We start from the raw sequence: 56,170 nt of genomic DNA, 5'->3' as shown, positions 1-56,170 counted from the left end.
AAGGAGCCAAGAAATGGCGACGATCAATACGAACCCCGGGGCGATGATCGCCCTGCAGAACCTGAACCAGACCAACAAGGATCTGCAACAGGTTCAACAGCGCATCAACACTGGCCTGGCGATCAGCTCGGCCAAGGACAATGGCGGCGTGTTCGCTATCGCCCAGTCGATGCGTGCCGATGTGGCGGGCTACAAGGCCGTCAATCAATCGCTGGATCTGGCCCAGTCCACCACTGATGTGGCGCTGGCGGCAGGCGAGGCGATCTCTGATCTCCTGGTGGAGATGAAAGAGAAAGCGCTGGCTTCCGCCGATACGTCCCTGGACACGGCGTCCCGCAATGCCCTGAACGAAGACTTCACGGCGCTGCGTGACCAGATCGGCACCATCGTGGCCAACGCCGAGTTCAACGGCACCAATCTCATCGAGAACGGCGCCACCGATATCTCGGCTCTGGCCAACGCTGATGGCTCCAACACCATCACCATCGGCGCGGAAGACCTCAGCTTGACGGGCACAACGATCACCCTGACGGCTGGCAGCGTCATCAATACGACGACCACCGCGAACGCTGCGGTGACGGCGATCGAGACCTCGCTGGACAATCTGAACTCCGCCCTGGCTCGCCTGGGTACGGGTTCGAAGTCTCTCGAGATCCACGGGACCTTCGTGACCAAGCTGTCTGACGCCCTGGAACGGGGCATCGGCAATCTGGTCGACGCGGATCTGGCGAAAGAATCCGCCCGTCTTCAGTCGCTGCAGGTCAAGCAGCAGCTGGGTACGCAGGCGCTCTCGATCGCGAACTCCGCACCGAGCTCGATCCTGGGTTACTTCCGGTAATCCCTAAAGTCTCGCAGGGGGCTTCATAGAAAATGGAGCCCCCTACGAAGAGTGATGCGCAAAAAGCGTGTCGAAACCGTAGAAACGGACACTTGAAGGAGCCAAGAAATGGCGACGATCAATACGAACCCGGGCGCAATGATCGCCCTGCAGAACCTGAACCAGACCAACAAAGACCTGCAACAGGTTCAACAGCGCATCAACACCGGCCTGGCGATCAGCTCGGCCAAGGACAATGGCGGCGTGTTCGCTATCGCCCAATCGATGCGTGCCGACGTGGCGGGTTACTCCGCTGTGGGCCAGTCTCTCGATCTGGCGCAATCGACCGTGGACGTGGCCCTGGCCGCGGGTGAAGCGATCTCTGATCTGCTGATCGAGATGAAGGAAAAAGCGCTGGCTGGCGCGGACACCTCGCTCGATACGGCGTCTCGTAACGCTCTGAACGAAGACTTCAAAGCGCTGCGTGACCAGATCGGCACCATCGTGGACAATGCCGAGTTCAACGGCACCAACCTGATCAACGGCACCCAGACCGGCGGCATCTCGGCTCTGGCCAATGCTGACGGCTCCAACACTCTGGATGTGGGTCAGGAAGTGATGTCGCTGGGCGGCACCAACGTGACTGTGGCGGCGACGGCGTCGTTCACCACAGCGGCTGCGGCGTCCACCCTGGTGGCCACCATCGAAACTTCGCTGGACAACCTCAACACGGCTCTGGCCAAGTTGGGCACCGGTTCGAAGTCTCTGGAAGTTCACAAAAGCTTTGTGGGCAAACTGTCTGACGCTCTTGAAAAAGGCATCGGCAATCTGGTCGACGCGGATCTGGCGAAAGAATCCGCCCGTCTCCAGTCGCTGCAGGTCAAGCAGCAGCTGGGTACGCAGGCGCTTTCGATCGCGAACTCTGCGCCGAGCTCGATCCTGGGTTACTTCCGGTAATCCATAGCGGAATTGGCCGGGGCGTTACGTGGGGTTCCTCCCCGGCCAATTTTCCCAGATGACCATGACTGACGGAGCAAGGGAGAAAGTAGGAGGCGCCGACGCCGCCAAAGCGTCGACGAAAAGGATATGAACATCGGCAACATCATACCGGTTACAAACGCCCAGGGCGTCACCCCGGAGCCAGATCAATCCGAGAAAGCCGTCGCCGGCATGGCCAAGCGTGGCCAGATCGGCGGTGAGGAAACCGATAAATCCGTCGCTGAAAAAGGCGCGGCCGTCGTGCAAAAGTCCGCTGACCTTGAGCGCATCGAGGCCATGCGTGAGCGCGTCAACGCCAGCTTGCGGACCCGGCTTCAGATTGATCGCGAAGAAGAGAGCGGTCAGTTCATCTACCGTCTGTTTGATCCGGAAACCGGTGAAGTCATGCGTCAATGGCCGCCGGAAAAATACATGGATCTGGTCGCTTTTCTGAAAGACCAGCAAGGCGGCGTCGTTGACGAGCGTGTCTGACCTCTCGGCAGATTTGACCGCTTGCAGCGGCAATAATTAACCACGTCCAGAGTCCTGCGGGGTCTGGCGAGCTTTGTCGTATTTGCACAAATATATGTTTTAAATCATTTTTCGGCGATCTGGCCTGATTGGCCCGCCGATTGCTCCTGATACTGCTGAGCGGCCGTCGAATGCGGCGCAGTTATGCAATCGGGAGAAGACCAATGGCGCTCAGCGTCCATACCAACACCTCAGCGATGATCGCGCTGCAAAACCTCAACAAGACCAATGAGGACATTCAGGGCGTCCAGAGCCGGATCAATACCGGCCTGCGTGTGACAGGGGCGAAGGATAACTCCTCCGTCTATGCGGTGGCGCAAGGCATGCGCTCCGACATTGGCGCGCTGGGCTCCGTGAAATCCTCGCTCGACCGCGCCGTCTCCATCGGCGATGTGGCGATTGCGGCCGGTGAGTCCATCTCCGACCTGCTGATCCAGATGCGCGAGAAAGCCACTGCCGCACTTGATCCTTCCATCGATACGTTCTCGCGCCAGGCCTATGACAGCGACTACAAAGAGTTGCTCGATCAAGTGAAAGTCATCCTGACCAATGCTGAATTTGACGGCGCGAATCTGCTGAACGGATCGCTGACGAACGGCATCGCGTTCCTGGCGGATGCGGACGCGACGCGCTCCGTCACCCTGGAAGGTCAGAACCTGTCGATTTCCGGCGCCATCATCACGCTGACGAACAATTCCAGCCTTGGCACCGTGACCCTGGCCGGCAACGTGGTCAGCGCCATCCAGGCCAGCCTCGACAACGTCAACCAGGCGCTGGCCAATCTGGGGTCCGACCTCAAGAAGATGGAAGCGCACCGGACATTTGTCGGCAAACTCGAGGACAGTCTGACCGAAGGCGTGGGCAATCTTGTGGACGCCGACCTGGCCAAGGAATCCGCGCGATTGCAGGCCTTGCAGGTGAAACAGCAACTCGGGGTGCAGGCGCTCTCGATCGCCAACTCCGAGCCGCAGATCATTCTGAACCTCTTTAACGGCTAACCCCGTTCCTAAATCACCACCACGGCGAACCGTCCGACTTCTCCCGATGTCGGGCGGTTTGTTGTATTCAGCGGGGCGCGGACTCAGCACACTGTCTTTAACACTCAGGGAGCGGATGCATGAGCGACGGGTTTCTGCCGTATGGCCGACAATGGATCGACGACGAGGATATCGCCGCGGTCACCGCTTGCCTGACCTCTGATTATCTGACGACAGGTCCCCGGGTCGCAGCGTTTGAAACCGCCTTCGCCCAAGCTGTCTCGGCGCCCCATGCGCTCAGTTGTCATTCCGCGACGGCGGGGCTGCATCTCGCCTATGACGCATTGGGCCTGGGGCCGGGTGATTGCGCCATCGTCCCGGCGCTGACATTCGTCGCAACCGCCAACGCCGCCCGGTATTGCGGTGCGGATGTGGTGATCGCAGACGTGGACGCTGACACGGGATTGATGACGCCGGACACTCTGGCCGAGGCGCTGGAGCGATCCCAGAGCCGGGCGAGGCTGATCGCGCCTGTCCATCTCGCGGGTGTGGCGTGCGACATGCCCGCGCTCAGCGCCCTGGCGCGTGATCATGGGCTGTCAGTGGTTGAGGACGCCTCGCATGCTGTGGGCAGTCTGGATGAGACAGGCGCGCCTGTGGGGGCGTGCCCTCATTCAGATGCGGCGGTCTTCTCGTTTCATCCGGTCAAGACGCTGGCATGCGGGGAAGGGGGCATGGTGACGACGCGTGACCCCGAGACGGCTGATCGCGTCGCCCATGCGCGCTCTCATGGCGTCGTGCGCGAGCCGGGCCGGTTTGAACGCGCCGAGGGCGCCGCCGAGCCCTGGTGGTATGAAATGCAGACGCTGGGCTGGAATTACCGCATGCCTGACATCAATGCGGCGCTGGGATTGTCCCAGCTCAACAAGCTCCCGCGCTTCGCCGAGCGACGCCGTTTGCTGGCGCAGCTCTATGATGACGCCCTGTCCGGGCTGGCGCCGCTGGTGCAGCCGCCCGCTGGGCGGGCGAGCGTCGATCCGTGCCGTCACCTGTACAATGTGCGAATTAATTTTGACGCAGCGGGTCAGAGTCGCGCGGATGTCATGGACGCCCTGCGGGCACGCGGCGTCGGCTCGCAGGTTCATTACATCCCGGTCCACCACCAGCCCTATTACAAAGCGCTGTATGGTGAGCAGAGCTTGCCGGGCGCCGAGCGCCATTATGCGCGCACATTGTCGCTTCCGCTCTATCCGGCAATGTCTGATGAAGACCCGATGCGCGTGGTTGCAGCCTTGAAAGCGGCGCTGGGGTTTTGAAGCGGGGTCCCGTTTCGCTGAAAGGCGCTAGGCGGGCCGTTTCTCCATCAACGCCCAGGTCGGGTTGTCGAGATTGCTGGTGCGTTTCCAGCTGAACCCGTCCGCCACCACTTCCAGATCCTTGAAGCGATCCAGGAAGAAGCCGGCGAAGTCACGCTTCCACAAATGATCGGTCATCCCGCGATAGACGAGTTCGACCGGGTCGGGATTGAAATATTCCGACACCAGGATGAAGCGCTTGGAGACGCGATACATCTCATCCGCCACCTGACCGAGATTGTCGGGGTGGACGTGGATCAGAACGCCATTTGTGAAGACGAGGTCCATGCTGGCGTCATCAAAGGGGAGGTCCTCGCCCCGGCCGGCGCGGATATGGGTTTGCGGCAGCACGCCGTCCTTGATCAGGGTTTCGCGCGCGCTGTCATTGGGCTCGACCGCGAACAATTCAGCATCGCTCAGGCGTTGCAGCGCGCGCTGGTTGAGGCCCAGATTGCAGCCGACTTCGCAAATGGTTTGAGGCTCGCGCGTCCCGAAAGCGTCCAGCCAGCGAGACCACAGACGGGTGCGCGCGCGGATGCGAAACTCTTCAGGGCTGCAGCGCTGGGTGTATTCGTCGCCGAATTCGCCCGACCAGGTGTTCACGGGATCATGGGTCATGGATCAGGCTTTCCGGGCGAGTTTTTCGTTGAGAATGTTCTGCAGCGTTCGGGCGTCGAGGCGCTCGGGATTGGAATCTGACTGATATTCAAATCCTTCGGGCACCGGCACGGCGCCGTCGGCGAACCATTCGGCGCGCAGGCGCTCAGAGCTGTGCGGCAGGATCACATAACGATCCTCCAGCTCCACTGTGGAGCGGGAATCGTCTTCTGGCACCATCACCTCGTGCAGCTTTTCGCCCGGACGGATGCCGACCATCTTGTGCGGCAGGTTGGGCGCGATCGAGCGCGCCAGGTCCACCGTGCTCATGGAGGGGATTTTGGGGACGAAGACTTCACCGCCCTTGGCCATTTCAAGGGCCGAGAGCACAAAGTTCACGCCCTGTTCGAGCGTGATCCAGAACCGGGTCATGCGCGGATCCGTGATGGGCAGATGGTCCGCGCCCTCTGCGACGAGTTTTTTGAAGAACGGCACGACCGAGCCGCGCGAGCCGACCACATTGCCGTAGCGCACGACCGAGAAAGTCGGCCCGTCCTCGCCGCCCATATGCTGGGCGGCGGTGAAGATCTTGTCAGACGCCAGCTTGGAGGCGCCATACAGATTGATCGGGCTGGCGGCCTTGTCCGTGGACAGGGCGCAGACATGCTGGACCCCGCGCTTGATGGCGGCGCGCACGACGTTTTCCGCGCCGAATACATTGGTGCGCATGCACTCAAACGGATTGTATTCCGCGATCGGCACATGCTTGAGCGCTGCGGCGTGGACCACCACGTCGACCCCGCGCATGGCCATGTCGAGCCGGCCCTCATCGCGCACATCGCCGATGAAATAGCGCATGAAACGGTGCTCTTCGGGATTGAAGCGCTGCGCCATCTCATACTGTTTGAGTTCGTCGCGGGAGAACACGATCAGTTTTTTGGGCTTGTATTCGTTGATCACGGTCTGGACGAAATGATGCCCGAAAGACCCCGTGCCGCCGGTGATCAGGATGGTCTTGCCGTTCAGATCAATGCGCGGGTTGCGAAAGTCACGCCCCAGAAACAGACGGTTGACGTCTTCGTCCGCGGAATTGGAGGTCTTCGGAGGCTGGCTCATTGAGATGACTTTCCATGGGTCATGGACACATTCTTGACGCCACGATCCGCGGTGTCGGTTAACGGCCCGTTAGGCGCGGTAAATCCATAGTCGGATTCGATGAGAGCAACAGCTTTCCAGTCTTGGGGGACATGATGGGCGCGACTGTGATCGTTCAGGCTGGCAGCGGACCAAGCGCCCTTGCGGATCGCGAGCTTGTCTATCTGGGCGATCGCACCGCCCTGGCGTGCGGGCTCGAGCGCGCCCGCCGCATTCCCGGCGTCGACCTGGTGGTCTGCGCCGTCCCTGATGATCGTGAGCATGACCTGATCGCCGAAGAGGCGTGCGATAGCGCCGTCATGGTGGTGCGCGGCCCCGCCGCGGATCCCTTGGGCCTTGTGGCGCAGGCGGCGCGCGAGGCTGGCGCCTCCGTTGTCGTGCGGCTTACCAGCCAGTGCCCGGTGATCGACCCTGTCATTGCGGGCGGCGTGTTGGCGCTCTTGACGGATGCGCGCGCCGATTATGCGTCCAACACCATGCCGGCGCGCTTCCCGCACGGGCTTGATTGCGAGGCTTTTTCCGCGCTGTTGCTCGACGAGGCGGATCGCAAGGCGGATACGCTGGCTGAGCGGCGCTCGGTCACAGGCTGGATGCGGCGCAATCCCGATCTGACCCGCGCCAATCTGACAGGCCCCGGCGGCGGGCTTGAGCATTTGCGCTGGATGCTGGAGACGCCAGAGGACGCCGCTTTTCTGCAAGCGATCTTTGAAGAGCTGGGCGATAAGGCGCTGACGGCGACCGCGGCCGAGATGGCGGCTTTGTGCCTGCGCCGTCCCGATCTGAGCGAGCTGAACGCGGACCGGGTGGACTATGCGCGTCTGGTGTCGCCCGAACGCGCCAGCGTAGAAACGCGGCCCATGCGGTTTCCCTTCGCCGCTTGAAGGCTTGGCGTTTCGTTCACCTTAAATCCTAACGGTTTGTTTGCAGGTCGGGCGCTAGTCTGCGATTCGATGCAAAAGGTGTGTCGAGCTTTATGGGTTCAGGCCGAAGGCCATGGTCATTTCGTCCAATCTTCTCAGCGCCTGGTATGGCGCGCAGAACGCCACGGCGCTGTCACGCACGACAGCGTTCTCGCAATCTGCGGCCAACGCCCAGAACTCTGAGCGGTCCTCCTCCAGCGATGTTTTGCCGCCCTGGGATGCGCGCGGCGAGATTGAAGCGCTCGACGTGCTCAAGCGCAGCGCGCTGGCTGACGGCGTTTTCTTTGACAAGAAGCTCGGTGATTTCGCCAGCCTGGACGTGGGCGAGGACGAGAAACAGCTCTTCGCCATGTATCAGGGCCTGCGCCGCTTGCAGGCGCTGGGCGCGGAAGCCGCAGAAAAAGGTACGGCCGACAGCCGCCGCGACTTCCTTGATCGCCGCTTTCAGGAAGGCCTGAACCAGCTCAACAGTTTCTTCGGCGACCTCTCCCTGGAAGGGGTGACGGTCCTGAAAGGCGAGGAACTCTCCAAGGCGGAAAGCAATCTTGCGATCTCGCGCGGGATTTCCGAATACGTCACGCCCATTGTTCATTCCGGCGCCTTTGACGCCGAAGTGGACGGCTTTCAGGGCGATGTCTCCTTCACCATCAGCGTGAAAAAGTCCGGCGCGACCACGCCCGTGGCCATTGATCTGGCCAATATGGGCGCGACCCCGCGCACGCTCGACAATGTCGCCGACTTCATCAACACCGAGCTTGAGAACGCCGGCATGCTCAGCCGGATCGAGCGGGTGAAGATCGGCGAGGAAGACGATAACGGGATCATTCCTGGAAATAATTTCGGCTTCAAGATCAAGGGCATTCTCACCGAGACCCTGAGTTTTGAGCCGGCAACCGGCAATCCTGCGGTCTATATGGCCGGCGTCTCTGGCGATACCGAAGGCGCGGGCGGCCAGCTGACCAAATACGTCGATATCGCCAATGGCGGCGACGCCGCGTTCATGCGCCGCATCGACGCGGACGGCAGCGTGACGACGTCTGACGTCGCCGTGCCGGGCGGTGAAGAGGGCGAAACGGAAACCCGCACCAAAACGGAATCCAATCCGCTGCGCATTCTTGATTCCGTGCAAGGCGCGGATGGCGGTCTGTATGTGGTCGGGCATGCGGCGAATGGCGTGGCCGGACAGTCGATCAAGGGCGAGCAGGATCTGATCCTGATGCGCTATGACACCACCGGAAAACAGGTCTGGGCCCGCACATTGGGGTCAGGCGGCACGGCGGAAGGCGCTTCGATCGCGCTGGACGCCAACGGCAATGTCGTAGTGGCGGGCTCTGTCGAGGGCGCTTTGGGCGACACGACCGAGCTGGGCGGCACGGATTCCCTGGTCTCCAAATTCTCCGCCGACGGCGTCGAGCAATGGACCAAGCGCTTCGGCAGCAACAAGGATGACGAAGCGACGGCAGTGAGCGTTGGCGCGGACGGCACGATCTATGTGGCGGGCCAGACCAGCGCGCCGGTCGGCGGCGTGGTCAATGCGGGCAAGACGGACGGGTATCTGCGCGCGCTCGATGAGAACGGCGCGATCCTGTACACGCGCGCGGCAGGCGCCAGCGCCGAGAATGACACCGCCAAATCCATCGCCCAGGCGTCCGATGGCGGATTGATCGTCGCCAGCGAAGTGAACGGCAGCGCCGTGCTCACCAAATACGCCGCGGGCGATGACGGAACCGGTGCGCCGGTCTGGACGCTCGATCTGGGCGATCTGGATGGTGGCCGTATCGGCGAGATCACCGTGGCTGATGACGGCGCGATCTATCTGGCAGGCGCCGCGGGCGCCGCCTTCTCGCCCAGTGCGCCGATTGAGGCGAACGCCGGCGGTCGCGACGCCGTGCTGGTCAAAATCTCTGACGGCCCGACCGCCAGCGTCGACTTCACCACCTTCCTGGGCTCTGCCGAGGATAATTCCGCGACCTCTGTGACGGTCAGCAATGGCGTGGCCTATATCGCCGGCAAGACCTCCGGTGCGCTGCCGGGGCAGACCCAGAACGGCGCCCGCAACGCCTTTGTCGCGGGTCTGGACACGACCAGCGGCGCGGTCACCTTCACCCAGCAATTGTCTGGCCGGGGCGGTCTGGCGGAAGCCAATGCGGTGGTGGTTGATCCCACGGGCGATAATGCGCTCGACCGGCTCGGCTTTCCCACCGGCGAAGTGCGCTATGCGGACAGCCGCGTGATCACCGCGCGCTCGAGCGTGCGCGAGGGCGATCATTTCTTCATCTCCGTGGATGGCGGCCGGAAAAAGAAGATCACCATTGATGATGACGAGACCATGCGGTCTCTGACCTTCAAGCTGAACGCCGTGCTGGTGCTGGACGGCAATTCCGACGTGCGCCGCTCCGCCAATGGCGACATGCTGCGCATCAAGCCCAAGGAAGGCGTGAAGATCGAACTGTTCGCCGGGGATGACGGGCGTGACGCGCTGAGCGGCCTGGGGTTGCCCGAGGGCTCGATCATCGGCAAGGGGTCGCTTCTGGACAAGGACAGCACGTCTGACGCGCCCGAGATTTTTGCGCTGGAAATGCCCACCTCCCTGTCGATCTCAGACAAGGACAGCGCCGCGAAAGCGCTGGAAGCCTTGTCTAAGGCCCAGTCCGTGATCCAGCGCGCCTATCGCGATCTGACGACGGATCCGGCGCTGAAGGCGCTTCTGGACGGCCCGCAGGCGGGCAAGCGCGGCGGTACGGTTCCGTCCTATCTGACCGCTCAGGTGTCAAACTATCAAGCGGGCCTGGATCGCCTTCTGAACGGTGGCGGCGGCAGCACTCTGGGTCTGTTCTAAGACCGTCTTCTCCGCGCATACAAAAAAACCCCGGAGCCGCGCTCCGGGGTTTTTTGTGGACCAGAACTGGATCAGACTGTCTGGTTATAGGCGAGGGCGGAGACGCCGCCTGGTTTGACGCCGGGGCCGTAGCCGACCTGGCTCTGTTGCTGGCGTGCGGCTTCATCAGCGATGGCTTTGACCAGGCCTTCAGTCAGCACTTTCAGCGCTTCAACCGCGGCGCCGTTGCGCGCCAGGGCGTCTTCGAACGCCCGAGTGGAGATCTTCAGTTTCGCCTTGAGTTCGGGATCAACGCCGGACAGGCGCGAGCGGTCCTTGCTGGCGAGTTTGGTTTCAGTGCGATAGAGCGTCGCGAGCTTGGTTTTCTCGGCCTGAAACTCCACAGCCTTATGGGGCATGTGCGCGTCAAACAGCTCGGTTTCCTGATCGAGCAATTCGGTCAGCCGACCGGTCAGCTGGATCAGCGCCTGGGCGCGTTCGGTCGGGTTTGCAGCCGCCAGTTCAGTCATCACGCACCTCCTTGTTCTTGCATGGCCAGCATTTCGCGCATCACGGAATCGGCCAGACCGATGCCGCCGGCCTTGGCCATCACCTTGGCGTATTCTTCATTGAGCATGGATTTGAACGCGTTCTCGCCCGGACCGCCGCCAAAGCTCGACTCGGTGGTCTCGCCCAGCATCTGCTCCATCATCTGGGACAGAAAGACCGCTTCGAAGTCTTCAGCCGTCTTGCGGATCTGATCGGGGGTCTGGCCCGCGGTCGACCGGGATGTGGACGCAGGGCCGCGCGCTGCGAGCAGCGCGTTCTGCATCTGGGCGTCAAGCATACCGTCCATTACAGCACCTCGATTTCAGCTTGCAGCGCGCCGGCGGCCTTGATGCTTTGCAGGATGGTGATCATGTCGCGCGGGCTGACGCCCAGCGCGTTGAGACCATCCACAAGCTCACGCAGGCTGACCGTGCCGTTCAGCACGCCCATTTCGCGCAATTCCTCATCCACAGTCACATTCGTGCGCGGCACCTCGACGGTTTCGCCGCCATCCGCGAACGGCAGGGCCTGGCTGACTTGCGGGCTTTCGGTGACGGTGATGGTCAACCCGCCCTGGGCGATGGCGACGGTGGAGACGCGCACATCTTCGCCCATCACGATGGTGCCGGTGGATTCGTCGATGACCACGCGGGCGCGCATGTCCGTCTCGACGCGCAATTGCTCGACCTCGGCGATCAGCGCGACCATGTCGCCGTCAAAATAGAGCGGGCGGGTCAGCGCGACGGTGGAGGGGTTCTGAGCGGCGGCGGCTTCAGCGCCCAGAAACGCGTTGATGGTCTGGGCCATGCGGCGCGCGGTGGTGAAATCGGGATTGCGCAGCGCCAGACGGATTTGCGCCTGACCGGCCAGGTCCCAGTCCAGTTCACGCTCGATGACGCCACCATTGGCGATCCGGCCATTGGTCGGCACGCCGCGGGTGATCGAGGCCCCGTCGCCTTCAGCGGCGAACCCGCCCACAGCCAGCGAACCTTGCGCCACGGCGTAGACATCGCCATTGGCGGCCATCAGCGGGGTGGCGATCAGCACGCCGCCCTGAAGGCTGTCTGAATCGCCCAGCGCGGACACCGTGACGTCGACGCGCGAGCCTTGCATGGAGAAGGGCGGCAGCTCGGCGGTGACGATCACCGCCGCCACATTGCCCGTGCGCAGATCGGCTTCGCGCACATTGATGTTGAAGCGTTCCAGCATGGAGTTGAGCGCCTGCCGGGTGAACACCGCATTGCGCAGGGTGTCGCCGGTGCCGTCCAGGCCCACCACCAGGCCATAGCCCACCAGCTGGTTGTCGCGAACGCCCTCCACATCCGCGATGTCCTTGATTCGCGGATTGGCCTCGGCCAGCGGCGCTGCGAGGCAGAAAAGCGTGAGGCAAGCGATTAACAGGCGGGTCATGCTGGCGGAATTCTCCGACGGGTCAGGTTTCTACACCTGTCCCATTGCGAGAACCATGCCAGTTTCAGACGCGTCAAGGCATTGAAAAATATAAGGGGTGGCTGGGAAAACCTTGCCGAGGCCGCTGTATTGCATGGAGCGAGGGCAAATCCTGCCGAGTGAGCGCTTTAAGCACTCATTAAGTTTGATTAAGCACTGTTGTCTCATGCTTTGAGAGGATTCGAAGGGCATCATGAAGGTCAATTCATCCCGGCCCGTACAGGGGGCATCCGGCGCCAAGCGTAAAGGTGAAGCTTCAAAAGCTTCGGGTTTTTCGCCTGAGGGCGCGTCGTCATCGAGTGGATCTGTCTCTGCATCTGCGCTGAGCGGCGCCTCGGCCATCGGGTCGGTTGACGCCTTGCTGGCGCTGCAGGGTGCAGGCGATGCGGTCACGGCCAAGCGCCAGGCGACCGAGCGGGCCTTCTCTCTTCTCGACATTCTCGACGATCTGAAGCTGGCGCTTCTGGACGGCGTGCTGCCGCGGGATACGCTGGTCAAGCTCATGGAGACGCTGCAATCACGCCGCGACGCCACCCATGACCCGCGTCTGGAAGCGGCGCTGGACGAAGTGGAAATTCGCGCCGCCGTTGAACTGGCCAAACTAAGCGCCTGATCGCATTGCCAGAGGGGGCGATGCGACCGTCACATCTTCATCATCGTCCTGTCGAATTTGCTCTGCAACCGTATGAGCAGATTGACTTGAACTTGACGGTCGATATTCTCCGCCGCGCTCAGGCCGGCGGGGGCTGCATACGGAGACGGTCTCATGAGTGTTATGGATTCAAGCATTGAGCTGCCGACGGGCTACCGTCCCAGCGAGTCCGAACCCTTCATGAATGAACGCCAGAAAGAATATTTCCGGCGGAAGTTGTTGGCTTGGAAGGATGAAATCCTTCGAGAGAGCCGTTCGACGCTTTCAAACCTTCAAGAAGATATCGGCGCCTTGCCCGACCTTGCGGATCGGGCGTCGACGGAAACCGATCGCGCGCTGGAGCTGCGCGCCCGGGATCGTCAACGCAAGCTGATCTCGAAGATCGAGTCGGCGCTGCGCCGGATCGAGGAAGACGAGTACGGCTATTGCGAGGAAACGGGCGAGCCGATCTCTCTGGCGCGTCTGGATGCGCGCCCGGTAGCGACGCTCAGCCTTGAAGCCCAGGAGCGCCACGAGCGGTCCGAGCGGGTCCACCGCGACAATTAGCTGGATGAACGTCAGGCCTAGGCCTGACGGCGCCAGTCCTCATTACCTTTGAGAAACTCAAGCGCTTCATCCGCGTTCGAGAACGCTTGCGCATTAATGCCGGCCTTGGTCAGCAGCTTTGAGGCCCGAGCCGTCACCACCAGTGTCTGAGCGTTAAACACATAAGCCAGCCTCACGTGCGGCGGACAATGCTGAACGATATAATTCAGCCGGTCGGTGAACTCGGCGAGGGTATAGCTCAACTGGTTGCGGCTGTAATCGAACAGGACGCCCGTCCATTGCGGTTCTTTTTTCAAGCGATCACAAAGGGCGATTTGGGCTTTGGCGGTGAGCTCGCTGGTTTCCATACCTGAGATGTTATAGCGCAGAATGCCAAGTTCCGGCATTTCCACGCGTTCGAAAGACCAGCCCGTCATTAATCCAGCGCCTATCAAAAGCTGTATGAGATCAATGACCACGTTCACACAGCTTGATTGATAATTATTTACGTTGAAGGGCTTAAGTGTGTTCGACTTCGAAGCCCGTCACTGACTGGCGTCAGGTTTCGCTCTGAGCATGGGCGAGAGCGAGCGCGTGAGTGTCAAAGGCCCGGGCCGGACGCCCGGATTTGCTTAAAAGCCGTGTGATGTAAGCGGCGTGCATCAGATTGCCGTCATCGTAGACATAGGCGATGCGGATGGCTTCAGGCAGCGCTTCATGGAGCGCCTCGGCGACCTGTGTGAACTGGCCGATCGTATGGTCAAACCGGCAGCCCTGATAATTCATGATCAAGCCCGAATAGCCGTGATCGCGCACGCGCTGACCGAGCTTTGGCGCATTGGCGAGGCTCTGCGCCACTGTGTTCACGCCCGTCATGTGAATGCTCAGGACACGGCCGTCTGCATGCTCGGTCCGCGTGATCGTCATGGACATGCGCTTGCCCTAGAAAGGCCAGAGGAGATTGTAGAGTTCCTGACCCACGGGCGGGCGCTGCATTTCAGAGATGTGCCCGCGGCCGCCATATGAGATGCGCGCTTCGGCGATCTGTTCATGGTCGATTGTGTTGTCCGCCGCGATGTCCTGAGGCCGGACGATGCCGGAAATCAGCAGCTCTCGCACTTCATTGTTGATGCGCACTTCCTGACGCCCATGGATCACCAGATTGCCGTTCCACAGCACGTCCACAACGATCGCTGCGGCGGTCATCGAAATGCTTTCGGAGCGATTGATATTGCCCGCGCCCTGGGTGGAGGAGGCCGAGCCGAAGCTCGCGAGGCTGGCGGGATCGACCGCGTCGTTGAAGAACTGGTTGAGCGCGGCTTCCCCGCCGAAGAAATTGGTCAGGTTTGAGTCTTCGGACGTGGTGCGCGAGCGCGTGGTCTGATTGGAGACTGTGGCGCTGTCGGCGATGTCGATGCTCACCGTCAGGATATCGCCCACATGCGCGGCGCGGGGATCGCCGAAAAACGTCGTGGAGTTGGTCGACCGCCACAGGGAGTTGGGGTTTGAAGACTGGGCGCGCGCTTCGGCGATGGCGCGGGCGCGGGCCAGTCGCGCCGCTTCCGCCTGGCCGGCGGTGGGACCGTTGGCGCCTGCCTGACCGGTCAGTGCTGCAGCGTTGTTGATATCATTCATGGGCGGCGTCTGCCCCACATAGGACAGGCGGTCCGTGGTCGCGCAAGCGGTCAGAGACAAGGCGCCCAGAAGAACGGCGCTGCACATCAAAAAGCGTTTGGACATCATGGCTCAGGACTCGCTTGGGCGCGCGGCGCTGCGGCCGCCAAGGACACTGGCGCGGCCGGGGGCTTCGACCCAGGCCTCAACCGTGCGGTTCGATTGCAGGTTCAGAAAACGGATGAACTGGCCTTCGCCGCCATTTTCCAGGGCGCGGGCCTGGGCGCTGAGCATCAGCGGGCCGACCTGATAGACCAGGGACACCAGCTCACCGCGCTCCACCACAATGGGCGGCTCCACGTCAAAGCTGCGCAAGGGGCGCTCCGGGCTCAGGGCGCGCTTGGCGGACATGCCGACAAGATCTGATTCAGCCAGCAGGATTTCACCGCGCACCTGGCTTTCAGGCAGGCGGACCCAGTCCACGTCAGCGGCGGTGATGGTTTCGCCGCGCGCAATGGTGCGGTTGAGCACCGGCACATTGGTCACCCGCTGCGCCCGGCCGGACACGGTGAGGGGGTCGCCGCCCGGATACGCCGCGATCTGGGCGCGGAACAGGTTCGAGCTGGCGTCATGGTCAAAGCTGATCAGCTCCGGCCCGCCCATGGCGTCAGCCGGCGCGAACAGGTCCTGGCGCATATTGGAGAGATTGACCGCATAGGCGTGGCCGGTCTCCACATAGAGCGCTTCCTGAACCAGATCGGAAATGTCTGACGCGCTGACCGTGCGCGCCTCGCGTTCGACGGTGACGCGCAGAACGCCGCCGGCGTTCGCCCAGTGGAAACCCTCGCGCGCCGCTGCGTTACGGACAAAGTCGGGGTCCAGCGAAATCGCTCGTCCCGGCGCCGGGGCGCGAGCGAGCTGGATGTCGCCGGCCTCGCCTGTGATGTCGAACAGATCGGACAGGGTGATGACGGCGTCGGCGCTGACCAGGCGCTCCTTGAGCACCACGGACGTGCTGACCTCTTGCGCCGCCGCGGCGCCCGTCGAAAGCGCCAGAACAAGGGTGAGGGTGCGAAGCATGGCTTAGCCTTTCCTCAGCGCAGATTGGAGGAGGTTGCGAGCATCTCGTCCGCGGCCGTGATGACCCGGGCGTTCATCTCATAGGCGCGCTGGGCCTGGATGAGAGATGTGATCTCGGTGACGGCGTCCACATTGGACACTTCCACAAAGCCCTGACGGATTTGCCCGAAACCGGGATCGGTGGGGGCGCCGAGATTGGGCGCGCCCGACGCGGCGCTTTCCAGCAGAAGGTTGTCGCCGATCTGCTCAAGGCCGGCTTCGTTGGGGAAGGTGGCGAGTTCGAGCTGACCGACAATCTGAGGCGCGGGCTGACCATCAAGCAGGATCTGCACCTGGCCTTGGGTGTTGATGACCACCTGGCGCGCTTCATTGGGCACCACAATGCCCGGCATGACGCTGTAGCCGTCTGCAGTGACGATCTCGCCGTTCGGGCTCAGCGAGAAATTGCCGGCGCGGGAATAGGCGTCATTGCCGTCTGGCATTTGAACGCGGAAATAGCCGGAGCCGGAGATCGCGACGTCATAGTCGTTGCCGGTTTCGCTCAAGCCGCCCTGTTCGGCGATGCGGTAGACCGAGCCGGCGTTGACGCCGAGGCCGACCTGAACGCCGGTCGGCACGATGGTGCCCGCGTCCGAGGAATTGGCGCCCGGCTGGGAGACGGTCTGGTAGAGCAGGTCTTCGAACTCGGCGCGCTGACGTTTGAACGCGATCGTGTTCATGTTGGCGAGGTTGTGAGAGATCACCTCGACGGCCAGTGACTGGGCTTCCATCCCGGTGGCGGCGGTGGACAATGCGCGCATGGCTGCGGCCTCCTTCAGAATAGAGCGTTATGGGCGACCAAGACGGTCAATGGCCTTGCGGCTGAGTTCGTCGGTGTCTTTGATCATGCGGGTGACCGACGTGTAGGCGCGGCTCACTTGCATCATGGTGGTGATTTCGAGCATGGGGCGCACATTCGAGCTTTCCAGAAAGCCCTGCTTGATCTGCGGCAGCTCCTCGATCACGCGTTCGGCGTCTTCTGGCGCGGCGTAGCGGTTGTCGCCGGTTTTGGTCAGAACGCCCTGATCGGCGAACTGGGCGACGCCCACTTGCGCGATGACCTGTCCGTTCTGCGTGATCTCGCCGGACTCGCCGATGACGATCTGACCGGCGTTGGGATTGAGCACAATCGGCGCGCCGCCGGCGTCCAGCACTTGCGCGCCGTCGCTGGCGACCAGCTCGCCCAGAGGGTTCAGGGTGAAGGCGCCGTCGCGCGTGAAGCGCTCGACCCCGTCCATCTCCACCATGAAGAAGCCGTCGCCCTGCAAGGCCAGATCCAGCGGGCGGCCCGTATTGGTGAGCGCGCCTTGAGAGAAATCCCGGCCCATCGCCCATTCGTCAACGAACTGGGCGCGGTTGGGGCCGTCTTGATGGCGGGCGCGAAAGGCGGTGTCAGGTTCGAGCATCATGCGCTCGGCCTTGAAGCCCTGGGTGTTGGCGTTGGCGATATTGTTGGCGACCACATCCATCTGCCGACGCAAGGTCAGCTGGCGGGTCAGTCCGATCAGCATGGTGTTGTCCATCGCCAGGCGTCCTTCTGAAGGCGGTTGCTGCGACTTCTGGCAGCGTCCCCAGACTCATGGCAAACACCGTGCCATGGTTAACATACTGAAAAATATACATGCGATTGAAGGGGCGGCGCTTTTGGGCGGCCAGCCTTGCCTGTCGAGCCCACACAAAGGGGAAAAATCTGCCCAGCGAAGCCGTTTCCAAACGGATCGTTAACCGCAGCACTGATTAATCGTTGGCTGTACTGGGCCAATCCGTAAGGCGAGGGAATCAGCTTCATGGCTGAAGACACCGAAGACGAAACGCGCGAAGAGGGCGCCGAAGGTGAAGAGGGCGAAGAGGAAGCCAAGAAGGGCGGCCTCAAGAAGATGATCCTTTTCATCGGCTTGCCTGTGATCCTCGTCATCCTGGCCGGGGTGGCGGGCGCCTTGTTTTTCCTGGGCGGCGGCGACGAAGAGGTTCTCGCCGAGGGCGAGCATGGCGAAGAACATGGCGAAGCCTCTGCCGATGGTCATGGGGATGGTCACGGCGCTGCAGCGACCGAAGAACATCTGGCGGAGCTGTTTCGCTTTGAAGAGCCGCTGATCGTGGACATGTCCGGCCCGGACAACCGGTCGGTGCTTTTGGAAGTGCAGATCGCGCTCGCCTATTCCGACCACGATGTGGCCGAACTTCTGGCGCGCGAAGACGTTCAGATCCTGCTGCGCGACGAATATGTGGATTTTTTCCGCGCATTGCGGGTCGAAGACATTGACGGCTCGACCGGATCACACCGCATTCGGATGGAGTTGATCCGCCGCACCAATCTGGTGCTGGCCCCCAAGACTGTGGACGGCGTTCTGCTGCCCAGTTTCGTGATGCAGCAATAGCGGAGACCTGCGTTGGACGACGATATCGATCAGGATGCAATGGCGGCTGAATGGGAGGCCGCTGCTGCGGGCGAACAGCCTGACTTTGACTCCTTGGGCGATGACGGCGACGACCTGGCGTCCGAATGGGAGGCCATGGTCGACGGGGATGGTGAAACCTTCCTGCCGGCCCAGCAGTCTTCCGGCCCCGAACGCATCCTCAATCAGGAAGAAATCGACTCCCTTCTGGGCTTCTCGGTTTCTGACGACGACGCCAATGAGCGCTCGGGCATCCGGGCGATCATCAATTCGGCGCTGGTGTCCTATGAACGCCTGCCGATGCTGGAGATCGTCTTTGACCGTCTGGTGAGGTTGATGACGACGAGCCTTCGCAATTTCACGTCCGACAACGTGGAAGTGAGTCTCGACAACATCTCGTCCATCCGCTTCGGCGATTATCTCAACTCGATCCCGCTGCCGGCGATCCTGGCGGTGTTCCGCGCCAAGCAGCTTGATAACTACGGCCTGCTGACGGTGGACTCCAACCTGATCTATTCGATCGTGGACGTTCTGCTGGGCGGACGGCGCGGCACCTCGGCCATGCGCGTGGAAGGCCGGCCCTACACCACCATCGAACGCACGCTGGTCCAGCGGATGATCGAAGTGGTGCTGGCCGATGCCCGTCAGGCGTTCGCGCCGCTGACGGAAGTGGATTTCGATCTCGACCGGGTCGAGACCAACCCGCGCTTCGCCGCCATCGCCCGGCCTGCGAACGCCGCGATCCTCGTCAAGCTGCGCATCGACATGGAAGACCGCGGCGGGCGCATCGAGCTCTTGCTGCCTTACGCCACGCTCGAACCCATCCGGAAAATGCTGCTGCAGCAGTTCATGGGTGAGAAGTTCGGCCGCGACAATATCTGGGAAAGCCACCTCGCCACTGAATTGTGGTCCACCAAGATGGAGGTGAGCGCGGTTCTGGATGAGATGCAGAAGCCTTTGGGCGAAGTGATGAATCTGAAGGTCGGCGACACCTTGATGCTGGATGCGGGCCCGGACGGGTTGATCGAGCTGCGCTGCGATGATGTTCCGCTGACGCACGGTCATATGGGCCGAATCGGGCACAACATAGGGGTTCGCCTGGATCGTCCGCTGAGTGCGATGGCGAAGAAAAGTTTGATGGGGTTCTCATGACGCTCGCTGGTTTCGCTTTCGAAGCTCTTGTCTGCATCCTTCTGGCTATGGCGGTGGTCATGTGCTGGCGTGTGGATCGCCGTTTGCGGGCCTTGCGCAATGGCCAGGACGGTCTTGTGGGGACCATTTCCGCGCTGAACGATGCGGTGGAACGCGCGCGCGCCACTTTGGGGGCGCTGGACCGTGCGAGCCGTGATGGCGGGGAAAGTCTGCGAAAAGAAACCGAACGGGCGCAGAAGCTGGCTGATGAGCTGCGCTTTTTGTCCGGAGAAGCCGATATGAGCGCCCAGCGCCTGACCCAGCGTCCGCGACGCGAGGCGCCGCGCGCTGACGATGAAGACCCTGAAACCGCACGCTCCCGTCGCCGCCTGAACGCGCTGAAGGCGCTGCGCTGATCATGACGCCCGTCCGTCCCCTCATGTTGTTGGCGGTCGTCCTGGCCGGGCTTCTGGGTTTGAAATCCCTCTCGCTGGTCGATGAAGCTGCGACGCTGATTTCCGAGCGCGCCGACGCAGCCGCGGCCCCGCCGGCGGATGACGGGCATGGCGGGTCAGGCGGGGAAGAACCGGAAGAAGTCGTGGATGAGGGACCGGCGCCGCCTGCAGCGCCGCCCCCTTCAGCCGCGCCTGCGCCGCGCGCCGCGCCGACAACAGCTCAGCTGGGGCTGGAGCGTCGCCTGGCGGAACGCCGGCGGACGCTGGACCAACGCGAAGCCGAGCTTGATACGCGTGAGCAATTATTGTCTGTGGCGGAGCTGCGCGTGGATGATCGCGTCACCGAATTGGAAGCCCTGCGCGATGAAGTGCGCGAACTGCTGGGCATGCTTGATGACCGCCGGCAAGAGCAGGTGGACGCCATCGTCGCCGTGTATTCCCAGCTCGAGCCCGACGCGGCGGCCCGCATTCTCACGTCCATGCGTGAAACCGACGAGACGACGCTGCTGCTGGTCGCTGAACAATTGCAGACCACGAACGCACGCAAGTTCGCCGCCGTCATGGCGGAGATGGATCCCGGCTTCGCCGCCGAGCTGACCTTCATGCTGCGCATGCGCGCTGAACCGCCCGAAACAACCGCGGAAGCGGAGGCCCGCCTTGAAGCGGCGGCAGGATAAGCGGCTCGCCTTGTTTGCGAGTGCGGCGCTGGGCGTCGTGCTGTCGGCGTCGGCCCTGGCCCAGTCGCCGGCGCAAATCGACGTGTCGAGGCAGGGCCAGACGACCCGCGTCCAGATCAGCCTGCCCGAAATGGATGGTGACGGTCTGAGCGCGGATGCGGAAGTCGCCGCCGGCGCCGTGCTGGTGGCCCGACTGTCCGAGCCGATCGAAGCGGACGTCTCGGAGATCACCGCCGCGGCGCCCGATTACATCGCCATGGCGCGTCTGGACCCGGATGGGCGGACCTTGCGGCTGGCGCTGAACCAGACCCTGGAAAGCCGGGTGTCTGTGTCTCACAACATTATCGCCATTGATATCGCGCCGCCCGGCGCAGCGCCGCTCGCTGATGTGGTCAGCCCTTATGAGCTGGCCCAGATTGAACGCGCCCGTCAGGCGCGCGCCCAGGCGGCCGCTGCGGCTGCAGCCGCAGCGGCGCCGCCGCCTGCGCTGCCCGTGGACATGCGCATTGGCGAAGCGGCTGAGTATTCGCGGATCGTGTTTCAATGGCCCGAGGCTGTGACTTATTCGCTGGAGCAGGCCGACGGGCGCGCCGTGCTGACCTTTTCACGGGCGGCTGAGCTGAACCTGGCGCCGCTGACCGCTGCGCCGCCGCGCTTCATTGACGCCGTGACCGAGCGACCGGCGGACAGTCTGTCGCTGTCCTTCCTTCTGGCGTCAGGGGCGGAAGCGCGGGTCTGGTCTGATGAGCCGGGGCGGGTGGTGTTTGACGTCTCCCTGGGCGCGGCTGGCGGCGCAGAAGCCGTTCTGGCGGCCCTGTCAGAGTATGCCGATCAGCTTGAAGCCCAGGCGCCGACCGCGTCTGAAAGCGTCGAGCCGGCTGGCGGCGGTGATGAAGCGCTCGATACGCCAGATTTCGAGACCCCGAACCTTGAGCGTCCTGACGTCGAAGCGCGCCCCGACCCTGTGCCTGAAGACGGGATCGTGCGGGTGGAAGCGCGGCGCAACGGCACCGATGTGGTGCTCAATATTCCCTGGGCCTCGCTGCCGGGCGCGGCCGTGTTTCGTCGCGGGCAGGCGATCTGGGTGGTGTTTGACGCCAGCGCGGAGCTGGATGTGGGTGAGATGGCGACGCTGGCCGGACGCCATATTCGCAATCATGAAGTGTTGCGTGGCGCGGATTACACAGCCATGCGGATCGAAGCGCCGAACTCCACCCAGACGGATGTGCGTCCCGTGGGAACCAGCTGGGTTCTGACTTTTAGCGAAACGGTGGACCAGCCGCCCGCGCCGATCCGCGTGACGCGCGAGACCGGCGTGAACCGCCCCGCACGCCTGCGCTTTAATTTCAATGGCGCGCGCAGCGTGCGCACCGTGACCGACCCGGTTGTGGGCGATTCCATTCTGGTGCTGACCAGTGATGGCGAGAAATACGGGGTGATTTCACCCCGCCAGTATGTGGAAGCGGTGATGCTGCCCTCCACTCAAGGCGTCGCGTTGCAGCCTCTGGCTGATGACCTCATCTTCACCGTGCGCGCGGGCGGCGCCGATCTCAGCCGTCCGGGCGGTCTGGCCCTGACACGGGCGGCCACGCCTGGTCTGTCCGGCTCGCTGGACCGTCCCGTCACGCCCGGCTTTCTGGATCTGGCGGCCTATCGGGGCGAGGGCGATTACCGCGACTCGATGGTGGTCTTGCAGCGCCGGGCCTCGGAGCTGGACCCGGCGGCGATTCTCAATCTGGCGCGCTTCAAACTGGGATGGCAGCTTGCGGCTGAAGCGCTGGGCCTGATCGAGTTGGCGGTTGAGGAAAACCCCTCGCTGGACGCCAGTCCGGAAATCGCCGCCTTGCGCGGCGTCGCCAGCTATATGATGGGGCGCTATGAAGATGCGGACCGTTATTTGTCCCATCCGGTGCTTTTGAACGATCCCGCCGCGCAATCCTGGCGCGGCGCCGTCTCCGCCCAATTGGGCGACTGGCCGCAGGCGCGTCGGCGGTTCGAGCAAGGGCGCGAAGCGATCTATTTCTTTGATCCGGTCTGGCGCGCGCGCCTGTCGGCCCTGCACGCCATGGCGGTGCTCAAGACCAATGATCTTGGGGCTGTCGAGCCCTTGCTCAATGTGGTCGAGGCGGAAGATTTCGACCTTGAAGCGCGCACGGAAGCGGCGATGGTCCAGGCCGGGCTCGCCGCGGCGTCCGGCGATGTGGATCAGGCCATTGCGCTCTATGATGCGCTGAGCCGCTCGGACTGGCGACCGGCCCGAGCCCGCGCATTGTTAGAAAAAGTCAGGCTTGAGTTCACCAATGACCGCATCCCGGCCGATGAAGCGGTCGAGGCCCTTGAGAGCCTGCGCTTTCGCTGGCGCGGCGATGATGTGGAAGTTGAAGCCTCGACCATGCTGGGCGAGGTCTATGCGGATGCTGGCCGGTTCTCTGAAGCGCTGAACACCATGTCCAGCGCGCTGTCGCGCTTTTCCAACACACCCGAGGCGCGCCGGTTGAGCGTGCGCCTGGAAACGCTGTTCCGTGACATTTTCCTCAACGGGCAGGGCGACCGCATGGACCCGATGGAGGCGCTGGCGCTCTGGTATGAGCATCAGGACCTGACGCCGCCGGGGCCGGACGGATTGCGCATGGCGCGCCGCATCGCCGCCCGTCTGGTGGAGGTGGACCTGCTGGAGCCGGCGTCAGAGCTTCTGGCGCACCAGGTGTTCGAACGGCGGGTGACTATGACCTCGCTGGCGCGCGCTCAAGTCGCCGCCGATCTGGCGCGGGTCTATCTGATTGATAATCGCGCATCCGACGCTTTGCGGGCGCTCGACAGCACCCGCATCGCCGGGCTTCCAAACGATCTGGTGGATGAACGCCGCGTGCTTCAGGCTCGCGCTCTGGCGGCGCTGGGGCGCACCGAACATGCGCTGGAACTGGTCGCTTATGATCAGGGCCCTGAAGCGGACCGCCTGCGCGCGGACATCGCCTGGGAAGGGCGCAACTGGTCTGAAGCCGGACGCCTGATGGAAGCGCTGCTGGGCGATCGCTGGCGCTCTGACCGGGCGCTCAGCTCAGCAGAAGCCCATGATGTGCTGCGCGCCCTGATCGCCTATGCGCTGGTATCGGATGAAGCCGGCATGGACCGGGTCGTCGCGCGCTATGGTCGGGCCATGGGAGAGACTGAACACGCCGCCGCTTTCAGCACCGTCGCCAACCGCTCGGTTGCGCCCGGCGACAGCCGGTTGAGCTCGCTGGTCGGCCAGATCGCGAATGTCCAGCGCACTGATGCGCTGATGGCGGGGTTCGGTCGCTATGATGAAGTCTCAGGGCCTGAAAGCTGATCAGCCGCCCGGCGGCATGCGTTCAAAGCTTTGAACCAGCGATCCGATCACCAAAGTCCAGCCATCCACCAGCACGAAGAAGATCAGCTTGAACGGCAGTGAGATGATCACGGGCGGCAGCATCATCATGCCCATGGACATCAAGATGCTGGCCACCACCAGATCGATGATCAGGAAGGGGATGAACAGCAGAAAGCCGATCTCGAAGGCGCGCCTCAATTCTGAAATCATGAACGCAGGCGCCACCACATAGACCGGTGTGGCTTCCGGGGATTCAGGCTCTTCGCCAGAAATGTTCAAAAACAGCCCCAGATCCTCTTCCCGGGTATGGGCGAGCATGAAGGCTTTCACCGGCTGTGCGGCGGCGGTGAAGGCTTCCTGATTGCTGATCTGACCATTCAGGAGCGGCTCCACGCCGTCCTGATAGGCTTGGGTGAAGACCGGCGACATGATGAAGGCGGTCAGAAACAGCGATAGCGAGATCAGCACGGCGTTCGGCGGGCTTTGCTGCAGGCCGATCGCGGTGCGCAGCAGCGACAGTACCACCACGATCCGGATAAAGCTCGTGGTCATGATCAGGATGGACGGCGCCAGGCTCAGCACCGTCAGCAGAGCGATCATCTGCAAGACGCGCTCGGTCAGGGCCGTGTCATTGCCGCCCAGCGAAATCGACAGACCCGGCCCGGCCGCGGCATGGGCGTCCGGCGCGCCGATCAGGCCCAGCCCCAGGGCGAACGTGATCAGGGCGCCGAGATGGATCCAGCGCGCGATCTTCATTGGCTCTGCCCCAACCGTGTGACGGAAGCGCCGGGGTTTTCCGCTTCAGTCTCAAGGGAGTCCGGGGCGACCGGTTCGAACACAGGCTCTTCCTTGGCGGGGGCGCGGTCGAGCACCTGCTCGCGCTCCGCGCCGAGAAGCAGCACATGTTCGGCGTCGTCCACGCGCACGATCACCACCTTGCGGCGCGGGTCGAGCATCAAGGTCTCGGTGATGGACAGGCGGCGCTTGCGCGTCGGCGCGGACCAGCGGTCCAGCATCGGCATCGGCCCCATCCAGCCCGCGCGTCTGGCGACCACCGCGAATCCGCCTAAAAGGCCCAAGACAAGGATCAGGGCGGCGAAATACCGTATGATATCAAGCTGGTCCAAAGTCGCTTCGTCCCGTTCTCATCAGCTGGAGAGGCGCAGTCGCTCATCCTTGCTAAAAGCCCTAACGGGAGTCGGCGAGGGAGTTAAGCTCTCCTTAACCGGCTCGGCTCAGGGTGATGAATGCAAAGTTAACTCTGGCGGAGGCGCCGATGCGCCCTGACGACATACCGCTCTTGTCCATGCTGCGTGACACGATGGGCTATCACGGCGCCCGTCAGCGCGTCATTGCTGAAAACGTGGCCAACGCCAACACGCCCGGATACACGCCCAGTGATGTTCCGCGCAGCGAGTTTGAGCGCGTGCTGGCCGGGCAGGCCCAGGCCGGCGGCGGGCTGCGCACCACGCACGCCATGCATTATGGCGGGGATGGCGGGGCGTCCGGTTCGCGGCAATTCCGCACCGAGACTGCGCCGGACAGTGAAACCACCTCGAACGGCAATTCGGTCGTGATCGAGGAACAGATGGTCGACGCCAACGACAACCGGATGCGGTTCGAGACGGCGTTGAGCCTGTATCAGAAGAGCCTGAACATGATCCGTATGGCGAGCCGCTCGCCGGGTCAGTGATCCTAAGCAACGCCAGAAAGGCAGACGGCTATGGTCGATCGCGTCTCTGAAACCCTGCAGATCTCCGCAGCCGGCCTGCGCGCGCAATCCTCGCGCATGCGGGTCATTGCGGAGAACGTGGCGAACGCGGATTCCACGGCGCGCACGCCGGACGAAAATCCGTATCAGCGCCAGATCCCGGTGTTCCAGTCCGAGTTTGACCGTCAGGTCGGCACCGAGCTGGTTCGCATGAATGACGTCACGCTCGATGAATCAGATTTCCGCATGGTCTATGAGCCCGGCCACCCGGCGGCTGATGGCGAGGGCTATGTGAAATATCCCAATGTGTCTTCGCTGGTCGAGCTGATGGACATGCGCGATGCGCAGCGGTCCTACGAAGCGAATCTGACCATGGTGGAAGGCACGCGCCGCATGCTTGAGCGCACGCTCGACCTGTTGCGTCGTTAAACGCTTTCCCGCCGGCTCTAGAAAGGGGCTGACTTATGGATCTCGCCGCCATCCGCGCCTATACCGCCGCCGCCCAGCAGGCCGCCGGCGTTTCGCCGTCCACGAACAACGCCGCCGAGCTCGCCAAGACCGAGGGCGGTGATTTCGGCGACATGGTGATGAACGCCGTGCAATCGGTTCAGGAGACGCTGAGCCAGTCTGAACAGCTCAGCGCCCAGGCCGCGACCGGTCAGGCCGAGCTGGTGGATGTGGTCACCGCTGTGGCCGCCGCTGAAGTCCAGCTTGAAAGCGTCGTCGCCGTGCGCGACCAGGTCATCCGCGCCTATCAGGAAATCCTGCGCATGCCGATCTAACGCCTCTCGCAGGTCTGAAACAAAGCGCCCCCGCAGCCAGGCTCGGGGGCGTTTTTGTATGCTGAGTCTGGCCTTGAGCGTGGCGGTCACGCCTTGAAAGCAGGCATGAAAAACCCCGCAAGGCTGCAGGCCTTGCGGGGTTTCTGCTGTGAAGCAGGCGGGGTGAGGGGGTTAGCCTGCTTTCACAGTATCGATCCAGGCCTCAACCCGGTCTTCCAGCATGGGCAGCGGCAGCGGGCCCGCGGTCAGGACCGCGTCATGGAACCCGCCCCAGCTGAAGTCGTCGCCCAGTTCTTCCTGGGCCTGGAACAGCAGCCCCTGGATGAACATCATGCCGGTTTTGTAGGAGACGGCCTGACCCGGCCAGACAATATAGCGCTCGACTTCCGGGGTGATGTCGCCCTCAGTCATCGGGGTCGCTTCCAGCATGTAATCAATCGCTTGCTGGCGGTCCCACTGATAGTGGTGGATGCCGGTGTCGACCACCAGGCGCGCGGCGCGGAAGACCTCATAGGACAGGCGGCCGAAGTCTGAATACGGGTCTTCGTAAAAGCCCATCTCCTTGCCCAGCCATTCGGTGTACAGCGCCCAGCCTTCGCCATAGGCGGAGTTCCACGCAAAGCGCTGGAACATCGGCACGTCCTCGAGTTCCTGGGTCAGCGCGATCTGGAAGTGGTGCCCCGGCGCGCCTTCGTGCAGCGACAGGCTTTCCAGCAGATAGGTGGGATTGTCCTGCATCTGGGACAGGTTGACGTAGTAATACCCGGGGCGAGAGCCATCGAGCGCGGGCTGGTTGTAGAAGGCGCCGGTGGCGGTGGCTTCACGCCAGGGCTCGACCGCGCGCACTTCCAGCGGCGCTTCGGGCAGGGTGTCGAAATATTGCGGCGCGACCTCCATCACGTGCTCGATCACGGCGGTGGCGCGGTCGAGATATTCCTGCCGGCCTTCGGGCGTGTTGGGCAGCTGGAACTGCTCTGCGGTGCGCATATAGGCGAAGAAGTCCTGCACGCTGCCTTCAAAGCCGACCTGGGCCATGATCTCGCGCATCTCGCCATGAATGCGTTCGACTTCGGCGAGGCCGCGTTCATGGATCTCTTCGGCGGTCATCTCCGGAATGGTGGTGAACTGCGCCAGCGAGGCGGCGTAGGCGGCTTCGCCATTGGGCAGTTTCCACACGCCGTCACGATCGTCAGACATCGCTTCCATGCGATCCAGCGCCGCCATATAGCGCTCCATCGCCGGCACATAGACGTTCAGGAGCGCGTCTTCAGCGCGCATGACCAGCTCGGCCTTGGCGTCATCGTCAATGTCGAGCGCGTCGACCTTGGCTTTGAAGTCGGCGAACAGCGCGCTGTCTTCCGCGCCTTGCTCAAACGGCGCGCCGGACAGTTGAGACTGGGCCGAGGCGGTCAGGCGTGGATAGGCGAACAAGGGCAAGGTGACGCCGTTCGCCGCGCGTTCTTCCGCGCGTTCAGTCAGCGTGTCGATGACCTCGCCGATTCCTTCCAGACGCGAGGCGTACGCCTCAGCGTGTTCCTGCGTCGCAACCCGGTGGTTGTTGATCAGGAACGTGGTCAGGTCAGAGACAGAATCGCCCATGGGCGAGAACACATAGCGGCTGTCGCGCACGGCGAACTGGCGCGCATCATTCTCGGCGATGCTGATCGCGAAATCATAAGACACCTTGCCGGCATCGGTCAGCAGGTCGCGGTCGAACTCGGCCTGCATCTCCTGAACCCGGCGCTGGCCGCGCTCGAAATCCTCGATCTGGCGCGCGTCCGAGCGGTCATCCCACCGGCCATAGGCGTCGATGTCGGAAATCATTCCCAGATAGGTCTGGACCTCCGGCGAGCGCGACACTTCCTCAAGGAAGGCTTCCTGGAAGGACGCGTACAGGCGCTCGGTTTCGGTTTGTTCAGCCTGCTGCGCGACCGTCGCGGCGCTGGCCAGGTTGGCGCTGACGTGTGCGCCGTCATGCGCCAATGCGCCGCCAGCGGTCAGAAGTGCGACAGAGGCCGCGCTGCAAAGAAGTGTCTTGATCATAAAATTGTCTCCCCGAAGGCGGATACACGTCCGCCCTATTGCGCGCCATGCTGCACCCGGACGGCGATTGCGCCAATGCACGCCAACATGACAAATCGTTAAACAAAGCGCGACGCATAAAACTTTACCTCTGGAACTTTGCGCGTCGGCATAGAATCCGTGCATGAAATCATTGCGGCGCTGTGAGCGCATCAGAAGGAAGCCATCATGACCGCGGGCGAAGTCCTCGATATTGGCGCGGAAGCGATCTGGGTGATGCTGGGCATGGCGGCGCCGGTCATGCTGATCGGGCTGGCCGTGGGCGTTCTGATCGCCCTGTTTCAGGCCCTGACCCAGGTGCAGGAAATGACATTGGTCTTCGTGCCGAAAATCATCGTGATCTTTCTGGCGCTTCTGATTTTCCTGCCGATGATGGGCGCGCTTCTGAACGGTTTCATGCAAACGATCGCCGACCGAATCATCGCAGGCTGACGGCCATGCTGGCCGGTTTCGATCTTTCCCTCACTCTTTTCGCAGCCGCGATGGTGTTTGCGCGTATGGGCGGGATATTGATGCTGATGCCCGGTATCGGCGAAACGTCGATTCCGGTGCGGTTGCGGCTCGCCTTTGCTCTGGCCTTTTCCTTTGTGGTCGGCCCGTCCATCGCGCCGATGCTGCCGGCGCCGCCAGAGACGCTTGCGGGCGTCGGCGTTCTTGTGGCGCTCGAAACCCTGATCGGGGTGATGATCGGCGCAGCGTCGCGCATTCTTCTGACCGCCGGCGCGATCGCGGGCCAGATCATCGGCTACCAGACCGGCCTCGCCATGGCGCAGTCCTTTGACCCCGCCCAGGGCCAGGCCGGCGTGCTGCCCGCCCAGTTCCTGAATCTGATCTTCATCGTCATCGTTCTGGCCACGCCGCTTCATCAGCAGATGTTGCTGGCGGCTGCGGGATCCTATGAATTGATGCCCGCCGGCGAAGCGCCGATGTGGGGAGACGCCGCGTTCTGGGCCCTGGGCCTGTTCATCGACGCTTTCGTCATCGGGGTTCAGATCGCCAGCCCGCTGATCGTGTTCGGCCTGGTCTTTTATCTGGGGCTCGGCGTGCTCTCGCGCCTGATGCCGCAGGCGCAGATCTTCTTCATCGCCATGCCGCTCAACATCCTGATCGGCTTTTCCATTCTGGCCATGTCCCTGGGCGCCATGGTGATGCTGTGGGCGGAGCGCTATGAGCGCTTCACCGCGACGCTGAACTGAGGCGGGCGTCATGGCGGAAGGCGAAGACAAGTCAGAAAAGACAGAAGAACCGACAGACCGAAAACTCCGGCAGGCGCGCGAGGAAGGCGATGTTCCCAAATCCCAGGAGGTGTCGGGCTGGTTCACCCTGACTGCGGGGCTGGCGATGCTGGCGTTTCTGGCGCCGGGCATGTCACGCAGCCTGGCGGAGATGCTGCAGGTGTTTCTCGCCCAGCCCCATGAACTGGCGGTCGACCCAACTGGCGCGGTGACCCTGGCGGCGGCGACCGCCTTGCGCCTGGTCGTGGTGACAGGCCTGGCCTTCGCCATGCTGCTGGTCGCGGCGATCTTCGGCAATCTGATACAGACCGGCGTGATGTTCACGCCCAAGAAGATCGCGCCCAAGCTCGACAAGCTTGACCCGATCAAGGGCCTGACCCGCATGTTCGGGCCTGAGGGCTGGATGAACTTCTTCAAGGGCGTCGCCAAGATGACGGTGGTCGGGCTCGCCATCGCTCTGGCGCTCTGGCCGCGGCGCAATGAGCTGGCGGTGATGCCGGGCGTAGCGCCCATCGGCATCTTGCAGGAGGTCTATACCGCCGCCATCCAGCTGATGATCGCCGCCCTGATCGCCTACACCGCCATCGCCGTGCTCGATTTCCTGTTTCAGCGCAAGCAGTACATCGACCGCAACAAGATGAGCCGCAAGGAAATCCGCGATGAGATGAAGGATACCGAAGGCGATCCCATGGTGAAGGCGAAACTGCGCCAGATCCGTCATGAGCGCGCCCAGCGGCGCATGATGGCGCGCGTGCCGGACGCCGCCGTGGTGATCACCAACCCGACCCACTACGCCGTGGCGCTGGAATATGAGCAAGGCCGTACGCCCGCGCCGATCTGTGTGGCCAAGGGCGCCGACGATGTCGCGCTGCGCATCCGCGAACTGGCCAAGGAACATAACATTCCCATCGTCGAGGACCCGCCTCTGGCGCGCGGCCTGTTCGCCAGCGTGGAGCTGGAGGAAGTGATCCCGCCCGAACATTTCACGGCGGTGGCCAAGGTGATCGGATACGTGCTGACGCTGGCGGGCAAGGCGCCGAAGTTCTGATCCGGACGCTGAAAACAGGATTTCGTACCGTCTCGCTGAAATATGGTTAACTTTAACCTGTGAGACTGCGTGTTCGAATCATGGATCCGCCATTGCGCCATTCGGCGTGCCGGCCTGCACCAACCGGAGCCTGTCATGTCAGACCTCCCGCTTTCCGCCCAACGCACCGACGCCGTGGCTGAGCCCGTCGCTGATCCGGCGTCTGCACCAGCTGCAAAGCCGGCTGCGGGCGAGGGGGCGCTGACCCGGCCCCTGACCCGGCTGATCTTCTGGGTGGCGAGCCTGGGCGCTCTGGCTGCTGCGGCTGTGGCGATTGTCGCCGGCGCGGGCGCGGGATGGAACGGCGTCATCTTGTTGTCCGGCATCGCGTCGGTCGCGCTGCTCTTGATGTATGCGCTGGCGGCGGGCGAAACCGCGGGGCGTTCCTTGCTTGAAGGCGGCGAGCGCAAGCGTGCGGGCGGGGCTGCGGCCACCGCCATGGGGCTCTGGCCCGATCCGGTTCTGATCACGGATGCGCAAGGCCGGGTGGCCTGGGCGAATCCGGCCTATGTCAAACTGGCGGACACGCTGATCGGAGCCAGGGGCGCCGGGACGCCCGCAGCCCCCGAACGCCTGTTCAGCGGCGCCGGCGCGGGGGCGGTCTATCGTCTCAACCGGGCGGCGAGCGCAGGCGAAACAGCCCGTGAAATTGTCGGCCGCATCCCTTTGGGCGGCGGTGAAAGCGTGGTTTACAGCGCCGACATCTCGGCCCTGGAAGACGGCGCGACCTTGTGGCGCTTCTCCGAGCTGCGCGATGACGGCTCGCTGGACGCAGACATGGCGCCGGACTGGACCGATCATGCGCCGGTCGGCCTGTTCTCCGCTGATGCCGAGGGCCGGGTGCTGGCCGCCAACGCCACCTTGCGCAGCTGGGTCGGGGTCGGCGAAGACGCCGCGCTGAAATTACAGGACATCACCACGGGCGACACCGCCGACGCCTTTGCGCAATCGCGCGGCGCGGACGGTGTGATCCGGCTCGACGCCCGTCTCAAGCGGGTGGACGGCGAGGAAAGCCCGGTGGTGATCTGCGTCAGCTGGAGCGATGAGCGCCCGTCCAAGGCGCGCGCCGTGGTCTATGAGCTGTCGGCCACCGGCGCGCCTCCTGCCGTGGCGGCGCCTGAGCCGCGTGAGACATCTTCGGGCGCCAGCTCGCTGGCTGGCGGCTCGTTTGATGAAATGTTCGCCACCGCCCCGTTTGGCGTGGCGCGTCTGGATGACGCTGATCCGGCGGTCGCCGTGATCGAGGACGCCAACCCGGCCCTGCTCAAGCTGTCGGGCGGCGGCGCCGTGCCGGGCGCGAAGTTTGAAGACCTGTTTGATTTCGGCGATGACGGCCGCATCGACAATGTGCTGGCGTCGGCCCTGGCCGGACGCGGCGAACCCAGCGAAGTGCGTCTGAAAGCCGGCGAAGACGGCGAGCGCGCCGTGCAGGTCTTCCTGTCGCCGTCACGCGACGGCAAGCGCGTCGCCTATGTGGTGGACGTGTCGTCGTGGAAAGCGCTGGAGCAACAGGTCGCCCAGGCTGGCAAGATGCAGGCGGTCGGCCAGCTCGCCAGCGGCGTGGCCCATGATTTCAACAATATGCTCACCGCCATCCGGTTGAATGTGGGCGAGCTGTTAAACCGGCACCCGGTGGGCGATCCCTCCTATCAGGATTTGCAGCAGATCAACTCCACCGTCACCCGTCAGGCCGGGCTGGTGCGAAAGCTGCTGGCGTTCTCGCGCAAGCAGACCTTCCGCAACACCGTTTTTGACGTCTCTGACGTCCTGTCTGATTGCTCGATCATGCTGGGCCAGATCCTGGAAGAGACCGTACGGCTGGACATCAAGCATGGCCGCGATCTGCCGCTGGTGCGCGCAGACCGCAACCAGATCGACAATATCCTCGTGAACCTCGCCACCAACGCCCGCGACGCGATGAAATCGCAGGGCGGCGGGGTTCTGACCATCGTCACCGAGGCGGTCACCGCCGAAGACGTCGCGCGCGCCGGCGCGCCCAATCCCAAGGATGGCGACTGGGCCGCGATCCATGTGTCCGACACGGGCACGGGCATGGACGAGGCGACGCTGAAGAAGATCTTCGAGCCGTTCTTCACCACCAAGGAGGCCGGGCAGGGCACCGGGCTGGGCCTGGCGACGGTTTATGGCGTGGTCAAGCAATCGGGTGGTTTCCTGTTTGTGGATTCTGAAGTGGGCAAGGGCACGACCTTCCACATCTATCTGCCCGGCCATGTGCCGAGCGCGGAAGAGGAAACCGAGCTCGCCCGCGAGGAAGCGGCCAAGACCGCCGAGCCTGAACCCTCTGACCTCGCCGGGCGCGGCCGCATCCTGTTTGTGGAGGATGAAGACGCGGTGCGCGCCATCGCCGCCAAGACGCTGGTGCGCCGCGGCTATGACGTGGTTGAAGCGTGTGACGGTGAAGAGGCGCTCGAGATTCTGGAGAATGAGCCGGAGAGCTTTGATCTTCTGATCTCGGACGTGGTGATGCCAGGACTCGACGGTCCCGGCTTGCTCAAGGAGGCGCGGCATCTTCTGGGCAGCGCGCGAATCGTCTTCATTTCCGGCTACGCCAAGGAAGAGTTCTCCGACACCCTGTCTGATGATCTCGAGATCTCTTTCCTGCCCAAACCCTTCGACATCCAGCAGCTGGCCGAACGGGTGAAGCAGGAGCTGGCGGCGCGTCAACGCGCCTAGTCTCATGCTAAGCGGCTGATTGCGCTCAGCTGTCCCGAGGACGGCGCACGCGCCAAATGTTCCGCTTGTGTTCCGTGAACAAAATAAGTACGGTCACCTTCATTGCTCGACTCGGTCGGGCGTGAAATAAGGAGGGCCGACCTGATGGCACAGTCAAATCTGCGCGTGGTGAAAGACGGCGACATGGATAAACAAAAAGCGCTTGAAGCGGCCCTGACTCAAATTGATCGCGCCTTCGGCAAAGGCTCGGTGATGAAGCTGGGCTCCAAGCCGGACCAAGACATTCAGGCGATTTCCACCGGCTCTCTGGGCCTGGATATCGCGCTGGGCGTGGGCGGCCTGCCGAAAGGCCGGATCGTCGAGATCTACGGCCCGGAAAGCTCGGGTAAAACCACGCTGGCGCTGCACACGGTCGCCGAAGCGCAGAAAAGCGGCGGCGTCGCGGCGTTCGTGGACGCCGAACACGCGCTGGATCCGGTCTATGCCCGCAAGCTGGGCGTGGATGTGGGCGAGCTTCTGGTCTCCCAGCCTGACACCGGCGAGCAGGCGCTTGAAATCGCCGATACGCTGGTGCGCTCGGGCGCTATCGACGTCCTGGTGATCGACTCCGTGGCGGCTTTGACCCCGCGGGCGGAACTGGAAGGCGATATGGGCGACTCGCTGCCCGGTCTTCAGGCCCGTTTGATGAGCCAGGCGCTGCGCAAGCTCACCGGCTCCATCTCCAAATCAAAATGCCTGGTGATCTTCATCAACCAGATCCGCATGAAGATCGGCGTGATGTTCGGCAGCCCCGAAACCACGACCGGCGGCAATGCGCTGAAATTCTACTCCACCGTGCGCCTGGATATCCGCCGCATCGGCGCGCTGAAAAACCGCGACGAAGTCATCGGCAACCAGACCCGCGTCAAAGTGGTCAAGAACAAGGTGGCGCCGCCTTTCCGCGAGGTGGAGTTCGACATCCTCTATGGCGAAGGCATTTCCAAGACCGGCGAACTGCTCGATCTGGGCGTGAAGGGCAATATCATCGAAAAGTCCGGCTCGTGGTATTCGCACGACTCCGAGCGGATCGGGCAGGGGCGCGAGAATGCGCGCCAATTCCTGCTCGACCATCCCGAGATGGCCGACAAGATCGAAGCCCAGGTGCGCAAGAACGCAGGCCTGATAGCGGACGAACTGCTGGTCGGCCCGGGCGAGGATGATGACCTGGACGACGAGGCGACGGGCTAGGCCCGGACGGGCCTGACCGCATCCTTCACCGCCAAAACGGTGATGAATCTACAACGGGCGCTTGGCTTTGCCGGGCGCCCGTTCGTATATGGGGGTGAACCGACACCCATAGGTCGCCGCTTAAGCGGGCGACCATCCTCTCAACGCCGCGCGCCAGCGCCCGGAGTGCATATATGACAGCCTTGCGCGATATTCGCCGCCAGTTTCTCGATTTCTTTGGCAATCAGGGCCATGAGATCGTTCAGTCCGCGCCGCTCGTGCCGCAGGACGACCCGACCTTGCTGTTCGTGAACGCCGGCATGGTGCCGTTCAAGAACGTCTTCACCGGCGCGGAACGCCGCGACTATTCGCGCGCTACAAGTTCGCAAAAATGCGTGCGCGCGGGCGGCAAGCACAATGACCTCGATAATGTGGGCTATACAGCGCGCCACCACACCTTCTTTGAAATGCTGGGGAATTTCTCGTTCGGCGACTATTTCAAGGAACAGGCGATCGAGTTCGCCTGGACGATGGTGACCAAGGAATTCGCCCTGCCCAAGGACGAGCTCCTGGTCACGGTCTATTCCGAGGACGAGGAAGCGGCGGCGCTCTGGCGCAAGATCGCGGGCCTTCCCGACGAGAAGATCATCCGCATCTCCACCTCGGATAATTTCTGGTCCATGGGCGACACCGGCCCGTGCGGACCGTGTTCGGAGATCTTCTTTGATCACGGCCCGGAGATATGGGGCGGTCCGCCGGGCACGCCGGAAGAGGATGGCGACCGCTTCATCGAGATCTGGAACCTGGTGTTCATGCAGTATGAACAGCAGCCGGGCGGCGAGCGTATCAACCTGCCCAAGCCCTCCATCGACACCGGCATGGGGCTTGAGCGTATCGCGGCGGTGCTGCAGGGCGTTCACAACAATTACGATGTGGACCTGTTCAAGACCCTGATCAGCGCCTCTGAAGACGCTTTGAAGGTGAAGGCCGAGGGCGACGCGCTGGCGAGCCACCGGGTCATCGCCGACCATCTGCGCTCCACCTCCTTCCTGATCGCGGATGGCGTGACGCCGTCCAATGAGGGCCGGGGCTATGTGCTGCGCCGGATCATGCGCCGCGCCATGCGCCATGCGCACCTTCTGGGCGCCAATGAGCCGGTGTTGTTCGGCCTTGCGAAAACCCTGTCCGACGAGATGGGCGAGGCCTTCCCCGAACTGCCGCGCGCCTTGCCGGCGATCGAGGAGACGCTGCGCGGCGAGGAAGAACGCTTTCAACGCACGCTGGGCCGCGGCCTGACGCTTCTGGAAGAGGCGACCGCCGACCTTAAAGAGGGCGACGCCCTGCCGGGGGAAACCGCGTTCAAGCTTTATGACACGTACGGCTTTCCGCTGGACCTGACCGAAGACGCGCTGCGCACGCGCGGGCTGAGCGTGGACCAGGCCGGGTTTGACGCCGCCATGGAGCGTCAGCGCTCTGACGCACGCGCCAGCTGGAGCGGGTCGGGCCAGGCCGCGCCGGAAGCGCTGTGGTTCGCGGTCCGTGATCGCCTGGGCGCGACGCAGTTCACCGGGTATCAAAGCCATGACGGCCAGTCCGAACTCACCGCCATCGTGGCGGACGGGGCGGAGCAGTCTGATCTGGCTGAGGGAGCCGGCGCCGAGCTGATCTTCAAATCCACACCGTTTTACGCCGAGGGCGGCGGTCAGATCGGCGATGCGGGCGTCATCACCTTCGACAATGGCGCGGTGTTCACCGTCACCGACGTGCAAAAGCGCACGGGCGAGATTTACGCTCATATCGGCGTGCTGGAGCATGGCGCGATCAAGCTCGGCGACGCCGCGGCGCTGAAGGTGGACGCTGAACGCCGCACCAAAGTCCGCGCCAATCACTCCGCCACCCACCTGTTGCACGCTGCGTTACGCGACGTGCTGGGGCCGCATGTGACCCAGAAAGGCTCTTATGTGGGGCCGGACCGGCTGCGGTTTGACTTCTCCCACGCCAAGGCGCTGAGCGAAGCGGAGACCGCTGCTGTCGAGGCGCAGGTCAACGCCGTGATCCGTCAGAACGCCGACGCGAAGATCGCGGAGATGACGCCGGACAAGGCGATCGAGGCGGGCGCGCTCGCCCTGTTTGGCGAGAAGTATGGCGACACCGTGCGCGTGCTGGCCATGGGCGATTCTCTGAAAGATGACGCCAAGGCCTATTCGGTTGAGCTGTGCGGCGGCATCCATGTGGACCGCACGGGCGACATCGCCCTGTTCAAGATCGTTGGCGAAAGCTCGGTCAGTTCAGGCGTGCGCCGTCTGGAAGCCCTGACAGGGGAAGCCGCTCGCCAATGGCTGGAGACCGAGGCGAACAAGGCCAAGACCGCGGCTTTGTCGCTGAAAGTGCCGACCCATGAGCTGGTGGACCGGGTCGCCGCCTTGCAGGCCGAACGCAAGACGCTGGAGCGTCAGCTGGCGGAAGCCAAGAAACAGCTCGCCATGGGCGGGGGCGGCGGCGCAGCAGCGCCGGCGGGCCCTGAAGAGGTGGGCGGCGTGAAACTGATCGCCCGCGTCGTCGAAGGCGTCGGCGGCAAGGATTTGCGCGGCCTTGTGGACGAAGCCCGCAAGCAGATGGGCTCTGGCGTTGCGGCGTTTGTGGGCGTCAATGAAGGCAAGGCGGCGCTCGCCGTGGGCCTGACCGATGATCTGGTGGGCGCAATGAGCGCGGTGGACCTGGTGCGCGCCGCCGTGGGCGCCGTGGGCGGCAAGGGCGGCGGTGGCCGTCCCGATTTCGCTCAGGCGGGCGGACCTGACGGCGCCAAGGCCGAGGACGCGATCGCCGCGATCCGCACGGCGCTGGCGGGCTGATGGTCAAGCGAGCCAAACCGGGCGCGGATATTCAGATGACCGGCGACAAGGCGGCGGCGAAACAGATCGCCGCCGCCCGCGCCGCGTTCAATACGGCCTTGTCTGCGCGCGATTATGACGGCATCGCGCTGGCGCTGTGCGAGGATTGCACGCTGGTGCCCGGTGATGACGCCGAGCTGATGGCGGGGCGCGAGGCTCAGCTTGCCGCCTGGCGATCCATCATCACTCAGGCGCCTGATGTGAGCTATGTGCGCACGCCCATGCGCATTGATATGGGCGAGGACGGCCTGCTGGCGGCGGAGACCGGACGCTGGAAAGGCCAGTGGTCGGCCCAGGGCTTTGAAGTGCGTTATTCAGGCCGCTACTTCGCCAAATGGCGTCTGGATGGCGATGACTGGCGCATCGCGTCAGAAGTGTTCGTGACCTTGAAGCGCGGATAAACGCAGCCAAGCCGTCACACCGTGCTGTCCTCATTCGTCAGATCTTCCAGTAAAGGGAGACTGACATGTTCGCACGTCTGACTGTATACGCTTGCGCCCTCATCCTGATCGCGACGGGGGCGGCCATGCTGATTAATGGTCCGCTCTGGTATGAGTTGACCCCCGGCGTGATGATGACCGGGCCTTATAATCCTCATTTCGTTCTGGATATTGGTTTTGCGTTTCTGGCTTCAGGCGTCGTGCTCGGCATCGGGGCCTGGATGGGATCGCGCCCTGTGATGCTGGCGGGTCTCAGCTGGCCCGCGCTTCATGCCGGGCTGCATGCGGTCTGTCTGATCATCATGGGGCCTGCCAGCGGTGCGGCGCTCTGGACAGAGCTTTTGGGCGTCATCGCTCCTGTCGTGCTGGCGGCAGGCGCACTCTTTCATGTCCCCGTGCTCAGCCCCGGAATTGGCGGGCGTACTCTGCTGCACAGGATGACAGAGCGGTTTGAGCAGCAATGGTCCTATGACGCCGGCTATCTGCATGAAATCACCGAGCTGGCGCCTGAGACGCTGGTGCGGTTTCAAAGCTTTCAGGGCCTCGCCGCCTATCAGGGCGCGGCGCCTGATATGTTGATCGCGGGGGCGACGCTTGGCGCTATGCTGGAAGAGGATTGCGGTCCCTGCGCCCAGCTAACGGTCGACATGCTGCTGGCGCGCGGCGTCAGCCCTTCTATGGTGCGCGCCCTGATCGAGGAAAATTGGGATCAGGTGGACGAGGCTGCAGCGCTCGGGTTTCGCTTCGCTCAGGCCTTGATGAGACGGGATGAGACGGTGCAAGCTTGGCGGGACATCATCAAGCGCCAGTATGGACAGGGCGCGGCGCTAGCGGTCGCCTATGCCGTCATGGTGGCGCGCAGCTATCCTCTGCTCAAGCGGGCGCTGGGACACGATCAGGCCTGTTTGCGGCTTCAGGTGGACGGACGCTCCCAGACCGTGCGGCAGTCATGAACCAGGCCTCGCTCACCACCCAGTTTGAAGCTCAACGCCCGGCTCTTCTGGCGCTGGCCTATCGCATGCTGGGCGAACGGGGGCTCGCCGAGGATGTGGTGCAGGAAACCTGGCTGCGCTGGCGGGCGGTCGAGCCGGAGACGCTCGACGCGCCCGGCGCCTGGTTGCGTACGGTGACGACACGGCTCGCCATCGACGCCTTGCGGCGGGCGCGCGCGCGGCGTGAGGCCTATATCGGTCCCTGGTTGCCTGAACCGCTGCTGGAAGACCCGGCGAGCGACTTCACCGCAAGGCTGGAGACGGTCCAGCAGGCCGAGCTCGCGCTTGTCTGGGTGATGGAGTTTCTCACGCCGGATGAACGCGCCGCTTTCATCTTGCGAGAGACGTTTGAGGAGGATTATGAGGCGATCGCGTCCGTGCTGGGCAAAAGCGAGGCGGCCTGTCGCAAGCTGGTCAGCCGGGCCAGAACCAAAACCGGGGCGGCGCCCATGCAGCTCGGCGCTTCTCGTGAGGTGGTGATGGGCTTGCTGGAGCGCTTGATGCAGGCGAGCGCTGCAGGCGATCTTCAAGCCATCCGCGATGTGCTGGCCGAGGATGTGGTGACGATCTCTGACGGCGGGGGCAAGGCGCGCGCCGCCTTGCGGCCGCTCTATGGCGCTGATGAAAGCGCGCAGGTCTTGCATGCCGTGGCCACGCGAAAACAGGGGAGCGCCGCTCCGGTTCTGGTGCGGGTGAACGGCGCGCCGGGCATCGCGATACTAGTGGGCGGCGTTTTCGATCACGTCACCACTCTGGCGCCGTCGCGCAACGATCCGTCTCGGATCGGTTGGCTTTACACCATGCGTAACCCGGACAAGCTTTGGAAGGCGGATCGGGATTAAGGCGGTTTCGCCGCACCGAATTTGTTCGCCACGTTCATAAACCGTCTGGACTTTCCCGTTTAAGGTTAACCTGATGACCAATCGGGCGAGCGGGGGTGAGTGATGGAACACGGGCATGGCTATGAAATCTGGCTGAAGGATGCGGTGGTCTTCCTGATCGCCGCCGGCGTCGTGGTGCCGCTCTTTCGCCTGTTCAAGCTCAGCTCCGTGCTCGGGTTTCTGATCGCCGGACTGGCGCTCGGCCCGTTTGCGCTCGGTGGCCTTGCGGAGCGTATTCCGGCTCTGGAATGGGTGACGATCTCAGAACCGGACGCCGCCAAGCCCTTCGCCGAGCTGGGCGTGTTGTTCCTGTTGTTTCTGCTGGGTCTGGAATTGTCCTTCCAGCGGCTCTGGCAATTGCGCCGCGCCGTGTTTGGCGCCGGCGGGCTGCAGGCGTTCGGCAGCGCGGCTGTGCTGGGCGTCGCCTGTTTCCTGATCGGCCAGACTGCGCCGACCGCCCTTGTGATCGGGCTGGCGCTGGCGCTCTCCTCCACCGCCATCGTCATGCAGATCATGGCTGAAGAGCGCCGCACCGCCGCGCCCGTGGGGCGCGCCTCGTTGTCGGTGTTGTTGATGCAGGACATCCTGGTCGCGCCGATCTTGATTCTTGTGGGCTTTCTTACTCGCGATTCCGGCGCTGATATCGGCGCCGCTCTGCTCAGCGCGCTGTTTCAGGGCGTGCTGGCGCTGGCCTGGATCTTGTTGCTGGGCCGTCTGGTGCTGCGCCCGGTCTTTCGTCTGGTGGCCAAGGCGGGCGGGCGCGATCTTCTGATGGCGCTGACGCTGGCGGTGGTGGTCGGCGCCTCCATGCTGACGGCCGGAGCGGGTTTGTCGCTGGCGCTGGGCGCGTTTCTGGCTGGATTGATGCTGGGCGAGACCGAGTTCAAGCATCAGGCCGAGATCGACCTTGAACCGTTCAAGGGCCTATTGCTGGGCGTGTTCTTCATGACGGTGGGCATGGGCCTTGATCTGGGCGCCGTGTGGGCGAATGTCGGGCTGGTGCTGGCGGGCCTCGTGGGCATGCTGATAGTCAAGGGTCTGCTGGTCTATCTGGCGTGCCGCCTGTTTGCTGGCGATCACCGCTTGTCGCTGGAGGCGGCCTTCTTGCTGGCTCCGGCGGGCGAGTTCGCTTTCGTCATTCTCGCCACCGCCAATGCGGGCGATGTCATCCCCGCTGAAACCGCGACCCTGGTCGCCGCCATCGCCGGGCTGTCCATGTTGCTCACGCCGGCCCTGGCCGCGATTGGCCGCAAGCTTGCGACCCGGAGCGATGAAGGTGCCGGGCAAGCGGAGCTTCCCTCAGATCTTGTCGAGCTGGAAGGCCATGTGATCATCGCCGGGTTCGGCCGTGTGGGGCGCACCATGGCGCGCGTGCTGGAGACTGAGAACGTGTCCATGATCGCGCTTGATATGAACGCGGAAAAAGTCGCCAAAGGCCGCGAGGAAGGCTGGCCGGTGTATTACGGCGATGCGGGTCGCGCGGAATTTCTGGAGCGGGCGGGCGCCGCACGCGCGGACATGTTCGTCGTCACCGTGGATGACGCCGGCAAGGCGTCCGACATGGTGCGGGCGGCGCGCAATCTGCGCCCTGACGCATTGATCATCGCGCGCGGGCGCGACCGCCGTCATGCGGTGGAACTGGCCGCGGCGGGCGCCAGTCACGTAACGCTGGAGACGGCGGAAGCCGCGCTGCAGCTGGCGGGCCGGGCGCTTGAGGATCTGGGGCTGTCCGCTGACATCGTCCGCGACCGTCTGGCGGCGGAACGCGAGGATGTCTACGCCTCAGACGCGGTGTGACCGCCCATATGCAGACGGATCAGTCGGGGCGGTCGTCCAGGATGTCACGCGCCGGGCGACGCCCTGCGAGATCTTCGGGCACGCCCATGGCGCGATCACGCGCATAGCGGTCCTCAAATTCCTCCCGTCGGCGCTGGGCCTCGTCGGCCTGCTCATAGCGCTCCGTCCGTGCGGCCTCCATCGCGCGTTCGATGCAGGTGTCGCGTGCGTCCTTATCGCTGACGCTCTGGCATTGGGCGTAAGCGTTGCGGCGGTCGTAATTCTCTACGGATACGCACGCCTGAAGGCTGAGCGGCGCGCACACGCAAAGAGCAGTCAGAACCCGTTTGTTCATGGGACGCTCCTGTTGATAGCGAACGCTACCATCCGGATCGTGAACCCACAATCATCAGGCCAGTTGTCGGAGGCGAAGGTCTGAGATGGCGTGTGCAGACACAAAAAAGGCCGGGCGAAACGCCCGGCCTTTGTCTTTGAAAGCGTGTCAGCGCTGAGGCTTACACCTTGTCTTTCATCACTTCGGCGAAGCGTTCGGCCACGGTGTCCAGGAAACCTTCAGTGGACAGCCAGCCCTGCTGGTCGCCGACCAGAAGCGCCAAGTCCTTGGTCATGTAGCCGGCTTCCACCGTGCCGATGATGGTCTGCTCGAGATCTTCTGCGAACTGAACCACCAGCTCATTGCCGTCCATCTTGCCGCGATATTTCAGGCCGCGGGTCCAGGCAAAGATCGAGGCGATGGAGTTCGTCGAGGTCTTCTCGCCGCGCTGATGCTGGCGATAGTGACGGGTCACGGTGCCGTGCGCCGCTTCGGCTTCGACGGTTTTCCCGTCCGGGGTCATCAGCACGGACGTCATCAGGCCCAGCGAGCCGAAGCCCTGCGCCACGGTGTCGGACTGCACGTCGCCGTCATAGTTCTTACAGGCCCACACGAAACCACCGGACCACTTCATGGCCGCAGCGACCATGTCGTCGATCAGACGGTGTTCATAGGTGATGCCCTTGGCGTCGAAATCCGCCTTGAACTCAGAATCAAAGACCGCCTGGAAGATGTCTTTGAAGCGGCCGTCATAGGCTTTCATGATGGTGTTCTTGGTGGACAGATACACCGGCCAGCCGCGATCCAGGCCATAGCGCAGCGAGGCGCGGGCGAAATCCTTGATGGATTCATCAAGGTTATACATGCCCATGGCGACGCCGGAGCTCGGGAAGTCGAACACTTCATGGGTGATCGGCTCGCCGCCGTCGGCCGGCGTATAGGTCAGGGTCAGCTTGCCCGGACCCGGCACCAGCATGTCGGTGGCCTTGTACTGGTCGCCAAAGGCGTGACGGCCGATGACGATCGGCTTGGTCCAGCCCGGAACCAGCCGCGGCACATTCTTGATCACGATCGGCTCGCGGAACACCACGCCGCCCAGAATGTTGCGGATGGTGCCGTTGGGCGAGCGCCACATTTTCTTCAGGCCGAACTCTTCCACGCGGGCTTCGTCGGGCGTGATGGTCGCGCATTTAACGCCGACGCCGTAATGCTTGATGGCTTCGGCGGATTCAACCGTGATCTGGTCATCGGTCTCGTCGCGTTTTTCGATCGAGAGATCGTAGTATTTCAGGTCGATGTCCAGATAAGGCAGGATCAGCTTTTCCTTGATCAGCGCCCAGATGATGCGGGTCATCTCGTCGCCGTCGAGTTCGACGACCGGATTGTCGACTTTGATCTTGGCCATGAAGCGTATCTTCCGTGTTCTGTGGGCATGAGGTGTCGCACAAGCAAATTGCGACATGCCGCGTCGAGGGGTGGACGAATGTGTGGCGGGTGTCTAGCACCGCACCGCTGTAAGAGAAAGAGGGCGCCCGAATGACAAAGCTCTAGCTTGACACTTCAAAGCCCCAAAGCGGCGTTCCGATCAAACCGGGATTTAAAACCGGCGCTGAGTTCCGACACCGCATACTCAGTCTCTCCACTGCGGGTTTTAATCTCCACCGTAACCCGTGTGCTGCCTTGAGGCATGAAGGCTGACGCTGTCGACTGAAAGGGGGTCGCCTCCCCCTGGCAGGGGCGTTCGGTCAGCGTGTACTCATGCAGCTGTCCGGGCGCGCGGACCGCGACGACGATTTGCAGGATTTCCTGGATTTCGCATCGCGCGGTGAATTGCACCCGGAAGCGTTCGATCGAGGTGTCTTGGTTCAAGAAATTGAACACGAGCCGCTCCGCGCCGGTGACGGACCCTGAACCGGACGCCTGGTCAAACAGCGCTTGAGAGTCTTCAGGCTGCTCAGGGGTGATCGGAAAGGCGATGAGGTTGTCCATCAGGAAGACCTGATGTCCCGGGTAATCAATGACGGTGTGGGCGTGACGATTGACCAGCTCATAGATGGACGGATTGAGCCAGCGTCTATGCCCTCGTGTTCCCAGTATGATGGCGTCTGGCGACAGCGTTTGCAGAGTCTCCAGCATTGCGTCTTCGGAGTTGGATCTGTGAATGCGCAGGCGGGCCAGATAGGTGTACCAGCCATCTTCCAGGCCGGTCGTTGAGTAAGGCCCCATCAAAGTGGATAGAAAGAGCCTGCGTTCGGTCCGGTCAGGCAGATTGTCCAACATGGCGTTTATCGCTGCCGTCGGCGCTCTGCGCCTGTAAAGGCTGTCCGCCGCTTTCGGTGAAATCGCCTGTCTCACATTGACGCCGGGAACGCCGTGACCGCCTGCGGGCATGAGGAGCAACTGGATCGCTGAAATGGAGACGATGCTGGCGATGAACAGGCGGCTCGCCCAGCCAGGGGTTTCAATCCACTGAGACAGCAGCCCTGTGGACAGCGCCATAACGGCGAGGCTGACGGGCCAAAGCAGCCTGAGATCGTTTTGCATGGCGCTCAGGCCGATAAAGAGCAAAACCAGTCCCACGCAGAGCGTCATAGCCAAACGCGCCTTCTTTACGAAAGCTGCGGTCAAGATCGCAGGGATGCTCAACAGGATTGCGAGTCCGAAACCGCCCCTGAAATCAGAGGAAGAGAAAGTGTGCGTGTCAAAGACAGCCCGGAATAACACGTCCCATCCCAGATACCCTGTGTGAGGCGTCGAATGCTGTTCCGGCGGGTAAAACGGGGATTGGAAGATTTGGTTGTAATAGGGAAAAACCGGATTGCCGCTGGTCACATAAGCAAACACCGCAATGGGGAGAACCAGAGCTGCAAAGCTTACGATTCCGGACCCCAGCAGAATGCACAGGGATCGGACGGGGCGATCATGGCGAAGCAGGATCAGCGCGGCGCAAAGCGCTCCGAACACGATCGTCAGGAGCCAGGATGTGTGCTTGGTCGCACTGGCGCCGGCCAGGCAAATGGCCAGAGCGACAAGAAAGGGAGTCGCTTGATGCGAGGATCGCGTTTTCAGCAAACACAGCATGGATAACACAGCGCCCATAACGAACGCTGCGACGGTGTTATCATAGTAAAATTCGCTTGTTAGCTCCAGAAGCAACGGGATTGTCGCGACAATGCTGAAGCAGGCGGCGGCGCCCAGGCGGGTGCGTGACACGAGCCCGGCAGTCATCGCCGCCGCCCCAAGGCTCAGCAACATCATCATTGCGTTCTGAAGCCGTGACGCGCTTTCTCCGCCAAGCAGATAGACGGACCCGGCGAGATGCAGTCCGCCGAGAGGCTGAAGCCCCCAAGCAGCCAGCGCCGGGTCATGATGCCAACGCGCATTGAACCTCATATGTTCAAAAAAGCTCTGATAGGCCGCGCGGGCGTCTGATCCGAATTCCGGCAAGGCCGTCATGAAAAGCAGCGTCAGACAGGCGACCAGACCGGGCGCGATCAGAAGGGATAGACGCAAGTCAGGTTCTGCATTGATGCTGAACCGCCTCAGTCCACCCAGCAGCCGCCAGTCCTCAACGCGGATGATCAGCAGCGCGGCGATGGACAGGCTCACGTAGAGCAGGGCGTGGACGCCGGAATAGTTGATGGGGAAATGCGACATGCCCCATAGGAGCGTGCTGAAGACGGCCAGACCTGAAAGCGTGGACAGGAGTCCCAGGGCCAAGGCGTCTGATTGTGATGCAGGGTCTGATTGCGTGGCGTTCCAGAGACGGCTGAGCAGGGCGAAGCCCACAAGAGCTGCGGCGGCGATCTGCATCAACACGCTGATTAACGCCGGCCCGCCGATAAAGATCGTGAGGCACAGCGCTATGGGAAGAACAGAAGCCCAGCTTGAGTATTTGAAGCGCAGATGATGCAGGAGCACGCTGGCCGCCACTGCGATCGCGGCGATCAGGACAAACGATCCCATGCCGTCAAAGCCGATCAACCAGTATCTGAAGCGTGAGCTGGGATCGATGATGAAAAAGCCAAGAAAACCGGCCAATGCGACGAGCGCTGTCAGCCCCGCGGCGACATAGGGCAGGGTGGGAGTTCTAGTTTTCATCATCATACTGGACCAAGGGTTTTGCATGTCGTCTGGTCAGGCGAGGCGTTATCGGCTTGTTGGGCTCGCGGCTGACGTCAAAGTTCAAGAACCCGACCAGAAAAATGGCGGACAGGATGATCTGAACTTCCAGGATGGCCAGAGCGCCGCCCGAGCGCGGTTGCCCGGTCGTCCAGCTTTCAAATGCCGCGAATATTCCGCCCAGCAGGCCTGCGGTCCCGAGAGTCACCCCGCCGAACAAGAGCAGGCTTCCAAGATTGAAGTCTCTTAAAATATATTGATAGAACAGTCGCTTGAAGTAAGTGGAAACGTTCTTTTTGAAGAAGTTGAAAAACTCTTTGGAGGCGTTGAGATGACTGGTTTCCTCGCCATAAAATGCGTCATGCGGAATTTCGACCACGACGCCGCCCAAAGTGTTGATCCGGAAAAGGAGGTCGGTTTCGAAGAAGTATCGCTTCGATAGTTTTTCAATGGGAAGGTTGTTGGCCAGCGGGCCGCTGATGGCCACATACCCGTTTGTCGGGTCTGATGTGGAGTAATACCCGGTGGAGAAGCGGCTGATGAACGTCAGTCCCAGATTTCCAATCCGGCGAGTAACTGGCATGCTCTCAGCGGCGTCGAGATAGAAAAATCTGTTTCCTTTTACATAGTCAGCTTCACCAGACAGTATCGGCTCAGCGAAGGTGTCTGCGAGGGCCGGATCCATCTGACCGTCGCCGTCAATTTTGATGATGACGTCGGACTTGAACTGCTGAGCGAGCTTGAAACCCGTGAGAACAGCGCCGCCTACGCCCTGGTTTTGTTCATGACGGAGAACCGTGACGCGAGGGTCCTGGCAATTGTCTTCGACAAAGCGCCATGATTGGTCGGGGCATGCATCATCAATCACCAGAATATGAGACACGCTGTCAGGAATGCGCTTGATCACCTCCAGAATATGCGACGTCACCCGGTAGGACGGAATGACGACGCTGATGATCGGGGGAGATTCATGCGCATCTTCATTTGAAGGTTTGGTTGGAGAAGGTTTTAGGCCGTACATGAGCGCCGTCTCTTCAGCTTGCGAGCGTGTATCTCGCTAAGAGAATTCGAGCGCGGTATACCAGCGAATGATGTCAATAAAAAGCACACAAAATCATTTGGATGGTTTCCTGAAATGGGGTCGTGGCCTGATGAGGCTGCTTTGAATACAAGGAAGAATTCGTGTGATAGGATACGTGAAGCTGCTCGCCTTTTCCGTGCTGTTGGCCAGCGGTCAGGTCGCATTCAAATATGCGGCGGTGGATGTGAAGGCTCGATATGAAACGGTCGGACTCTGGGCCGTTCTGTCATGGCCTTTGTTCGCAGCGCTTTCCATATACGCTGTCGCAACGGCTATCTGGGTTTGGATATTGATGGATACGCCACTTTCCAAAGCCTATCCCTTTGCATTGCTGGGCGCTGTTCTCGTGCCTGTAGCCTCGGTACTGCTTTTTGGCGAGAAACTCTCATTCACCTACCCGATTGGACTAATGCTGGTCTGTTTGGGCGTGTACCTTTGTGTGCGCTGAGAGAGCTGACTTGATCAGCAGGTCCATGCGCGGCAAGACCTCATGATGATCAATCAAACACCATCATCCGCCCTGAACCCCGTGTTCATCCTGGTCGAACCGCAAATGGGTGAAAATATCGGTGCGGCCTGTCGGGTGATGGGCAATTTCGCGCTGCCGGAGTTGCGAATCGTCAACCCGCGCGATGGCTGGCCCAATCCCAAGGCCGAAACCATGGCTACTGATTCCCCGGTTCTGAAACAGGCGCGCGTGTTCGCGACGCTGGAGGAAGCGACAGCCGATTGCCAGACGCTTTATGCGACCACAGCGCAGCCGCGCAGCATGGTCAAACCTGTGCACACCGCACGCGCAGCCATGTCGGAAATACGCGGACATATTCAGGCGGGGCAAAGGGTCGGCGTGTTGTTCGGGGCGGAGAAATCCGGCCTGCCCAATACGGCGATCACGATTTCGAACGCTATCATCACCTTGCCGGTCGACCGCAATTTCTCCTCTTTGAATCTGTCCATGGCGGTGGGCGTGCTGGCGCATGAATGGCGGGCGGGCGATCCCGCGCCCTCTGACTTCAAACCGCTTGAAGATCGCGCCAGCGTGCAAGAGCTGCAGGGACTTTACACGCATCTTGAGGATGAGCTGGATCGCGCCGGCTTCTTCTATCCGCCGGAAAAAACACCGCTGATGATGCAGAACCTGATCAATATTTTTGCGCGCGGAGGGTTAACGCAGCAGGAGGTCCGGACCTTCCGCGGCGTGATCAAGACGCTGGCCATCGGTCGGGGCAAGGCGAGGATCGAACGAGATTAGCCAAACAACCCATAAGGTTGTCCTTTCATCTACGCACGCCCTAAGGCGAGAACGCCTCTAGGGGGAATGCGCGCAGGTGATTTACAATCCTGAGCCGAAATGGCGCCATCCTGTGAGCCTTGTGATGTGCTTACAGGGAGAGCACCGTGCTCAATAATTTATCGCTTAGAACCCAGCTGTTTGGCGGGTTTGGTATGATGGCTTTCATCGTCATTGTCATGGTTGTGGCGGGGTTTGTCTTCGCCTCCGCCAGCGGAGCGAATTTTGCGCGTTTCCGAACCATGTCGCAGGCGTCCAACGACGTGGCGGGCATTCAGGAGGCTGTCGCCAGCTTCCGTAACGACACCTATGTATACCGGGTGACAGGCGACCCCGCCATGGCGGAACACGCCTGGAGCAAACGCGAAGAGCTCAATAACGGCATCGTGGCGGCCCAGACCCGGCTTGGAAATGACACGGTGCGTCATGATCTCGAACGGGTTGAGGAGTTCGGCGAGCAATACGCCCAAGCCTTTGAGCAGTACATCACACGCCGTCAGCTTCTGGACGGCGAAATCTCATCACTGTCGGATTTCGAGGACCAGCTGTTGGGGCAGCTGGGTGATACGCTCGCCGTCGCCGAAATGATGGGCGCCGACCAGTCCATGCTTCTGACGGCGGAAGCGATCCGTTCGCTTCTGCAGGCGCGCTATTATGGCCGCCGGGCGCTGACGGAAGGTTATGGCGCCAGCTATGACCGGGCCCAGTCCGAACTGGACGTGCTGAACACCATGCTCACCCGGGTCCTGGGCTCGGACGAAGAGGTCATGCACAGCGCCGTGCAGCCCATCTCCGATGAGGTGCAGGTCTATGCGTCGCGGTTCCAGGCTGCCGTGGATATTACGGAAGAGCTGAACGCGCTGTCGCGAAACGAGCTTGACCAGTTGGGGCCGCAAATGGCCGGCGCCGTCAATCTCGTAGTCGATGATGTGGTTGAGCTTCAGGATCAGGCGGGTCATGAGATTGAAGCCGCCTTCACCCAGCAAAAACTGGTCAGCACGTCGTTGGGCGTTTTCGGCCTGGCGCTGGCGGTGCTGGGGGCCTTCGTAGTCGTGCGCTTGATCATGTCCAATATCGGCGCGGTGGTCAGCGGCATCGCCCGCGTCCGTCGGGGCGAGCTTGAGTTCGAGGTTCAGGGCGTCGAGCGCAAGGATGAACTGGGCGATCTGTTCCGCGCCGTGGATGAATTGCGCACGGGCGAGATCAATCGCATCCGGATGGAAAGCGAAGCTATGGTCGCCACCAAAGAGCGTGAAGCGCGGTCTCAGGCGACCCATGAGGCGATCGACGTGTTCCGCGTCAAGGTTGAGAGCATTCTGAAAATTCTGGCCGAGCGCACTCATGAAATGCGTCATACGGCAGGCCGGCTGAATTCACAGGCCACCTTCGCCAATGAACAGGCGCAAACAGCGGACGGCGCAGCGACTGAAACAGCGGGCAGCGTGGAAACTGTCGCGGCGGCTGCAGAGGAGCTTTCAAGCTCGATTCAGGAAATCGCCCGCTTGACCGAAAGCGCCTCTCACAAGGTGAGCGATGCTGGTCAGCGCTCCCAGAGCTCGGTGGAGCAGATCGAGGCGCTGGCGGACCGGGTCTCGAGCATCAACGACGTGATCGACCTCATTAACGACATCGCCGAGCAAACCAACCTTCTGGCGCTCAACGCTACGATTGAAGCGGCGCGCGCCGGGGATGCGGGCAAGGGCTTCGCGGTTGTGGCCAGCGAGGTGAAAGATCTGGCCGAACAGACCAGCAAGGCCACCGACACCGTGGCGAGCCTCGTCAAGGACATTCAGAGCTCCATGTCGGGCTCGGTGGACTCCATTCGCGGCATCGCCAAGATGAGCGAAGAGATCAATGAAGCCACCGCCTCCATCGCCAGCGCCATTGAAGAGCAGGGCGCCGCGACGCGGGAGATTTCACAAAGCACCTCGCGGGCGGCGGAAAGCACGACGACCCTGGCCAAAGGGGTGCGCGATGTGGGTGAAGCCGTGGCTGAAACCGAGAGCGCAGCCGGCATGCTGGAGACCACGTCGGACGCCTTCACCAGCCAGTCTGATACGCTGCGCGAGGCCGTCGAGATGTTCTTTGAGGCCATCAAGGAAGGTCCGCTGGATCGGCGGGAAGGCGAAGATCCGAACTATCGTGGGCCTGAGCGGCGCAAGAGCCGGCAAGGTGAGGCCGAAATTCCCAACGCCGCCTGATTTTGGGGCAGGACTGACGCCAGGCCGCCTTCCCGCATCGGGAGGGCGGCCTGAGCGTTTCCGCGTTCCGCGCCGCTGCGAACGGTATCCAGACGGATTGATATCCTTTAGTGAGAAGAGGTTTGAAGGATCCGCCTGAAGATTCATGGCCCAGACTGAATTTCATCTCCCGCAAGCGTTTCGTGACCTTGTCCGCCGATCCGGCCGCTGGTCGCCGCCCGATTGGATTTTCCTGCCTGCATCGACTCTGGTGATGGCGGGACTGATCGTCTTGGGGCTCGGCACACGCCCAGGCGCAGTGGACGCCGTGATCAGCGACACCGAGTTCGTGATGCAGGGCGAGGCGCTGGCTCAGCTCATCCCCGGCCCTGGAACGCGCTTTGAATTGATCATCGGTCCGTCGGGCGAGCCTCTGGCGCGGTTAAGCGCCACAGCGTCTTTTGAAGCGGCGGGCTTGCTGTCAGCTGGCGTCGGCGCAGCTCTGCCCTCTGAATGGGAAGAGAACGCCATCGGCCGCATTGTCCGGCTTGAGGTCGAGGCTCAGGCCGCTCCGGACTCGCGCATCGATCAGATCCGGGTCGGCTACTTCACGGTCGGTTATGGTGATTCAGAACGCACCTTGAAACCGGTGAGCGAGTTCTGGAGCACGGTGGGCATCTGCTATCAGGTTGCGCCGACGGCCCAGGCGAACGGCGTGGAATGGCTGGGCATCTGGCCGGGCGATTCCGGCAATGGCGAGGCCGTGCTGGTCCGCTCGATCCGCTTGACCCTTGAGCCGCCAAGGGACGCCATGGCGCAGTGCGAAGCGCGCCTGTCTTCCGCGTAGTCGCGGGGGCGTTCATGCAAGCCTGGCGCATCCTTCTCTACACCATCAATCTGGTTCTGGGCCCGGCCCGGCGCCGCCTCTTGCTGGGCGTCTTCATGGCGGGGCTGGGTTATGTGATGTTTCAGCCTGCCTTTGAGGGGCGGGGCGAGGTGGAGCAGCTCGCCGCCCTGATCCAGTTCTCGCAAACCGGCGCGATCCGGGTCGCACAGGGAACGCCGCTGCCTTCTGAAATCGCCTCCCATGACGGGCCATGGCCTGCGTCCTGGCAGAGCGAGGCGCGTCCGGGGTATGCACGCTGGGCGGCGCTGCCGGATGCGCCGGATGGCGCGGCGCAGGGAGAGCCATCGGACCCGCTTGTTTCACCGATCGCCGCCGGGCCCAAGCCATTGACCCAAGTCGTGCTGGCGCCGGTGCGCCTGCTGGTGTCGGACTGGAGCTGGCGGGCGCAGGTCCAGCTGTACCGGTTGATTTTGTGGACGGCCGCCATGCTGGGTTTCGCTGTCGCGGTCGAAGCCGCCGTCCGGCACGGCCTGGTCAATGAACATGGCGCGGTGATTATGGCGGCCTGGCCTTTCATGTTTCCCCAGTTTTTCGCGCAGATGACCTCGGTCGGCGGCGATGCGCTGGGGCTGAGCTGCGCGGCTTTGTCCTGCGCGGCCTTCATCGCCTTGTCGCGGCGCAATGATCTGTCCGCCAGCCTGGCTCTGGGGCTGACCCTTGGGTTGGGCGTCTGGGCGAATACGCTTCTGGTGACCTTGTGGATGGGGCTGGCGGCGTATCTGGGCTGGCGCAGCTGGCGGCTTCACACAGCGGCTGCGCTGGACGCGGAATGGCTGGTCTTGCGCGTGTTCGCGCTCAGCCTGGCGCTTCTCATCGGGACGGGATGGCTTGTCTATGCGCTCGTCAGTGCTGACTCCAGCGAGATGACGGCTGTGCTGAGTCCCGGCTTCGCGGAGCGGTTATGGTCCACGCTCGCGACGTTTTCAGCGGATGGCGGCGCGTCCGCCATCCTGCCCGGCCGCGGTTGGCGCCTGATCTCACTAGGGCTGTTGGTCGTGGTTCTGGCGCGGTGGGAGCTGAACTGGCGCGTTTTGCCGCCCCTGGCCCAGGCGCCGGCTTTCATCCTTCCGGTCTTTACGCTCAGCGCCTTGTTGCTGGGCCTTCAGGGCTATGCGTCAGGGCTTGGCGATCTTCACATGCTGGCGGCCTATCTGGGGCTGGCGACGGCGCTCTGCTGCCGGAGTTCAGCGCTGGCGCTGGCTTTGGTGATGCTGGGCATGACGGGGGCGTTGGCGCAGGGATTGTTTCAGGCCTCGGTGTTTTCCGGATGCACGGTCTTTGACCCGCAGCTGGGGCGGTATGGCTATGAAGGCGCGCGCTGCGTGCTGGACCTGGATGCGCTGGGCGCAATCAGCGCGCCGCGCCTCGCCTTGCAGGCCTTGATGATCGGCGGTTTGAGCGCCGCCAGCGCGATCGTCACGCTCTACAGGCAGTCCGCTCCACAGCGCGAATATTGACTCCGCCTGCCGCTTTGCTCATAACCCGCGCTTCCCTCGCTCGCCGGCTTGCCGGACGAGCTTTGTTTTCATGGCAACGGACGACGCGTGGACCGCCGTTTCAATTGCTCTGGCTGAGGGATCAGAGCCGGGCCGCGTCGAGAAGGAAAGACTATGTCGAAGCGTCATTCACAGAAATACAAAATTGACCGCCGCATGGGCGAAAACATCTGGGGCCGCGCCAAGTCCCCGGTGAACAAACGCTCCTACGGCCCGGGTCAACACGGCCAGCGCCGCGCCGGCAAGCTGTCTGACTTCGGTCTGCAGCTGCGCGCCAAGCAAAAGCTCAAAGGCTATTACGGCAACATCACCGAGAAGCAGTTCAAGCGCATCTACACCGAAGCGCAGCGCCTGCGCGGCAACACCGCTGAAAACCTGATCGGTCTGCTGGAAAGTCGTCTGGACGCGATCGTGTATCGCGCCAAGTTCGTGCCGACCGTCTTCGCCGCACGCCAGTTCGTCAACCACGGCCACGTCCGTGTGAACGGCAAGCGCGTCAACATCGCTTCCTATATGGTCAAGCCGGGCGATGTGGTTGAAGTGCGCGAAAAGTCCCGCTCCATGGCGCTGGTGCTTGAAGCACTGGGCAGCCCGGAACGTGACGTGCCTGATTATCTCGATCTGGACGCCAAGGGCATGAAAGCCACCTACACCCGTAAGCCGGAATTCAACGAAGTTCCGTACCCGGTGAAGATGGAACCGAACCTGGTCGTCGAATTCTACTCCTCGTAATTTTTCGAGGACGACGAGACAGAAAAGCCCGCTGCAGCGCAGCGGGCTTTTTCTTTGGCCGCATGACATGAAAAAACCCGCCTCCAGGAGGAGACGGGTTTTCTCGGTCAGGTGCGGCGGGCAGGGACTTACCCCTCCACCAGGCCCTTGTCTTTCATCAGCTGTTGCAGCTCGCCGGCCTCGAACATCTCCTTGATGATGTCGCAGCCGCCGACAAACTCGCCCTTCACATAGAGCTGGGGGATGGTCGGCCAGTCTGAATACACCTTGATGCCTTCGCGCACGGCATGGTCTTCCAGCACGTTCACCGCGGCGTATTCCACGCCCACATGGTCGAGAACCCGGGCCACCACCGAGGAGAACCCGCATTGCGGGAAGGTGGGGGTGCCCTTCATGAACAGGACCACGTCATTGTCGGTGACGGCTTTCTTGATCGCTTCCTGGGTGTCGGCGTCGGACATGGAGAGGATTCCTTATGGTTCGTCTTGGCCCCAAGATGGGGGGCGGAGCGAAGAGTTTCAATTGCTGACAGGCGCGCTAGTCCGGCGCCCGGGTTTCCAGCGCCAGAGCGTGCAGCTCGCCGCCCATCCGGCCTTTCAGCGCAGCATAGACCATCTGGTGTTGCCGCACGCGTGGCAGGCCGGCGAAAGCCGGAGAAATCACCACCGCCTTGTAATGGTCGCCATCGCCGGCGAGATCGGTGATTTCAACCTCGGCGGCGGGAACGCCCTCCTTGATGAGACTGACAATGTCTTCCGCATTCATGGGCATGGCGTCTCTCCTGCGCAGTGCTAGTCTGAGCCATACCATCACACCGGGCGCGCCCGGAACCCTGACTTTCACAGGGATATTACGGAGACTCGCCCATGTTGCTGTCCGCATTGCTGTTGACCACCGCTCTGGCCGTTCCCGCCGCCTCTGATTGTGCGGGTCTGGAGCCGGCTCCTTGGGCGGATCTGTGCGTCATCAGTTCAGACGAAATGAAAGGCCGGATGGTCGAGAGCGAAGGCAATGCGCGGGCGCGCGCTTATATCATCGACCGCCTGACCGAGATCGGCGTTCAGCCTGTCGGGGACAGCTTCGAGCAACCCTTCAGTTTTGAGCGCGCCATTGATTTTCGCGATCCGAATTCACCGCGTGAAACCATCAACGCCGTGAACGTCATCGGCGTCATCCCCGGACAAGACCGCAGCCGCGCCATCGCGGTGACCGCGCATTATGACCATGTGGGGCGGACCGAAGAGGGCGAGATTTTCAACGGCGCCGACGACAATGCGTCAGGCGTTGCGGCGCTTCTGGCTGTGGCGGAGCATTTTATCGCCAACCCGCCCGAGCATGACCTGTTGATCATGGCCTTCGACGCAGAGGAGGGCGGATTGCGCGGGGCGCGTGAAGTGGTCGCCAATCCGGTTGAAGGCGCGGCGCCGGTCGCCTTCAACCTCAATTTCGACATGCTGGGCTATAGCCCGGACAATGACATCTGGGCGGCGGGTCCCTATCACACGCCCGCCCTGCATCCGATTGTCGAAGCGGTGGCGCAGGACGCGTCGATCACGCTGGCGGCAGGCTATGACCAGCCCGATGGCGATCCACGCAATGACTGGACTCTGCTGTCAGACCAGGGCGCGTTTCATGCCGCCGGCATCCCGTTTCTCTATCTCGGGGTGGAGGATCATGAGCACTATCACCAGACCACGGACGAGTTTGAAACCATCAATCCTGACTTCTTCCTGAGCGCGGTGAGCGTGGCGGTCGAGCTGGCCGAGCGCATTGATGCAGATCTTGATGCGGTTCTGGGCGAGAGCGGCGAACCCTAGCGAAAAGCCAAGTGATTGACGCGTCGCAACATTTGCGGCGCGTCATGAAATCATAACAAAAATAAACACTGTTTACTTTTCAAAGTGCGGTGAGATCCCTATCTATACGCCACAAACGCGGGCGTATAGGCATGCTCGGGTTTCATCAGGGAGATGGATATGTCCACCGCACTTCGTACTGTATTCGCTGGCGCAGCACTCGCGATCGCCGCTTTCGGTTCCGCTCAGGCCCAGGACTGTCCGTCCGAGCCGATGTTCGCCGGCATGTCCGGTCCGAACTCTGACGTGCGCCAGTCTGCGCGCCGCATCGATCAGGGCGACTGGCGCAACGCCGCTCACTTCGCCTCCGAGGCGCTTGAGTCCGGCACC

At 62.5% G+C, this 56,170-nt stretch carries 55 protein-coding genes (1 of these 55 only partly in view); 35 read left to right on the top strand and 20 right to left on the bottom strand.

Translation table 11 applies throughout. The features are described 5' to 3' along the window. Positions 1–13: 13 nt before the first annotated feature. The 5 genes from ACTIGF_RS01655 to pseC all read left to right on the top strand — a co-directional run bounded on the left by ACTIGF_RS01655 (position 14) and on the right by pseC (position 4,619). Complete coding sequence (locus ACTIGF_RS01655) at positions 14–838, top strand: flagellin (protein WP_439635208.1); 825 nt, start codon at positions 14–16, stop codon at positions 836–838. Between the two features lie 108 nt (positions 839–946). Beyond that, positions 947–1,774 (top strand): flagellin, encoded by an 828-nt coding sequence (locus tag ACTIGF_RS01650; RefSeq protein ID WP_439635207.1) that lies wholly within the window; start codon positions 947–949, stop codon positions 1,772–1,774. A gap of 129 nt (positions 1,775–1,903) precedes the next feature. Continuing rightward, positions 1,904–2,287 carry a flagellar protein FlaG gene (locus ACTIGF_RS01645; protein WP_375548635.1) on the top strand — a complete coding sequence of 128 codons (384 nt, stop codon included), beginning with the start codon at positions 1,904–1,906 and terminating at the stop codon, positions 2,285–2,287. Between the two features lie 203 nt (positions 2,288–2,490). Then, on the top strand, positions 2,491–3,324 hold the full coding sequence (locus ACTIGF_RS01640; protein WP_375548636.1) for a flagellin: 834 nt from the start codon (positions 2,491–2,493) through the stop codon (positions 3,322–3,324). Positions 3,325–3,443: 119 nt separating this feature from the next. Further along, the gene (gene pseC, locus ACTIGF_RS01635; protein WP_439635206.1) at positions 3,444–4,619 is read left to right on the top strand and encodes a UDP-4-amino-4,6-dideoxy-N-acetyl-beta-L-altrosamine transaminase; all 1,176 of its coding nucleotides are present in this window, start codon (positions 3,444–3,446) and stop codon (positions 4,617–4,619) included. Between the two features lie 27 nt (positions 4,620–4,646). Here pseC and ACTIGF_RS01630 read toward each other — a convergent pair whose 3' ends face one another. Continuing rightward, positions 4,647–5,276, bottom strand: coding sequence for a pseudaminic acid biosynthesis-associated methylase (locus tag ACTIGF_RS01630; protein WP_439635205.1), 630 nt, complete (start codon positions 5,274–5,276; stop codon positions 4,647–4,649). A gap of 3 nt (positions 5,277–5,279) precedes the next feature. Continuing rightward, positions 5,280–6,371, bottom strand: a complete 1,092-nt coding sequence (gene pseB, locus ACTIGF_RS01625; protein ID WP_439635204.1) for a UDP-N-acetylglucosamine 4,6-dehydratase (inverting) — start codon at positions 6,369–6,371, stop codon at positions 5,280–5,282. Between the two features lie 134 nt (positions 6,372–6,505). On the opposite strand from pseB, the gene ACTIGF_RS01620 reads away from it, so the two are divergent. Together ACTIGF_RS01620 and ACTIGF_RS01615 are read left to right on the top strand one after the other, a co-directional pair. After that, a complete protein-coding gene (locus ACTIGF_RS01620) occupies positions 6,506–7,291 on the top strand; it encodes a glycosyltransferase family protein (RefSeq protein WP_439635203.1) in 786 nt (261 codons plus the stop codon). Between the two features lie 112 nt (positions 7,292–7,403). Beyond that, the gene (locus ACTIGF_RS01615) at positions 7,404–10,169 is read left to right on the top strand and encodes a hypothetical protein (protein WP_439635202.1); all 2,766 of its coding nucleotides are present in this window, start codon (positions 7,404–7,406) and stop codon (positions 10,167–10,169) included. A gap of 71 nt (positions 10,170–10,240) precedes the next feature. On the opposite strand, the gene ACTIGF_RS01610 is transcribed toward ACTIGF_RS01615, so the two are convergent. The 3 genes from ACTIGF_RS01610 to ACTIGF_RS01600 are packed head-to-tail and all read right to left on the bottom strand — an operon-like array spanning position 10,241 to position 12,107. Further along, positions 10,241–10,678, bottom strand: a complete 438-nt coding sequence (locus tag ACTIGF_RS01610; RefSeq protein ID WP_439635201.1) for a flagellar basal-body protein FlbY — start codon at positions 10,676–10,678, stop codon at positions 10,241–10,243. Then, positions 10,678–11,004 carry a rod-binding protein gene (locus ACTIGF_RS01605; protein ID WP_375548643.1) on the bottom strand — a complete coding sequence of 109 codons (327 nt, stop codon included), beginning with the start codon at positions 11,002–11,004 and terminating at the stop codon, positions 10,678–10,680. The genes ACTIGF_RS01610 and ACTIGF_RS01605 overlap by 1 nt, the downstream gene beginning before the upstream one ends. Beyond that, positions 11,004–12,107, bottom strand: coding sequence for a flagellar basal body P-ring protein FlgI (locus ACTIGF_RS01600; protein WP_439635200.1), 1,104 nt, complete (start codon positions 12,105–12,107; stop codon positions 11,004–11,006). Before ACTIGF_RS01600 ends, ACTIGF_RS01605 begins: the two co-directional genes overlap by 1 nt. A 232-nt stretch (positions 12,108–12,339) precedes the next feature. On the opposite strand from ACTIGF_RS01600, the gene ACTIGF_RS01595 reads away from it, so the two are divergent. Then, positions 12,340–12,759 (top strand): flagellar assembly protein FliX, encoded by a 420-nt coding sequence (locus ACTIGF_RS01595; protein WP_439635199.1) that lies wholly within the window; start codon positions 12,340–12,342, stop codon positions 12,757–12,759. Positions 12,760–12,921: 162 nt separating this feature from the next. After that, the gene (gene dksA / locus ACTIGF_RS01590; protein WP_439636636.1) at positions 12,922–13,344 is read left to right on the top strand and encodes an RNA polymerase-binding protein DksA; all 423 of its coding nucleotides are present in this window, start codon (positions 12,922–12,924) and stop codon (positions 13,342–13,344) included. A gap of 17 nt (positions 13,345–13,361) precedes the next feature. On the opposite strand, the gene ACTIGF_RS01585 is transcribed toward dksA, so the two are convergent. The 6 genes from ACTIGF_RS01585 to flgF all read right to left on the bottom strand — a co-directional run bounded on the left by ACTIGF_RS01585 (position 13,362) and on the right by flgF (position 17,579). Continuing rightward, entirely contained in the window at positions 13,362–13,802 is a 441-nt protein-coding gene (locus ACTIGF_RS01585) for a hypothetical protein (RefSeq protein ID WP_439635198.1), read from the bottom strand. A 79-nt stretch (positions 13,803–13,881) separates the two neighbouring features. Next, complete coding sequence (locus ACTIGF_RS01580; protein ID WP_439635197.1) at positions 13,882–14,256, bottom strand: hypothetical protein; 375 nt, start codon at positions 14,254–14,256, stop codon at positions 13,882–13,884. A gap of 9 nt (positions 14,257–14,265) precedes the next feature. Continuing rightward, a complete protein-coding gene (gene flgH / locus ACTIGF_RS01575; RefSeq protein ID WP_439635196.1) occupies positions 14,266–15,066 on the bottom strand; it encodes a flagellar basal body L-ring protein FlgH in 801 nt (266 codons plus the stop codon). A gap of 3 nt (positions 15,067–15,069) precedes the next feature. Next, the gene (flgA, locus tag ACTIGF_RS01570) at positions 15,070–16,017 is read right to left on the bottom strand and encodes a flagellar basal body P-ring formation chaperone FlgA (protein ID WP_439635195.1); all 948 of its coding nucleotides are present in this window, start codon (positions 16,015–16,017) and stop codon (positions 15,070–15,072) included. Positions 16,018–16,031: 14 nt separating this feature from the next. Further along, the gene (gene flgG, locus ACTIGF_RS01565) at positions 16,032–16,817 is read right to left on the bottom strand and encodes a flagellar basal-body rod protein FlgG (protein ID WP_439635194.1); all 786 of its coding nucleotides are present in this window, start codon (positions 16,815–16,817) and stop codon (positions 16,032–16,034) included. A gap of 27 nt (positions 16,818–16,844) precedes the next feature. After that, positions 16,845–17,579, bottom strand: coding sequence for a flagellar basal-body rod protein FlgF (gene flgF / locus ACTIGF_RS01560; protein WP_439635193.1), 735 nt, complete (start codon positions 17,577–17,579; stop codon positions 16,845–16,847). Between the two features lie 264 nt (positions 17,580–17,843). Between flgF and ACTIGF_RS01555 the strand changes: the two genes are divergently transcribed. The 5 genes from ACTIGF_RS01555 (at position 17,844) to ACTIGF_RS01535 (ending at position 24,043) form a co-directional block, all read left to right on the top strand. Next, on the top strand, positions 17,844–18,434 hold the full coding sequence (locus tag ACTIGF_RS01555; protein WP_439635192.1) for a flagellar basal body-associated FliL family protein: 591 nt from the start codon (positions 17,844–17,846) through the stop codon (positions 18,432–18,434). Positions 18,435–18,569: 135 nt separating this feature from the next. Then, complete coding sequence (fliM, locus tag ACTIGF_RS01550; RefSeq protein WP_375550199.1) at positions 18,570–19,604, top strand: flagellar motor switch protein FliM; 1,035 nt, start codon at positions 18,570–18,572, stop codon at positions 19,602–19,604. Next, positions 19,601–19,999, top strand: coding sequence for a DUF6468 domain-containing protein (locus ACTIGF_RS01545; RefSeq protein ID WP_107712806.1), 399 nt, complete (start codon positions 19,601–19,603; stop codon positions 19,997–19,999). Before fliM ends, ACTIGF_RS01545 begins: the two co-directional genes overlap by 4 nt. Before the next feature lie 2 nt (positions 20,000–20,001). Then, a complete protein-coding gene (locus tag ACTIGF_RS01540) occupies positions 20,002–20,715 on the top strand; it encodes a MotE family protein (RefSeq protein ID WP_439635191.1) in 714 nt (237 codons plus the stop codon). Continuing rightward, positions 20,696–24,043, top strand: coding sequence for a tetratricopeptide repeat protein (locus ACTIGF_RS01535; RefSeq protein WP_439635190.1), 3,348 nt, complete (start codon positions 20,696–20,698; stop codon positions 24,041–24,043). Before ACTIGF_RS01540 ends, ACTIGF_RS01535 begins: the two co-directional genes overlap by 20 nt. On the opposite strand, the gene fliP is transcribed toward ACTIGF_RS01535, so the two are convergent. Then, positions 24,044–24,820, bottom strand: a complete 777-nt coding sequence (gene fliP / locus ACTIGF_RS01530) for a flagellar type III secretion system pore protein FliP (protein WP_439635189.1) — start codon at positions 24,818–24,820, stop codon at positions 24,044–24,046. Next, positions 24,817–25,191, bottom strand: a complete 375-nt coding sequence (locus tag ACTIGF_RS01525; RefSeq protein ID WP_439635188.1) for a flagellar biosynthetic protein FliO — start codon at positions 25,189–25,191, stop codon at positions 24,817–24,819. Before ACTIGF_RS01525 ends, fliP begins: the two co-directional genes overlap by 4 nt. Before the next feature lie 149 nt (positions 25,192–25,340). Between ACTIGF_RS01525 and ACTIGF_RS01520 the strand changes: the two genes are divergently transcribed. From ACTIGF_RS01520 to fliE, 3 genes are read left to right on the top strand one after another with little or no spacing between them, the layout of a single operon-like run. After that, complete coding sequence (locus tag ACTIGF_RS01520) at positions 25,341–25,757, top strand: flagellar basal body protein (RefSeq protein ID WP_439635187.1); 417 nt, start codon at positions 25,341–25,343, stop codon at positions 25,755–25,757. Positions 25,758–25,787: 30 nt separating this feature from the next. Then, entirely contained in the window at positions 25,788–26,204 is a 417-nt protein-coding gene (gene flgC / locus ACTIGF_RS01515) for a flagellar basal body rod protein FlgC (protein ID WP_439635186.1), read from the top strand. 35 nt (positions 26,205–26,239) lie between these two features. After that, positions 26,240–26,557 carry a flagellar hook-basal body complex protein FliE gene (gene fliE / locus ACTIGF_RS01510; protein WP_439635185.1) on the top strand — a complete coding sequence of 106 codons (318 nt, stop codon included), beginning with the start codon at positions 26,240–26,242 and terminating at the stop codon, positions 26,555–26,557. A gap of 171 nt (positions 26,558–26,728) precedes the next feature. Here fliE and ACTIGF_RS01505 read toward each other — a convergent pair whose 3' ends face one another. Next, positions 26,729–28,600, bottom strand: a complete 1,872-nt coding sequence (locus ACTIGF_RS01505) for a DUF885 domain-containing protein (RefSeq protein WP_439635184.1) — start codon at positions 28,598–28,600, stop codon at positions 26,729–26,731. Between the two features lie 207 nt (positions 28,601–28,807). Between ACTIGF_RS01505 and fliQ the strand changes: the two genes are divergently transcribed. The 10 genes from fliQ to ACTIGF_RS01455 all read left to right on the top strand — a co-directional run bounded on the left by fliQ (position 28,808) and on the right by ACTIGF_RS01455 (position 41,862). Continuing rightward, entirely contained in the window at positions 28,808–29,071 is a 264-nt protein-coding gene (gene fliQ, locus ACTIGF_RS01500; protein ID WP_022699958.1) for a flagellar biosynthesis protein FliQ, read from the top strand. A gap of 5 nt (positions 29,072–29,076) precedes the next feature. Beyond that, positions 29,077–29,835 carry a flagellar biosynthetic protein FliR gene (fliR, locus tag ACTIGF_RS01495; RefSeq protein WP_439635183.1) on the top strand — a complete coding sequence of 253 codons (759 nt, stop codon included), beginning with the start codon at positions 29,077–29,079 and terminating at the stop codon, positions 29,833–29,835. A gap of 10 nt (positions 29,836–29,845) precedes the next feature. Next, on the top strand, positions 29,846–30,922 hold the full coding sequence (gene flhB / locus ACTIGF_RS01490; protein WP_439635182.1) for a flagellar biosynthesis protein FlhB: 1,077 nt from the start codon (positions 29,846–29,848) through the stop codon (positions 30,920–30,922). A gap of 135 nt (positions 30,923–31,057) precedes the next feature. After that, positions 31,058–33,655, top strand: a complete 2,598-nt coding sequence (locus ACTIGF_RS01485; RefSeq protein WP_439635181.1) for an ATP-binding protein — start codon at positions 31,058–31,060, stop codon at positions 33,653–33,655. 144 nt (positions 33,656–33,799) lie between these two features. Next, positions 33,800–34,882: a recombinase RecA gene (gene recA, locus ACTIGF_RS01480; RefSeq protein WP_439635180.1), complete on the top strand. Its 1,083-nt coding sequence runs from the start codon at positions 33,800–33,802 to the stop codon at positions 34,880–34,882. A gap of 173 nt (positions 34,883–35,055) precedes the next feature. Beyond that, positions 35,056–37,713, top strand: coding sequence for an alanine--tRNA ligase (gene alaS, locus ACTIGF_RS01475; RefSeq protein WP_439635179.1), 2,658 nt, complete (start codon positions 35,056–35,058; stop codon positions 37,711–37,713). Continuing rightward, positions 37,713–38,153 carry a YybH family protein gene (locus ACTIGF_RS01470; RefSeq protein ID WP_439635178.1) on the top strand — a complete coding sequence of 147 codons (441 nt, stop codon included), beginning with the start codon at positions 37,713–37,715 and terminating at the stop codon, positions 38,151–38,153. Before alaS ends, ACTIGF_RS01470 begins: the two co-directional genes overlap by 1 nt. 65 nt (positions 38,154–38,218) lie before the next feature. Further along, positions 38,219–39,145 (top strand): hypothetical protein, encoded by a 927-nt coding sequence (locus tag ACTIGF_RS01465; RefSeq protein WP_439635177.1) that lies wholly within the window; start codon positions 38,219–38,221, stop codon positions 39,143–39,145. After that, entirely contained in the window at positions 39,142–40,026 is an 885-nt protein-coding gene (gene sigJ, locus ACTIGF_RS01460; protein WP_439635176.1) for an RNA polymerase sigma factor SigJ, read from the top strand. The genes ACTIGF_RS01465 and sigJ overlap by 4 nt, the downstream gene beginning before the upstream one ends. Before the next feature lie 102 nt (positions 40,027–40,128). Further along, positions 40,129–41,862, top strand: coding sequence for a cation:proton antiporter domain-containing protein (locus ACTIGF_RS01455; RefSeq protein WP_439635175.1), 1,734 nt, complete (start codon positions 40,129–40,131; stop codon positions 41,860–41,862). 19 nt (positions 41,863–41,881) lie between these two features. Here the strand turns inward: ACTIGF_RS01455 and ACTIGF_RS01450 are convergent, their stop codons facing one another. The 4 genes from ACTIGF_RS01450 to ACTIGF_RS01435 all read right to left on the bottom strand — a co-directional run bounded on the left by ACTIGF_RS01450 (position 41,882) and on the right by ACTIGF_RS01435 (position 47,318). After that, positions 41,882–42,196, bottom strand: a complete 315-nt coding sequence (locus ACTIGF_RS01450) for a hypothetical protein (RefSeq protein WP_439635174.1) — start codon at positions 42,194–42,196, stop codon at positions 41,882–41,884. Positions 42,197–42,356: 160 nt separating this feature from the next. After that, positions 42,357–43,580 (bottom strand): NADP-dependent isocitrate dehydrogenase, encoded by a 1,224-nt coding sequence (locus tag ACTIGF_RS01445; RefSeq protein WP_022699950.1) that lies wholly within the window; start codon positions 43,578–43,580, stop codon positions 42,357–42,359. A 155-nt stretch (positions 43,581–43,735) separates the two neighbouring features. Beyond that, positions 43,736–46,282, bottom strand: coding sequence for a hypothetical protein (locus tag ACTIGF_RS01440; RefSeq protein WP_439635173.1), 2,547 nt, complete (start codon positions 46,280–46,282; stop codon positions 43,736–43,738). Further along, the gene (locus tag ACTIGF_RS01435) at positions 46,266–47,318 is read right to left on the bottom strand and encodes a glycosyltransferase family 2 protein (protein ID WP_439635172.1); all 1,053 of its coding nucleotides are present in this window, start codon (positions 47,316–47,318) and stop codon (positions 46,266–46,268) included. The genes ACTIGF_RS01440 and ACTIGF_RS01435 overlap by 17 nt, the downstream gene beginning before the upstream one ends. A gap of 175 nt (positions 47,319–47,493) precedes the next feature. Here ACTIGF_RS01435 and ACTIGF_RS01430 point away from each other — a divergent pair, with 175 nt between their 5' ends. The 6 genes from ACTIGF_RS01430 to rpsD all read left to right on the top strand — a co-directional run bounded on the left by ACTIGF_RS01430 (position 47,494) and on the right by rpsD (position 53,984). After that, positions 47,494–47,826, top strand: a complete 333-nt coding sequence (locus ACTIGF_RS01430) for an EamA family transporter (protein WP_439635171.1) — start codon at positions 47,494–47,496, stop codon at positions 47,824–47,826. A gap of 42 nt (positions 47,827–47,868) precedes the next feature. Then, positions 47,869–48,630 carry an RNA methyltransferase gene (locus ACTIGF_RS01425; protein WP_439635170.1) on the top strand — a complete coding sequence of 254 codons (762 nt, stop codon included), beginning with the start codon at positions 47,869–47,871 and terminating at the stop codon, positions 48,628–48,630. 146 nt (positions 48,631–48,776) lie between these two features. After that, positions 48,777–50,870 (top strand): methyl-accepting chemotaxis protein, encoded by a 2,094-nt coding sequence (locus ACTIGF_RS01420; protein WP_439635169.1) that lies wholly within the window; start codon positions 48,777–48,779, stop codon positions 50,868–50,870. Between the two features lie 145 nt (positions 50,871–51,015). Further along, complete coding sequence (locus tag ACTIGF_RS01415) at positions 51,016–51,696, top strand: hypothetical protein (RefSeq protein ID WP_439635168.1); 681 nt, start codon at positions 51,016–51,018, stop codon at positions 51,694–51,696. A gap of 14 nt (positions 51,697–51,710) precedes the next feature. Next, positions 51,711–53,213, top strand: coding sequence for a hypothetical protein (locus ACTIGF_RS01410; RefSeq protein ID WP_439635167.1), 1,503 nt, complete (start codon positions 51,711–51,713; stop codon positions 53,211–53,213). A 153-nt stretch (positions 53,214–53,366) separates the two neighbouring features. Beyond that, positions 53,367–53,984, top strand: a complete 618-nt coding sequence (gene rpsD / locus ACTIGF_RS01405) for a 30S ribosomal protein S4 (protein WP_439635166.1) — start codon at positions 53,367–53,369, stop codon at positions 53,982–53,984. A gap of 128 nt (positions 53,985–54,112) precedes the next feature. On the opposite strand, the gene grxD is transcribed toward rpsD, so the two are convergent. Next, positions 54,113–54,445 carry a Grx4 family monothiol glutaredoxin gene (grxD, locus tag ACTIGF_RS01400; RefSeq protein WP_439635165.1) on the bottom strand — a complete coding sequence of 111 codons (333 nt, stop codon included), beginning with the start codon at positions 54,443–54,445 and terminating at the stop codon, positions 54,113–54,115. A 76-nt stretch (positions 54,446–54,521) separates the two neighbouring features. Further along, positions 54,522–54,755 (bottom strand): BolA family protein, encoded by a 234-nt coding sequence (locus ACTIGF_RS01395; protein ID WP_439635164.1) that lies wholly within the window; start codon positions 54,753–54,755, stop codon positions 54,522–54,524. 95 nt (positions 54,756–54,850) lie between these two features. Between ACTIGF_RS01395 and ACTIGF_RS01390 the strand changes: the two genes are divergently transcribed. Together ACTIGF_RS01390 and ACTIGF_RS01385 are read left to right on the top strand one after the other, a co-directional pair. Next, positions 54,851–55,801, top strand: a complete 951-nt coding sequence (locus ACTIGF_RS01390) for a M20/M25/M40 family metallo-hydrolase (protein ID WP_439635163.1) — start codon at positions 54,851–54,853, stop codon at positions 55,799–55,801. A 159-nt stretch (positions 55,802–55,960) separates the two neighbouring features. After that, positions 55,961–56,170 carry the 5' end (the start) of a hypothetical protein gene (locus tag ACTIGF_RS01385; RefSeq protein WP_439635162.1) on the top strand. The gene runs 261 nt beyond the window's last position, so the window shows 210 of its 471 coding nt (coding positions 1–210); it begins with the start codon at positions 55,961–55,963; its stop codon lies beyond the right edge, outside the window.

This window comes from Oceanicaulis sp. (assembly GCF_051859625.1).
Taxonomy (GTDB): Bacteria; Pseudomonadota; Alphaproteobacteria; order Caulobacterales; family Maricaulaceae; genus Oceanicaulis.
This window is presented reverse-complemented; position numbering and strand designations above follow the sequence as displayed.

Bases quoted from the DNA above. Each gene is read 5' to 3' on its own strand.
- ACTIGF_RS01620 (WP_439635203.1), top strand. From the start codon at position 6,506: ATGGGCGCGACTGTGATCGTTCAGGCTGGCAGCGGACCAAGCGCCCTT.
- ACTIGF_RS01395 (WP_439635164.1), bottom strand. From the start codon at position 54,755: ATGCCCATGAATGCGGAAGACATTGTCAGTCTCATCAAGGAGGGCGTT.
- ACTIGF_RS01600 (WP_439635200.1), bottom strand. From the start codon at position 12,107: ATGACCCGCCTGTTAATCGCTTGCCTCACGCTTTTCTGCCTCGCAGCG.
- ACTIGF_RS01465 (WP_439635177.1), top strand. From the start codon at position 38,219: ATGTTCGCACGTCTGACTGTATACGCTTGCGCCCTCATCCTGATCGCG.
- fliM (WP_375550199.1), top strand. From the start codon at position 18,570: ATGGTCGACGGGGATGGTGAAACCTTCCTGCCGGCCCAGCAGTCTTCC.
- ACTIGF_RS01390 (WP_439635163.1), top strand. From the start codon at position 54,851: ATGTTGCTGTCCGCATTGCTGTTGACCACCGCTCTGGCCGTTCCCGCC.
- ACTIGF_RS01615 (WP_439635202.1), top strand. From the start codon at position 7,404: ATGGTCATTTCGTCCAATCTTCTCAGCGCCTGGTATGGCGCGCAGAAC.
- ACTIGF_RS01415 (WP_439635168.1), top strand. From the start codon at position 51,016: ATGGCCCAGACTGAATTTCATCTCCCGCAAGCGTTTCGTGACCTTGTC.
- fliP (WP_439635189.1), bottom strand. From the start codon at position 24,820: ATGAAGATCGCGCGCTGGATCCATCTCGGCGCCCTGATCACGTTCGCC.
- fliQ (WP_022699958.1), top strand. From the start codon at position 28,808: ATGACCGCGGGCGAAGTCCTCGATATTGGCGCGGAAGCGATCTGGGTG.
- dksA (WP_439636636.1), top strand. From the start codon at position 12,922: ATGGATTCAAGCATTGAGCTGCCGACGGGCTACCGTCCCAGCGAGTCC.
- ACTIGF_RS01440 (WP_439635173.1), bottom strand. From the start codon at position 46,282: ATGATGATGAAAACTAGAACTCCCACCCTGCCCTATGTCGCCGCGGGG.
- flgA (WP_439635195.1), bottom strand. From the start codon at position 16,017: ATGCTTCGCACCCTCACCCTTGTTCTGGCGCTTTCGACGGGCGCCGCG.
- alaS (WP_439635179.1), top strand. From the start codon at position 35,056: ATGACAGCCTTGCGCGATATTCGCCGCCAGTTTCTCGATTTCTTTGGC.
- ACTIGF_RS01485 (WP_439635181.1), top strand. From the start codon at position 31,058: ATGTCAGACCTCCCGCTTTCCGCCCAACGCACCGACGCCGTGGCTGAG.
- ACTIGF_RS01640 (WP_375548636.1), top strand. From the start codon at position 2,491: ATGGCGCTCAGCGTCCATACCAACACCTCAGCGATGATCGCGCTGCAA.
- fliE (WP_439635185.1), top strand. From the start codon at position 26,240: ATGGATCTCGCCGCCATCCGCGCCTATACCGCCGCCGCCCAGCAGGCC.
- ACTIGF_RS01520 (WP_439635187.1), top strand. From the start codon at position 25,341: ATGCGCCCTGACGACATACCGCTCTTGTCCATGCTGCGTGACACGATG.
- ACTIGF_RS01645 (WP_375548635.1), top strand. From the start codon at position 1,904: ATGAACATCGGCAACATCATACCGGTTACAAACGCCCAGGGCGTCACC.
- ACTIGF_RS01445 (WP_022699950.1), bottom strand. From the start codon at position 43,580: ATGGCCAAGATCAAAGTCGACAATCCGGTCGTCGAACTCGACGGCGAC.
- sigJ (WP_439635176.1), top strand. From the start codon at position 39,142: ATGAACCAGGCCTCGCTCACCACCCAGTTTGAAGCTCAACGCCCGGCT.
- ACTIGF_RS01505 (WP_439635184.1), bottom strand. From the start codon at position 28,600: ATGATCAAGACACTTCTTTGCAGCGCGGCCTCTGTCGCACTTCTGACC.
- ACTIGF_RS01655 (WP_439635208.1), top strand. From the start codon at position 14: ATGGCGACGATCAATACGAACCCCGGGGCGATGATCGCCCTGCAGAAC.
- ACTIGF_RS01610 (WP_439635201.1), bottom strand. From the start codon at position 10,678: ATGACTGAACTGGCGGCTGCAAACCCGACCGAACGCGCCCAGGCGCTG.
- ACTIGF_RS01545 (WP_107712806.1), top strand. From the start codon at position 19,601: ATGACGCTCGCTGGTTTCGCTTTCGAAGCTCTTGTCTGCATCCTTCTG.
- flgC (WP_439635186.1), top strand. From the start codon at position 25,788: ATGGTCGATCGCGTCTCTGAAACCCTGCAGATCTCCGCAGCCGGCCTG.
- flgG (WP_439635194.1), bottom strand. From the start codon at position 16,817: ATGCGCGCATTGTCCACCGCCGCCACCGGGATGGAAGCCCAGTCACTG.
- ACTIGF_RS01455 (WP_439635175.1), top strand. From the start codon at position 40,129: ATGGAACACGGGCATGGCTATGAAATCTGGCTGAAGGATGCGGTGGTC.
- ACTIGF_RS01410 (WP_439635167.1), top strand. From the start codon at position 51,711: ATGCAAGCCTGGCGCATCCTTCTCTACACCATCAATCTGGTTCTGGGC.
- ACTIGF_RS01630 (WP_439635205.1), bottom strand. From the start codon at position 5,276: ATGACCCATGATCCCGTGAACACCTGGTCGGGCGAATTCGGCGACGAA.
- ACTIGF_RS01555 (WP_439635192.1), top strand. From the start codon at position 17,844: ATGGCTGAAGACACCGAAGACGAAACGCGCGAAGAGGGCGCCGAAGGT.
- recA (WP_439635180.1), top strand. From the start codon at position 33,800: ATGGCACAGTCAAATCTGCGCGTGGTGAAAGACGGCGACATGGATAAA.
- ACTIGF_RS01435 (WP_439635172.1), bottom strand. From the start codon at position 47,318: ATGTACGGCCTAAAACCTTCTCCAACCAAACCTTCAAATGAAGATGCG.
- ACTIGF_RS01605 (WP_375548643.1), bottom strand. From the start codon at position 11,004: ATGGACGGTATGCTTGACGCCCAGATGCAGAACGCGCTGCTCGCAGCG.
- ACTIGF_RS01540 (WP_439635191.1), top strand. From the start codon at position 20,002: ATGACGCCCGTCCGTCCCCTCATGTTGTTGGCGGTCGTCCTGGCCGGG.
- ACTIGF_RS01580 (WP_439635197.1), bottom strand. From the start codon at position 14,256: ATGTCCATGACGATCACGCGGACCGAGCATGCAGACGGCCGTGTCCTG.
- ACTIGF_RS01425 (WP_439635170.1), top strand. From the start codon at position 47,869: ATGATGATCAATCAAACACCATCATCCGCCCTGAACCCCGTGTTCATC.
- ACTIGF_RS01650 (WP_439635207.1), top strand. From the start codon at position 947: ATGGCGACGATCAATACGAACCCGGGCGCAATGATCGCCCTGCAGAAC.
- pseC (WP_439635206.1), top strand. From the start codon at position 3,444: ATGAGCGACGGGTTTCTGCCGTATGGCCGACAATGGATCGACGACGAG.
- flgH (WP_439635196.1), bottom strand. From the start codon at position 15,066: ATGATGTCCAAACGCTTTTTGATGTGCAGCGCCGTTCTTCTGGGCGCC.
- ACTIGF_RS01450 (WP_439635174.1), bottom strand. From the start codon at position 42,196: ATGAACAAACGGGTTCTGACTGCTCTTTGCGTGTGCGCGCCGCTCAGC.
- ACTIGF_RS01595 (WP_439635199.1), top strand. From the start codon at position 12,340: ATGAAGGTCAATTCATCCCGGCCCGTACAGGGGGCATCCGGCGCCAAG.
- pseB (WP_439635204.1), bottom strand. From the start codon at position 6,371: ATGAGCCAGCCTCCGAAGACCTCCAATTCCGCGGACGAAGACGTCAAC.
- grxD (WP_439635165.1), bottom strand. From the start codon at position 54,445: ATGTCCGACGCCGACACCCAGGAAGCGATCAAGAAAGCCGTCACCGAC.
- flgF (WP_439635193.1), bottom strand. From the start codon at position 17,579: ATGGACAACACCATGCTGATCGGACTGACCCGCCAGCTGACCTTGCGT.
- ACTIGF_RS01470 (WP_439635178.1), top strand. From the start codon at position 37,713: ATGGTCAAGCGAGCCAAACCGGGCGCGGATATTCAGATGACCGGCGAC.
- flhB (WP_439635182.1), top strand. From the start codon at position 29,846: ATGGCGGAAGGCGAAGACAAGTCAGAAAAGACAGAAGAACCGACAGAC.
- fliR (WP_439635183.1), top strand. From the start codon at position 29,077: ATGCTGGCCGGTTTCGATCTTTCCCTCACTCTTTTCGCAGCCGCGATG.
- rpsD (WP_439635166.1), top strand. From the start codon at position 53,367: ATGTCGAAGCGTCATTCACAGAAATACAAAATTGACCGCCGCATGGGC.